The sequence below is a fragment of the Halomonas caseinilytica genome (assembly GCF_001662285.1).
Classification (GTDB): Bacteria; Pseudomonadota; Gammaproteobacteria; order Pseudomonadales; family Halomonadaceae; genus Halomonas; species Halomonas caseinilytica.
In genome coordinates, this window is sequence record NZ_BDEO01000006.1 from 226,641 (window position 1) to 280,056 (window position 53,416).

Sequence of the window (53,416 nt, forward strand, 5' to 3'; positions counted from 1 at the left end):
GAAGCCGGTGACCAGGATGCGCTGGGTCGTGCCCACCATGCGACGGCTGATCTGCATGGCCTGCTGGTTGATGCGCTCCTGCAGGATGGCCAGGCGCTGCTTCTTGACCTCTTCCGGCGTTTCGTCGGGCAAGGCGGCTGCCGGTGTGCCGGGGCGTGCCGAATAGACGAAGCTGAAGGAAACGTCGAAGCCGATGCGATGGATCAGGTCCATGGTCGATTCGAAGTCGGCCTCGGTCTCGCCGGGGAAGCCGATGATGAAGTCCGAGGAGAAGCTGATGTCCGGTCGCAGGGCGCGGATGCGCTCCAGCTTGTCGACGTATTCCTCGACGGTATGACCGCGCTTCATGGCGGCCAGGACGTTGTCGGAGCCGGCCTGCACCGGAAGGTGGAGATGGCTGACCAGTTCCGGAATCTCGCCGTAGGCCTCGATCAGGCTGTCGGAGAACTCCACTGGATGCGAGGTGGTGAAACGAATGCGGTCGATGCCCTCGACGGCCGCCACGCAGCTGATCAGCTCGGCCAGGTCGATCTCGTCGCCGAGCTGGTTCTCGCCGCGATAGGCATTGACGTTCTGGCCCAGCAGGTTGATCTCGCGAACGCCCTGGTCGGCCAGGTGAATCACCTCGTCCATCACCGCCTCGAACGGCCGCGACACTTCCTCGCCGCGCGTGTAGGGAACCACGCAGAAGGTGCAGTACTTGGAACAGCCTTCCATGACCGAGACGAAGGCGGTGGCGCCATCGGAGGTCGGCTTCGGCAAGTGATCGAACTTCTCGATCTCCGGGAAGGTGACATCGACGACCGAAATCTTGTCATCCTGTCGCGCGTCGAGCATGGACGGCACACGGTGCAGGGTCTGAGGGCCGAATACCAGGTCCACCTGGGGGGCGCGCTTGCGCAAGGCATCGCCTTCCTGGCTGGCCACGCACCCACCGACGCCGATCACCAGGTCCGGATTGGCGTCCTTGAGCTTCTTCCAGCGGCCAAGCTGGTGAAAGACCTTCTCCTGTGCCTTCTCTCGGATCGAGCAGGTGTTGAGCAGAATGACGTCGGCATCATGCTCGTCGTCGGTGAGCTCCAGCTGATGGGATTCGCCGAGCAGATCCGCCATGCGCGCGGAGTCATACTCGTTCATCTGGCAGCCGTGCGTCTTGATGAAGAGTTTCTTCGCCATAAGAATCTAGTCGTGGCGTCGAGGCCCGACGGGTTGCACCGGTGGATGAGCGTTTAGGGAAACGTTGCCTTGAATGTCCTGACGTGTGAACCGCGAGCTGGCACAGCATTCGAAAACTCGCCGAACCGAATGGCGTGTCTTTCTGCTCCGTGCGCCTGGCGTTTCACGACGCTTGCCGATTCATGCAGCGCTTCCTTGGCAAGAGGAGACGTGACGTCTTCCGATGAGGCCAGAATTATACGCGCGCACGACCTCGGGGGCCAGCGTCGTGCGCTGCCGGGCTTGCCAAGTCTATGGTACCTTTGGCGCCTGTATCGGCCCTGGCGGCGCGCACAGGTGGTCATGATGTGATCGATACCGCGACCATGCCGACAGCACGCCGCCTGGCCGGTGGTTTCCAGCGGTTTTCCCGGCACTTGTCCACAGCAACTGTGGATGATGTCGCAGGAGCATCGCACTCATCGCGGGTCGGGTCGGAAGGGAAACCGGCACCTGCCGCCATTGCCTTGAGACATCGCACACAGAGCCTTGGATACCCAGGATGACAGCATGACGATGCAACTAAGCAAGAAAGTGACACTGGGCGTGTTGCTCGGGGCCCTGACCCTGCCGGCTTTCGCTCAGCAGGATGATGAGGGGGGAGACGATGCTTCGCGCTGGGTCTCCGATGAACTGACGACCTACGTTCGCAGCGGACCTACCGATGGTTACCGCATCGTCGGTAGCCTGACAGCCGGTGAGCCGGTGGAAGTGCTCGATACCGAAGGTGAGTATACCGAGGTGCGCAGCGAGAGCGGCGATGAGGTCTGGTTGCCGAGCGACCAGTTGCAGGATACGCCGAGCGCGCGCGTCCAGTTGCCGGCGCTGGAGACCCGGGTCGAGGAGTTGAGTGCCGAGTTGTCCGGTATCAATGACACCTGGGAAGGGCGTATCAATGCGCTCAGCGAGACACTCGAGGTAAGAGAGCAGCGCATCGCCGAGCTGGAGGAGCGCAACCATGAGCTTGCCACCGAGGCCGAAGCGTCACGGAGCAGCGTTCGCGATCTGCGGGCCCGCCTGGAGACCCAGGAAGAGGATCTGCTGATGCGTTACTTCATGTATGGCGGGGGCGTGGCGGGTGCCGGCCTGCTGGTGGGGTTGATCGTTCCTCATCTGCCGCGCCGGCGTCGCAAGCGCGACCGCTGGTTCTGAGCAGAGGACGCAGCATGGACGAGGACTGGCGGCAACGTTGGCAAGAAGGGCGCATCGGCTTTCATCGGGAAGCGGTCCACCCCGCGCTCGAGCGCCACTGGCCCTGTCTCGGTGTCGGCGAAGGTACCAAGGTGCTGGTGCCCTTGTGCGGCAAGAGCCTGGACATGCGCTGGTTGGCCGCTCGTGGCCATCCGGTGCTGGGCATCGAACTGGCCGAGCCTGCCATCGAGCAGTTCATGGCCGAGGGCGAAGGAGAAGTGTCCCGCTATCATCAGTCGCGCTTCACCGTCAGCCGTCAGGGCAAGGTGGAGCTGTGGTGCGGGGATTTCTTCCACTTTCATGTCAACGAGGCGGCAGACCTCGGGGCCTTTTACGATCGGGCAGCGCTGATCGCCTTGCCCGAGGCCAAGCGTCAGCGTTATGCCTTTCATCTGGCGCAGTTGCTGCCACCCGGCGCTCGGGGATTGTTGGTCTCCCTGACTCGCGCGCCGGGGGATACGGGTGGGCCGCCCTTTGACGTGACGGCCGATGAAGTGATCGAGCGCTTCTCGCCCAACTTCGAGGTGACGCATCTGGAGGATGGTGAGCGACAGCCCGACAGCGGTTTCCAGGAGAGTGTCTGGCAGTTGGTCCGGCGTGGCCCGGGGCGTTCTTGAGAAGGCAAGAGCCGCGGGCCACGCCGTCCCTTCACGGTCGGTCCCTCTTCAACGTGCCAGGAACCGCCCCAGTTCGGGGTCCCTGAAGACGCGATTCAGCCCGTCCGAGAGCAGCTCGGCGACCATCTTGGTATTGTCCTTGAGATCCGGGCGCACGGCGTACCCCTGGGTGCGCCGTGAGGTATAGGTCCCGGTGTAGGTCGCGCCACCATTCTCTGCCTTGGCGACCAGCACGGACTCGAGACGGGCCTCATCGATCAGCGGTCGGCTTTGGCCGCGCCCGTACTCGAGACGCTGCAGGGTCAGCGTCAGGCGAGGACGTCCTTGAGCGGTTTGCGTGGTCGGCTCGAAGCCCATGTCGCGCAGGGCGCGTTCGGCCTCTGCCTGGAGCTTCGGCATCAAGGGCCCGGCCTCCACGGTGATCACCGAGGTCGACATGGCGTTGCCGCTGCGGGTACCGATCTGCGGCCCGTCTCGGCCGTCCACGACCGCCACGGTCACGGCCTGGCCCTGGCCGACGCTCGGGACTGCAACGGTACGTTCGGGCGTTGGTTGCAGGTACTGAGGCGCCGAGCAGCCGGTGAGCCAGACGACCGACAGCAACAAGGCGATGAGTCGCAGAAAGCATCGACGTTGCATGAGTTCTCTCCCTGACATGGCGATGAGGCATCGAGTATAGCCTTCTCGCCGAAACGCCTGCATGTTTCGTGAACGCCTGTTTCAGTCTGCCAGCAGTGCCGTGGTGTCGCGCGTCGTCGCCTTTTCCGGAAAACGGTGCCAGCGGCGAGGCAGGGCGAACAGTCGCATGCCGCGAGTGAGGGCGAGGCGCTCGAAATCGGCATGTCGTACGGTGGCAAGCCAGGGGCCGGGCAGCCAGTCGGCGGCCAGTTCCACGCGCACCTCCGCGCCAACCGGCGCGATGGCGGTCACGGTCACCGGCAGATGGGCCGACTCGCGAGGCGTCTTGTCCAGCGCTACCTCGTGAGGACGCAGCAGCAGTTCCTCGGCCCCATCGGGCAAGTCGACCTCGAGCCGGGCGTCACCGCAGGTGAGAACGCCATCGCGTACCTTGCCTTCGAGGTGGTTCACATCGCCCAGGAACTCGAACACGAAACGGTTGCTAGGGGCGCGATACAGCGCCTCCGGTGTGTCGATCTGTTCGATGCGGCCATCGCTCATCACCACCACGCGGTCGGAGAGTTCCAGCGCCTCTTCCTGATCATGGGTGACGAAGACGCTGGTGAAGTTCAGCTCATCGTGCAGGTGGCGCAGCCAACGACGCAGTTCCTGGCGGACCTTGGCATCCAGGGCGCCGAAGGGTTCGTCGAGCAGCAGGACATCGGGGCGCAGGGCCAGGGAGCGTGCCAGCGAGACCCGCTGCTGCTGGCCGCCGGACAGTTGCGCCGGATAACGCCCCGCCAGTTGCTCCAGCTGGACCATTTCCAGCAGGCGGTGCACTCGAGCGCGGATCTCGCCGCTGGATGGGCGCTGACGGCGCGGCATCACCGTCAGGCCGAAGGCCACGTTGTCGTAGACCGTCATGTGACGGAACAGCGCATAATGCTGGAAGACGAAGCCGATGCGTCGGTCGCGGACGTGCAGCCGGGTGACATCGCGCTCGCCGAACAGGATGCGACCCGCGGGTTCACGGTCGGGCGTCTCGAGCCCGGCGATGATGCGCAGCAGCGTGGTCTTGCCGGAACCGGAAGGACCGAGCAGCCCGATCAGCTCGCCCTGGTGAATGTCGAGATCCAGGGGCGCCAGGGCCTGGTGGCGACCCCCGCGGCCATAGTGCTTGGCGATGTTCTCGAGATGAATGCTCATGCGGAAGCCTCCCGGCGCGTGGCGCGCCACTCCAGACCGGCCTTGGCGGCCAGTGTGAACAGGGCGATGAGGGCCAGCAGGGCGGCGCTGGCGAAGGCGCCCACGGTGTTGTAGTCCTGATACAGCAGTTCGACGTGCAGTGGCAGGGTGTTGGTCTCGCCGCGGATCGCGCCGGATACCACGGAGACGGCGCCGAATTCACCGACGGCCCGGGCATTGGTCAGGATGACACCGTAGAGCAGTGCCCAGCGGATGTTCGGCAGGGTGACCCGGCGGAACAGCGTGAAGCCCGAGGCGCCCAGAGTGACCGCGGCTTCTTCCTCCCGCGAGCCTTGAGCCTGCATCAGCGGAATCAGCTCCCGCGCCACGAAGGGGCAGGTGACGAAGATGGTGACCATCAGGATGCCCGGCCAGGCAAACATCAACTGAATGTCATGGGTGTCCAGCCAGCCGCCGATCCAGCCATTGCGCCCATACAGCAGCAGATAGACCAGGCCGGCGACCACCGGCGAGATGGCGAAGGGAATGTCGATCAGCGTCTGCAGCAGTCGGCGTCCCGGAAAGCGAAAGCGCGTCACCAGCCAGGCCAGCATCACGCCGAACACCAGGTTCACCGGGATGGTCAGGAGGGTGATGAACAGCGTCAGACCGATGGCGGACAGCGTATAGGTATCGCTGACATTGCGCCAGAAGCCGCCGATACCCTCGGCGAAGGCCTGGGCGAAGATCGCCACCAGCGGCAGCAGCAGGAAGAGTGCGGCCAGTGCCACGGCGGCGCCGATGAGGAGGCGGCGCAGGGCGGGAGCGTCTCCGATTCGTTGCATCAGTTGCCTCCTCCGTGCAGGCGTCGGATGAAGCGGCCCTGCCACAGGTTGATGACCAGCAGCAGGATCAACGAGGTGGCGAGCACCACCGAGGCAATGGCCGAGGCGCCGACATAGTCGTATTCCTGCAGTTTGACGAAGATCATCAGCGAGGTGATTTCGGTCTCGTAGGGCATGTTGCCGGCGATGAAGATGACCGCGCCGAATTCACCGAGCGAGCGTACGAAAGCCAGGCCCGTGCCGGTGACCAGCGCCGGCCAGAGGTGAGGCAGGATCACGCGGCGAAAGGCCACGCCGTCACGGGCGCCCAGCGCCATGGCGGCTTCGTCGATTTCCCCCGGCAGATCCTCGAGAATCGGCTGCACGGTGCGTACCACGAAGGGAATGCTGGTGAAGGCCATGGCGAGCGCGATGCCCGCCCAGGTGTAGGCGACGTCGATGCCTAGCGGTGCCAGCGCCTTGCCCATCCAGCCGCTGCTGGAGTAGAGCGTGGCCAGGGTGATGCCGGCTACCGCCGTCGGCAGGGCGAAGGGAAGATCCATCAAGGCATCGAGCAGGCGCTTGCCCGGGAAGTCGTAGCGCACCAGGACCCAGGCCAGCAGCAGCCCGAAGATGGCATTGATCACCGCGGCGACCGCCGCGGCGCCGATGGTGGTCATATAGCTGGCCACCACGCGCCCTTCGCTGATGATCGCCCAGTATTCGCCCAGTGAAAGCCCCGCAAGCTGGCCGACCAGACCGGTGAGCGGCAGCAGCAGGACCAGCGAAACGAAGGTCAGGCTGATGCCCAGGGACAGGCCGAAGCCCGGCAGCACGCGCTGCCGGGCCCGGGGCAAGGGAAAGGCCGCAGCTGTCATGATGATGCCTCGTTCATGGCGTCACTCAGCGGCGTTGGAGCTGATCGAGGGTGCCGCCACTCTTGAAGTGGGTCTCCATGGCTTGGTCCCAGCCACCGAAGACATCCTGAACCTCGAGCAGCTCGGTCTCGGGGAATTGATCGGCAAACTCCTCGACCACGGTTTCGTCGTGCACGCGGTAGTTGAAGCCGGCCAGAATGCGCTGAGCCTCTTCGCTGTAGAGGTAATCCAGATACGCCTGGGCCAGCTCGGTGTTGCCGTTCTCCTCGGCATTCTCGCCGACCACGGCGACCGGGAACTCGGCCAGGATGCTGACCGGCGGCACGATGACCTCGTATTCATCGCTGCCGTATTCCTGACGAATATTGTTGACCTCGGATTCGAAGCTGATCAGCACATCGCCGATGCCACGCTCGATGAAGCTGGTGGTGGCACCGCGACCGCCGGTATCGAAGACCTTGACGTTGCCGAGGAAGGTGCGCATGAAGTCCTTGATCTTCTCCTCGTCGCCGTCAAAGGCGCGATCCGCGTAGCCCCAGGCCGCCAGGTAGGTGTAGCGGCCGTTGCCCGACGTCTTGGGGTTGGGGAAGACCAGTTCCACATCCTCGTCGGCCAGGTCGGCCCAGCTCTCGATGCCCAGGGGATTGCCCTTGCGCACCAGGAAGGCGGTGGTGGAGTAGTAGGGCGAGGCATTGTTGGGCAGTTGCTGCTGCCAGTCCTCGGCCACCAGGCCGGCGTCGGCGAGTACCTGAACATCGGTGACCTGGTTGTAGGTCACCACGTCGGCGCCGAGTCCTTGCAGGATGGCGCGGGCCTGGGCTGACGAGCCACCGTGAGACTGCTTGATGGTCAAGGTGTCGTCATGGTCCGCTTCCCAGTGTGCCTTGAAGGCCGGGTTGATCTCGGCGAACAGTTCCCGAGCGATGTCGTAGGAGGAGTTGAGCAGCTCCCGCTCAGCGGCCATGGCCGGCGTGGCGAGGCCGATGCCCAGGCCAGCAGCGACGATGGAGGCGGTGAAGGTGCGACGTACAAAGGGCAGCGGCGACATGACGACTCCTTGGATCCACGATGGATTTACTTAGACCGCTAAGGTAGTAATCGCCAAATGGAATTACAAGTGGTTTATCTATTCTTTTTTTGTCTATAACTATCGAAGAGGGGAACGTCGGCTGCAAAAGAGGGAAGAGGGAGGATGCCCCCGGATGAACCGGGGGCATGGGGCATCAAAGCCCGATGGCCGAGGAGGTCGAGCGGCGGGGGTCGGCGCCACCGAAGAAATGATCGTCCTCGATCACGATCGACTGGGCGGCCCCCATGGCGGCCTGCTGGCTGATGGTGTGTCCCTTGGCTTCGAGCAGCTCGAGGGTGTCCGGGCTGATGCCGGCCTCGATGCGGATCTCGTCGGGTAGCCACTGGTGATGGATGCGCGGGGCGCTGACCGCCGACTGGATGTTCATGTCGTGGTCAATGACATTCATCAACACCTGCAGCGTCGTGGTGATGATGCGCGAGCCGCCCGGACTGCCGGTGACCAGGAAGTTCTTGCCATCACGCTTGACGATGGTCGGCGTCATCGACGAGAGCATGCGCTTGCCGGGCTCGATCTTGTTGGCCTCACCACCGATCAGGCCATAGGCATTGGGCACGCCGGGCTTGGCGGAGAAGTCGTCCATCTCGTTGTTGAGCAGGAAGCCGGCGCCTTCCACGGCGATGCCCGAGCCGTAGCTGAAGTTGATGGTGTAGGTGTTGGAGACCGCCAGGCCATTGTCGTCGGCAATGGAGAAGTGGGTGGTCTCGTTGGACTCGTAGGGCAGAGGCTTGCCGGGCGCGATGTCGCTGCTCGGCGTGGCGTTGTCCATGTCGATCTGCTCGCGCAGTTCGTCGGCATAGGCCTTGGAGGTGATGCCGTCGAGCGGAACGTCGACGAAGTCGGTGTCGCCCAGGTATTCCGAGCGGTCGGCGTAGGCGCGTTTCATGGCTTCGGCCATCACGTGGATGGTATCGGCGGAATTGAAGCCCATCTCTGAGATCGGGTAGTCCTCGAGGATATTGAGCATCTGCACGATGTGCGCACCACCCGAGGAGGGCGGGCTCATGGCGTAGATGTCGTGGCCTCGATAGGTGCCGTGGCTGGGTTCGCGGATCTCCGGCTGGTAGCCGGCCAGATCCTCGAGGGTGATCAGGCCATCGTGGCGCTCCATTTCGGCGGCGATCAGCTCGGCGGTCTTGCCTTCGTAGAATTCGCGGGCGCCCTGTTCGGCGATGCGCTTGAGCGTCGCGGCCAGATCCGGCTGGCGGAAGGTGTCGCCGACCTCGTAGGCGCTGCCGTCCTCCTTGAAGAACATCTTGCGCGTCGAATCCCACTTTTCCAGGCGTTCGCGCGTGTCGTTGACACCGGCAACGAAGCGGGGCGGCACCTCGAAGCCCTCTTCGGCGAGCTGGATCGCCGGTGCCAGGGCGTCGGCCAGGCTCATGGTGCCGTACTTCTCGAGCGCCAGGGCCAGGCCGGCCACGGTGCCGGGCACCCCGGCGGCACGATGGGTGAAACGCGACCACTCCGAGACGGCATTGCCGTCCTCGTCTTGGAACATGGTCTCGGTGGCGGCGGCAGGCGCGGTCTCGCGATAGTCGATGGCGATGACTTCGTCGCTGTTCTCGTCGGAGATCAGCATGAAGCCGCCGCCGCCGATATTGCCGGAGCGAGGTTGGGTAACGGCCAGGGCGAAGCCGGCAGTGACCGCGGCATCCACGGCGTTGCCGCCGTCGGCCAGGACATCCCGGGCAACCTGCGAGGCCAGGAAGTGGCTGGTCGCCACCATGCCGTTGGCACCCTCTTCGGGGTGGAATCGCTCACCTTCGAGGATCGCCGGCTGCGCAAGGGCCAGGGGAGCGGTCAGCATGGAGCCGACCAGCAGGCCTGCGTTGAGCGGGGTGAGTAACCAGCGTGGGATCATGACGTCTCCTTGTCGCATTGTTATGCATGGCGGCCATTAACTATCGGTGGCGTGTGGCTATCCTGCAAGTCACGAGTTGTGCCGTTGATCCTGCTAGAATGGCTCGCCATCGTGACCACTCGATCTTTTGCCAGAGAATCTCATGACTGCAACGACGCCCGATTACCTGATCGCCCCCTCGATCCTTTCCGCCGACTTCGCCCGGCTTGGCGAAGAAGTCGACGATGTGCTCGCTTCGGGGGCGGATATCGTGCACTTCGACGTGATGGACAATCATTACGTGCCCAATCTGACCATCGGGCCGATGGTCTGCGAGGCGCTGCGGCGCCACGGCGTGACCGCGCCGATCGACGCGCATCTCATGGTCAAGCCGGTGGATCGCCTGATCGGCGATTTCATCGATGCCGGAGCCAGTTACGTCACTTTCCATCCGGAGGCCTCCGAGCATATCGATCGTTCGCTGCAGTTGATCCGTGACGGTGGCTGCAAGACCGGCCTGGTCTTCAATCCGGCCACGCCCCTGACGTTTCTGGACCATGTGATGGACAAGGTCGACATGATCCTGTTGATGAGCGTCAATCCCGGCTTCGGTGGCCAGTCGTTTCTACCCGGCACGCTCGACAAGCTGCGCGAGGCGCGTCGCCGTATCGATGCGTCGGGACGCGACATCCGCCTGGAGATCGATGGGGGGGTCAAGGTCGAGAACATCGCCGAGATCGCCCGGGCCGGTGCCGATACCTTCGTCGCCGGATCGGCGGTCTTCAAGGCGCGCAATCCTGATGATCCGCACCGCTACGATAGCGTGATCGAGCGGTTTCGCCGGGCGCTCGCCGAGGCCTGAGCATGGAGAAGGAAGCGGCGTGCCAGTGGCACCTCTATGTGATCGAGATGGCCAATGGTGCGCTCTATACCGGCATCACGACGGATGTCGAGAGGCGCCTGGCCGAGCACAGGGCGGGGCGTGGCGCCAAGGCATTGCGCGGTAAGGGGCCCTTGCAACTAGTATATCAGCAGGCTGTGGGGGATCGCGGCGAGGCGCTGCGGCTCGAAGCCGGCGTCAAGCGGTTGTCGGCACAGGGCAAGCGGCGCTGGATGGCAGAACGACGCGTGAAGGCCTGAGGGAAGCGTCGGCCGCAGGAACCATTCTTTCATTGAGGCAGAGGCAAAGGAGGCGATATGGACTTGGAGAAGGTAGTGGAGTTCCTGCAGGTGCAGGGAACGAGCTTCGTGATCAACCTGGTGGCGGCCATCGTGATCTTCGTGATCGGTCGCTGGATCGCCAAACTGTTGCATCGGTTGGTGATCAAGGCCATGAAGCGGGCCAAGACCGATCCTCTGATCATCACGTTCACGGGCAATATCCTGTATATATTGCTGATGTTTGCCGTGGTGCTGGCGGCGATCGGCCAGCTTGGCATTCAGACCACCTCGCTGATCGCGGTGATCGGTGCTGCCGGCCTGGCGGTGGGGTTGGCGTTGCAGGGCTCGTTGGCGAACTTCGCTGCCGGGGTCATGGTGGTCCTGTTCCGGCCCTATCGCGTGGGGGACTACATCGAAGGGGGTGGCGTTTCCGGCACGGTCGAGGAAGTGCAGATCTTCAATACCGAGCTCAGCACGCCTGACAATCGTCGGGTGATCGTGCCCAACGGCCAGATGCTGTCGGATGCCATCACCAACTACTCGACGCACCCCACGCGGCGCGTGGATCTGGTCGTCGGGGTCGGCTATGGCGACGACATCGACACCGTGCGCCGTGTGCTCGAGGGCGTGGTGGCCGACGATTCACGGGTCCTGGAGGACCCGGCACCAAATATCCGCATCGGCTCGCTGGGCGATTCCAGCGTCAACTGGATCGTGCGTCCCTGGGTCAAGGCCGTCGACTACTGGGATGTCTACTGGGAGATGACCGAGGAGATCAAGCGCCGCTTCGATCGCGAAGGCATCAACATTCCCTTTCCCCAGCGCGACGTGCATGTCTATCACCATGGAGAGGAGAAGGGCGGTGCCGATGTGAGCGGCTGACAGCTCCGGACCCTGCATGACGAGGGCCGTCGGGTTACCCCCGGCGGCCCTCGTTGCGTGATGTGGGGCATGAGCCCGGGTATCACGACTCAGTGAAGCTTCATGCGCGGCTTCAGGAAGCGGTTGAGGCCATCCACCACGACCATCAGGCCGGTCTTCAGGGTGCCGTGTATGGCGCGCTGGTGCATGCGATACAGCGAGGCATAGAAGAACTTCGCCAGGTGGCCTTCGATGAACAGGCTGCGTGCCGAGGCGCCACGCATCAGACTGCCGACGGCATCGAAGTGGGCCAGCGAGATCAGCGAGCCCCGGTCACGGAACACGAAGGGCTTGAGTGGCTTGCCGTCGAGTCGAGCGCGCAGGTTCTTGTAGAGCAGACTGGCCTGCTGATGGGCGGCCTGGGCGCGCGGAGGCACCTGTGAGCCGTCGTCCTGGGGGCAGCTGGCGCAATCGCCGAAGGCGAAGATGTGCGGGTCGTCGATGCTCTGCAGTGTCGGCTCGACCTTGATGCGATGGTTGCGCTCGGTGGTGAGGCCGAGTTCGGAGAGAAAGGCGGGCGCCTTGATGCCGGCGGCCCATACGCTCAAGTCCGTCTCGATGCGCTGGTCGTCGGCGGTGATGATGGCCGAGGGCTCGACGCGGGTAACGCGGGTCGACACATGGACCCGAACCCCCAGGCGCTCGAGTTCGGTGTGCACCGCCTGGCTGATGCGGTCGGGCAGTGCGGGCAGGATACCCGGCGCGGCCTCGATCAGATGGACTTCGAGGTGCTCGCTCTCCAGCGGGGTGAAGCCATAGCTGTGGAGCATCTGGGAGGCGTCGTAGAGTTCGGCGGCAAGCTCCACGCCGGTGGCGCCGGCACCGACGATGCCGACGACCATGCGGGTCTGGGTGTCCTGCTGCGGGGCGTTGTAGCGCAAGAAGACGTTGAGCATGTCCTTGCGGAAGGCTTCGGCCTGGTGCGGGCTGTCGAGGAAGTGACAGTGCTCGCCGACGCCTGGCGTGCCGAAGTCGTTGCTGACACTGCCCACCGACATGACCAGCTCATCGTAGGACAGCGTGCGCGATGGCAGTACCTCCAGGCCGTCATCATCGAGGATCGGTGCCAGGGTGAGGGTGCGCGCTTCACGGTCCAGCCCCTCTAGGGTGCCGCGCTGAAAGCGGTAGCCATTGGCGCGGGCATGGCCCTGATAGGATATCTCGTCCAATCCCGAGTCCAGCACGCCGGTGGCCACTTCATGCAGCAGGGGCTTCCAGATGTGCGTGGCATTGCGGTCCACCAGCACGATCTCGGCCCGGCCGCGACGTCCTAGACGCCGTCCCAGGCGGGTCACCAGCTCCAGACCGCCGGCACCACCGCCGACGACGACGATTCTTGGTATGCTCATCTCGATAAGCTCCTGAGAAGATGGGAGTACCAGCATAAGCGCCTGAGCGGGTCCTGCCCATGCCCCGTTAGGGATATGAACGCGTCAAAGGAGACACTGTTATGCATTCGCTGCTCGATGGCATTCGCCTGGTAGCCTTCGACCTCGATGGTACTCTGGTGGATTCCGTGCCCGACCTGGCGGCGGCGGTGGATGCAGCCCTGTGCGACCTGGGCATGCCTGCACGGGGCGAATCTCGAGTCCGGGACTGGGTCGGCAATGGCTCGATGGTGCTGATCGAGCGTGCCTTGCGCGATGCCCTGGGAAGGGATGCCGATCCCGAGCGTTGCCGGCAGGCCCATGAGCGCTTCCTGGTGCACTACGCACAGCGACCCTGCAACGCCACCCGGCTTTATCCCGGCGTGCGCGAGGCGCTGGAGACATTGCGTGGGGCGGGCATGATCCTGGTACTGGTGACCAACAAGCCCGAGGCCTTCATTGCGCCGATTCTCGAGCACTTCGAACTGGCCGGGCATTTTTCCCTCTGCCTGGGCGGCAACAGCCTGGTGCGACGCAAGCCCGATCCCTTGCCGTTGACCCATGCCGCCGAGCATTTCTCGATATCGCCAGCGAATTGCCTGATGGTCGGCGATTCACGGCACGATATGGCGGCAGGCCGCGCGGCGGGCTTTCGTACCCTGGCGGTGCCTTATGGTTACAATCATGGTGAGCCGGTGGCCGCCAGCGGCCCGGATGGCGTGGTTGAATCGCTTCGGGAACTCGTCTAGGGTGATCTTGGCCCGGCCTGACGCCGTCGGGCCGCCCATGACGATTCATTATGATGCCCGGGAATCTTCGCATTACCCGCCTGTATGGACGCTCGCATGACGCTGGATGCCTTTGCCTGCCGTAATCTTGCCGAACCTTTCGAGTCCCGCGCCTTGAAGGCAGGCTGGCGATGGTGACGCTCGCCTACTGAGACAGCCATGCTGTCTCTCGATTCGTCACGTTTTCTCCACCGCGAGTCCTTCACCACCGCGAGGCACAGGGCAGATGATGACCCCCGAACGTTTCCAGGAACTGGCCGACGCCGGCTATAACCGCATTCCCGTCACCCGCGAGGTCCTGGCCGATCTCGATACACCGCTCTCCACCTATCTCAAGCTCGCCGATGCGCCCTGGACCTTCCTGCTGGAATCCGTCCAGGGCGGAGAGAAGTGGGGACGTTACTCGATCATCGGTCTTCCGTGTCGCGAGCGTATCGAGGTGCGCGGCTTTCGTGTCGAGCACATCGTCGATGGCCAGGGGAGCGGTGCCGTTGAGGTCGAGGACCCGCTGGCCTGGATCGAGGACTTCCAGGCACGCTTCAAGGTGCCGCGGCTGGACGATACGCCGCGCTTCGACGGCGGCCTGGTGGGGTATTTCGGCTACGACACCATTCGTTACATCGAGCCACGGCTGCGTGGCGTGGAGAAGCCCGACCCGCTCGGCGTGCCGGATATCCTGCTGATGGTCTGCGACGACCTGGTGGTCTTCGATAACCTCGCCGGCCGCCTGACGCTCTGGACCCATGCCGATCCAGGCGAGCCGCAGGCGCATGCTCGAGCGCTCGAACGGCTCCAGGCGCTGGAGGAGAAGCTGCGTGGCGTGGTGCTGGAGGGACGCAGTCCGGGAAGCGGTCGTCATGACGTCTCGGAGGATGACTTCCACGCCAGCTTCAGCGAGGCGGGCTACAAGGCGGCGGTGGAGCGCATCAAGGAATACGTGAAGGCCGGCGATGTGATGCAGTGTGTGCCATCTCAACGGATGTCCATTCCCTATCAGGCGCCGCCACTGGATCTCTATCGTGCCCTGCGCAGCCTCAATCCATCGCCTTACATGTTCTTCCTCAACCTCGACGATCATCATGTGGTCGGGTCGTCGCCGGAGATCCTGACGCGACTCGAGGAAGGCGAGGTCACGGTACGGCCCATCGCCGGGACCCGGCCGCGTGGCGCCACCGAGGAGCAGGATCGGGCCTTGGAAGCCGACCTGCTCGATGATCCCAAGGAGATCGCCGAACACGTCATGCTGATCGATCTTGGTCGCAACGACGTGGGACGCATCAGCGAACCGGGGTCGGTGACGGTCACCGACAACATGGCCGTCGAGCGCTATTCGCATGTCATGCACATCGTCTCCCAGGTCACCGGCCGTCTCCGGCCGGACATGACGGCCATGGACGTCCTGCGGGCCACCTTCCCGGCGGGAACCCTGTCCGGGGCCTCCAAGGTGCGTGCCATGGAAATCATCGACGAGCTGGAGCCGGTCAAGCGCGGTATCTATTCCGGTGCGGTGGGGTATCTCTCCTGGCATGGCAACATGGATACCGCCATCGCCATTCGCACCGCCGTGATCAAGGACGGTGAACTGCACGTCCAGGCGGGTGGCGGCATCGTCGCCGACTCCGATCCCGATGATGAGTGGCAGGAAACCATCAACAAGCGCCGTGCATTGTTCCGCGCCGTGGCCATGGCCGAGCGCGGCCTGGACAATCTCTCGTGAACGCCCGGCCACGCGTCTTGACAGGGTCGGTCGCGCCGCACACTATAGCGAGCATGATGATTTCCACGACGACCTCCGCAAAGCAGTGGCGCCTCTACGATTGAAGGGGCGGCTTTCGCGTGTCTGACGTGTCCGAACAACAATGCCGCCCGCGAGGCGGCATTTTTGTATCCGTCGGCTCGCGGTAGAGATGATTCGGGCATTGTGGGTAGGAAAGCGAGCAAGAATCCAGTGATCGAGCCGGTTGGCTCATGAGAATCAGGAGCTTATGCCCGACATGATCGTGATGATCGATAACTACCACGCAAGTGTATGGTCCTATACTTGAATAAATATCCAGTATGCAAAGCCCCGCTATATGCGGGGTTTTCTGTATAGTGGTGTACCTGGTTCCATGCGAATTGCTGACCGACCTGGGTAACAACCTGGGTAACGGCTAGCATGAAGGCAAAAGCAGGGAGGCGTTACCCAGGTGGCCATCTCAGATACCAAGGCACGCAAGGCCCAGCCAGGCGAGAAGCCGTACCGAGTACCCGACTCCGAGGGGCTCTATCTCGACGTACGCCCCAGCGGAAAGAAGTTCTGGCGAGTTCGATATTTCATCCACGGCAAGGAGCGGATCTTCACAGTGGGGCAGTATCCGGTCGTGAGGCTGGCGCAGGCCCGGGAAGAGCGCGACTGGGTGAAGGTCACGGCTGCTCGAGGCGTCGATCCAGTGGAGGCCTACAAAGCCCAGCAGGCTGCCGAGCGCTCAGCAGCGGAGGACAGCTTCGCGACCATCGCCATGGAATGGTATTCCCGCCAGGAGGCGCATTGGACGGAGTACTATGCGAGCCAGGTAAAGAAGGGGCTCGAGCGAGAAATGATCCCAGCCTTCGGGCACAAGCACATCAGCCAGGTCACCGCGGCGGATGTCTTGAAGGTGATGCGTGCCGCCGAGGAGCGAGGTGCCCCGACAGTGGCCAACCTGGTCCGCCAGTGGTGTGGTGCGATTTACCAATACGCCGCCAGCACATTACGCGCGGAGCATGACCCATCCGCACCGTTGCGCCGGGCGGTGTCTAAGCCCCCGGTTCGCCATGCCCGAGCTCTGACGCCTGAGCAGTTGCGGGAGCTGGTGGTGAGCATCCCCGAGAAAGGCGGGTACCGTCTGACTCAGATCGCCATGGAGGTGCTGATGCGCACCATGCTGCGGACAGGGGAGATGCGCCAAGGTCGATGGGAGGAGATCCACTGGATGCGAGCTGAGTGGCATATTCCAGCGGACAAGATGAAGCGCCGTCGACCTCACGTCGTGCCGCTGCCTCAGCAAGTCGTAGTGCTCCTCCAGGAGCTTCATGAATATACCGGTAATGGTGAGATGATGTTCCCGGGGCTGCGAGATCCTCGCCAGCCTATGGCCAAAACAACGATCAACGGCCGGCTGAGGCATATGGGATGGGCGGGCCTATTCACCGGCCATGGTTTCCGCGCCACGGCCTCTACGTTGCTCAATCAGCATGGCTGGCGCGGTGATGTCATCGAGCGTCAACTGGCGCACACCCCCGGGGACAAGGTGCGCGCCTCGTATAACCATGCCGACTATCTCGATGAGCGACGGAAGATGCTCCAGTGGTGGAGTGACTACATTGATGCCCTCACACTGAAGCGAGATGCACCTCCTGTGCCTGACCGAATGTCTGGGTGATCCATTCATCAACCTCTTCCTCGAGCCACCTGACGCCGCCGGTGGGCATCTTCCTGCCGGCGGGGAATCGCCCCTCTCGGATGAGTTTGTAGACCTTGCTCTCGCTATAGCCTACCCGCTCGGCCACGTCCTTCATTGCCAGTAGTTTCGCCATCTCAGTCTCCTGTATGTCTCCGTCCGCCGTGGCCACGCCACCCGGACTCTCGCCATTCCTGCTCGCGCTGCACCCAATCCTCGGGTGCATCGCGCTTTGCTTTGATGATCTCCTGCACCTCGGGTATGGCGATCAGCTCGCGTAGCCGGCCGAGTTCCTGGTGCTGGCGCTGGATCACGCCGATGGCCACCTCGGCCAGCTCCCACTGAGTGGTCGGCGTCTCGCCGTCTTTCCGTACTTTCCCCAGCCCGTAGCAGCCGCCACAGGGCTGGCGCTTGTTGCCCTTGATACTGTCCCGCCCGGTACCCAGGCACACCGTGCAATCGTCGGCGGCGATCGGTCGCCAGTGCTGACGCCAGTCGTCCAGCGTGGTGGCACTCGTCACGTCCTTGTCGAGGTCGCGGTAGGCCACCAACTTCTGTCCTTCCAGGGCACCGCCTCCGTCGAACTGATTGAACTCGGCATACCGGCCACCGTGCTGGCGGTGGGTGTGCGTGGTTCTGGTCATGACGCCTCTCTTGCTTGAAGGGTCACTGGTTGATCCACCCGGTTCACCTGGGCGATGGCGGTCATTGGCAACGGGCTGACGCTATTGCCGCACATGCGGGTCTGAGAAGTGAGCGTGAACTTCCGACCGTCGTGGCCTCGATCGATGATGTAGCTGTCGGGGAATCCCTGGGCACGGTAGAGCTCGCGCGGTTTGAGCATGCGCAGGGCAATGTCGACGATCACGTAGGGCGTGCCTTGGATCGTCACCGTCACCAGGGCCAGGCGGTCCTTTGCAGTGATCGTGGTCATCGGGTCGCGAAGATCCGCCCACTGGCCGCCGGTGCTGTGGTAGCGCATCAGGAAAGCGGCGACGCGCAGGGCGCCGGTTTCCTGGTCGGGCGTGAGTGATGACGCGAGGTTCGCCGTGACCAGCTGCTGCTGGGTACCGCGCCCTGTGATGGTGGAGAGCGGCTCGCGGGCGTCGCGGCCGGCGCCATCGTAGAAGCCGCCGTTCATCTGGGCCATGAATGCCGTGACTAGAGCATGTTTGCCGCCGCCGGCGACCACCGTGCCGAGAGGCTGGCGGATGTCCAGTGCGCGGGGCGACTGACCTGGTCGCTCGCCGTAGCCGGTTTGCACCAGGGTGGCACTGGCCAGGGCGAAAGATCCTCCCTTGGGCCAGGCGGTGACAGTGCGCAGCGGCTCGTCGATCGGGTGGACGGCTTCGCTCCCGCCACCGTAGTTGGCGATGGGCACGATGAACGGGTCACCTCTGTCGAGCACGAATTTCTGGATGCCCTTGGCGATGCGCTTGAGGGTGTTGTCCGCCAGAGGCCGGGGACGGTCGAAGATGCTGCGCGAGGGGATCGACCAGTCGATGCACTCGGCGGCTGCCCTCCAACGTTTCTGGCCCCGCTTCGGGTGCTTGTGATGGGTAGGCTCGGGCCAGACGATCGGGTGGCCGTCACAGCGGGCGATCAAGAACAGCCGTTCGCGGGTAGTGGGCGCGCCATAGTCGCAGGCACGCAGGGTGCGCCACTGTACGGCATAGCCGAGGCGGCGTAGGCCGTCGACGAAATGGCGCCAGTTGTGACCGCGTCGGCGGCGATCCGGTATCAGGAACTGCTGCTCGAGCGGCACGCGCTCGCCCTGGGCGGCGACGCTACCGTCGATCTTCACAACGCGCCCCGTCTTCTTGCAGCGCTTGGCGACCAGTGGTGACCACTGGAGGATCTGCTCGACGTTTTCCAGGGTGATGACTCGGGGTCGAACCTTACCGGCCCATTTGTGCACGACCCATGAGAGCGAGCGGATCGCTTGTTTGCGGGGTTGCCCGCCGCTTGCCTGGGTGAAGTGGGTGCAATCCGGGCTGGCGTGGAAGTGGCCGACCGGCCGCCCTCGGCAGGCGGCTACCGGGTCGACCTCATAGACGTCTGACAGGTAGTGCTCGGCGCCCGGGTGGTTAGCTTGGTGCATGCTGATCGCGTCGGCGTCGTGGTTGATGGCAACGTGCACCGGGCGATCGAGGCCCATCTCCAGGCCGGTCGAGGCACCGCCGCCGCCGGCGAACAGATCGACGTTGATCTCTCCCTCGAAATCCAAGGCGAACTGGGTGCGCCAGGCAAGTTCTGCAGAAGGATTGGTAGTCACGCAGCAGCCCTCCCTGATTGCTGGCGCAGGCCCCGGGCGAACTCGCCGAGGCGGTGGGTGGACAGTATGCCGACACGCGAGCGCAGGAAGATGCGTCGTGCTGCTGCCCGCTCGGCATCAATGTCGATGGGTGTGCCTTTGGGGGCGATCAGCGTCATGGAACGCACGCCCAGGGACTCATAGCGGTGCCAGATGACATGGGCGGCCACGCCGGTCTGGCGAGCCAGGTCATAGACGGTGATCATTTTCCCGGTGCGCGGGTCGAGGATCGGGTCGGCGGTCATGACGGCACCTCCGAATCGACGCGCTGGAACTCGACGACCCATACCCATGGGTTGGTGTCCCATGATTCAGGGCCATTGATGCGATTCCACAACGCCCGAAAGCGGTCACGATCGGTGTGCTGGTCGTCGACATTGGGGAAGCTGACGACGCCGGCGCCCTCGGCCTGTGCGTCAACCTCGGTGATGTCCTGCAGGCGCTCGACGCGCACGGCGGTGACCTCGAGGCGCAGGCGGCAGGCCCAGCGAGGCATGTGGATGGAGGGTTTCCAAGGGCGGCCGTAGCTGCCTGGCACTGTCTTCTCACCAGGATGATCTGCCCGGTATGCGACTTCGCCCGGCAGGTTATCTACGCGCCGGCTGCGAAACGCCTCCCGCACCCACAGCTGGTCGCCGGGCTGGCCGTAGGGGCAGCGCAGCCTATGGAATGGAAACGTGGTGACATACTGCTGCTTCACCGCATCCGACTTTGCGCGCTGCTCGAACTCCCCCTCGCCAACATGAACGATGGACGCCACCGCCGGGTGTACGCTCTTATCGCCCATGTGTGAGTAGAGGCCATGCGGATCTTTCACCACCCTGCGCGTCTGCGTCTTCCGGCCGTCGAGGATGGCGCGGACCATCTCGTCGTTGAACAGGATCGGGCGCTCTTTCATGACGGCACCTCCTGCAGCACTTTCCGAGAGCCGCGGTTGTCCATTGAGGAGACGACGTCTGCGCGCTCCAGCGCCTCAATGAGCCGAGCCGCACGGTTGTAGCCAAGCTTGAATTGCCGCTGGACAGCCGAAACCGCCGCCGTACCGCTCTCGATCACGAAGCCCCTGACCTCGGGCATGAGCGGGTCTTCTACCTCAATGTCCACCAACTCTGAGGGCGCGTTGTGAGCAGCGTCGGCTTGCTGTGCTTCCCCTCCTAGCCACTCGATCAGGCGGTCGATGCTGGCGCCCAGGGCTTGAGCCATGAGCAGGAAGTCGGTCTCGAGGCGCACCAGCGGGTCGCCTTCGTCGTCGGCCTGGCTGGCTTCGTCGATCACGGCGTCGTCGAAGCGGATCGACTTGATGGCCAGGTCGTCGTGGAGCACGAACGTCATGCGGCCCTCGACGCCCAGGGCCAGCTTGCTTGCCTGGCGTCCGCCCTCAAGGAGTTGCTGCACTTCGTCGTTGTCGAGGTCGACCTGGCGGCCACGGAACACTCCGTCATCGCCCTTGGCCTTGAGCTCGACCATGTCACCCATTACCAGGTCGGCGGGGCGAGTGCCTGTATCACCGAGCCATGTGGTCATCGCCCGCATCGGCAGTTCCTGCGTTGCCAACGGCGTGACCTTGAGGCTGCCCAGTGTCTCGCGCAGCAGGTCGAGGGCCTCCTCGGCTCGCTTGCGGCTGCTGGTGTTGATGCCAATGAGCTGGCGCTGAGTGTCCCACCACAGGTCGATGCGCTGGGTGCGGACGAAGGCCCGGGGCAGCAGTTCCTCGTAGACCTGCTCCTTGAGGGTGAGCTTTTCCTGCCGGCGCAGCTTGCGGCCTTCGGTTGCCTCGAGCGCTTCGACACGCTCCTCGACTTCTTCGCGCACCACACCGGCGGGCAGCGGGCGTTCCTGGCGCACAGCAGTCAGCAGCCGATGGCCCTGTAGTTCGTGGCACAGCACTTCGCTGCCGCGACCAGCAGGCGCGGTCCATCCAATGCGCCGGGCCTCACTTCCTCCGAGGGGGCGGTAGGCCTGAGCGGTCAGCAACCCCTCGAGGTAGGCGTCGTCCAACCCGGGCGCGTCGTGCAGACGGTAGAGGTGAAGGTTCTTGAACCACATATCAGGAGACCTCCAGATCGCGCTCGGTGATGACGTACTCGCGGGCGTCTTCGACGATGAAGAAGTCGATCGTGGTGTGCAGATCAGCCCAAGCATTCATCAGGATCTGCAGCTGCTCGCGGGCTTCTGGGGTGGGATCAGGAAAATCTTCGGCGAACTCTCCGCCTTCATCACATGCACGCTCACCCATCTCCTCGATGACGCTGTCGGCGTCCGCGAAATGCGAGGGCGCGAACCTTGTTTTGGTGCCTGTGTAGACCGTGCTTCCTGGCTCGACCGCGTGACACTCGATCAACTCCTGGAACGAATCGTGGCTGTACATCACGCCGTCGCGAGACCATGCCTCCTCCAAGGGCCTGCTAGGCGGCACACTCTTGGCAGCAGCTCGGTCGAGGCGCTCGATCTCGGCGAGGATCAGTGCGGCCGCTTTGATGAGGTTCCGGCGAGCAATAGTGGGCTTCCACCAGGACGCATCCCATGGCCAAGGGCTGGGCACAGTGTCCTGGGCTTTGCCTCTGCCCATCAGGCAGGTGTGTAGCGCGTAGCATCCTGCAGCCGCAGCCAGTTCACCCTGGTGATGGCTGTCATCGTGCTCATGGCTCCAGCCTTCCTGGTTTACCTGTCGATGGCGCTCGGCCAGGACCTCGGCGATAGCTGTATTCATGGAAGCCCCCTGCTGCTGGTAGTTGAAAAAGGCCCTCCCGTGAGAGGGCAACTCGTTCGACCGGCTCTCGCCGGATGTGATGCCGAGGCATCGGGGAGCGACCGGGCCTTCTGCTTGGCGGAGCGTTTACCCGCCATCTGGCCGTCGCACATGACGGCACCCAGCCGCTCTCCGATGTCCCGCAGTTCCTGGAAAAAGCCCGGCCCGGAGGCCGGGAGTACGCAGGGAACTGAAGGGTTTGCTGGCGCCCGGACGGTGTGTCGGCCGCCCGTCACCAGCTGCCGGCGTTTTGCTCGCGACCCGCCTGGCACATGGACCAGCTGACACCGGCGGACGAGGCCCTGATGTGGCCAGGGCGACCGAGAGTGTTCGGTTTCAGTAGCTGGCGAGCTGGCGCTGGTCTTCGCCCTGGGCGGATATGCCCGGGCACTGCTCGTCGGCGATGCCGCGATGGTCGGGCTGCCCGGCGCGGCGATTCAGCGGCACTCCCTGGGCGACCTCAGTCCGCCATAGCGCCACGTCCTCGCAGTACTGCCGGTGCATCTCGGCGGCGACCTCGCGGTCGGTCTGCTGGACGTTCGCCAGAACCAGCAGGCCGGCGCAGGCCAGGGGCAGGGCGCCGAAGCTCATCACGAGACGTTTCAGGTCGGTGAGGTTGCTCATGCCAGCACGCTCCCCAGGTCGCGACGTGCGGACCGATAGGTGGATGCGATCTGCTGGCGCGTGCGTACCGGCTGCCGGGTGCGCATGGCATGGCCGTGCAGGTCGGCGAGCATCAGCGCCAGCGCGAGCGGGGCGATCCAGCCTTTGCGTATTGCCAGTGCAACCAGGTGCGGTGTGTTCTTTGCGCCGGCACGCTGGCAAGCCAGCTTTACCTGTGTTCGCACTGTCAGGACTGATCGACAGAGGCTGATGGCTATCTCTTCGGCGGTCATGCCATCAGCCAGACGGCTCACTATCTCAGCTTGTCGTTTGGTCAGGTCCATGTGTTTATCGCCTTGATAATCAGGTTATGGCCTGATGTTAGGAGCGCGAATCTAAAATATCAAGGGATAAACTGATGAATGGTAGGTTGTGGAGAGAAGATCAGGTTTATGATCTTGATTTTACGGCGGGATTTTCTTCAACTTTTTTACGAGCACGCAGCAGGTCAAACGCCTTGCATAGGTTCACGAGGGATTCTCGCGAGCGCTCCTGCGTGTCTCGATCATTGTTCTTGGTGATAGGAGTGGCGCCAGACCGTTCCTCCATGGATTACCCCCGCGTTCATGTAATGCTGTTTATATATACAGTAACCGAAGAATTCAGATACAGCTACCTCGATGTGCTAGGCATAAAAAAGCCCGCAAATATGCGGGCTTGCATGCAATGGGCGGGGCTAGTCAGTTGGCGGGGCTTCCTCACGTATAGCTAGGGCGTATCGGAATAGAATGCCGTAGGCTTCATCCTCACCTTTGCCCTGCATGACAAGTTCATGGGCTTTCTCCATAACAGCGCTGAACTGCTCGACACTCCCCTCAGGCAGGGCTGCTTTGGTAACCGTGCTGGTCAGCTCTCCGGCCAGCCTCAGCGCTTCATCGGTTGCAAGGCCAGCTTGTGTAGGCGCGTCCTCTCCGGCCAGCTCGGCGGCAGAAACGCCATATTTGGATGCTAGCCGTATAAGGATCTTGTCGCTCGGTGCCGTTTTCAGGCTTTTCCAGTCGGACACAGACTGGGCTTTAACGCCTGCGTCGTCGGCAATCAGTACGCCCAGCCCTCGCTCCTGATGGTGGTCATGGTAGTCCATCGCCGCCTTGGATATGGCGGCCCACATCCTGCGCTTCTCTTCATCCGTGGGTTTGCGGCGGGGCATCGGGTATCTCGCGATTATCAACTAATAGCTTGATTGTAGGCACCTCACATCCATTCTCAATACCGAAAATCAGGTATTGTCTTGCCAATATCAGGCCAATGCGGCTAGCATAATCAGGAGTAGACCTGATATTAAGGCTGGCCATGACGACTCAACCCACATCTCTCAAAGACGTCATCAACGATTGTGGTGGCGCTCCTGCCGTAGCGAAGCGGCTGAATCGGAGCAACCAGTACGTCCACGAGTGGCTGCAGAGAGGTCATCTGCCGCTGTCTGAACTGACCGGGCGGACACGCTACAGCGAGACCCTCGCCTCCATGCAGCGCGAGGGGAAGCTGTCTGCGGCTGAAATCCGCCGCATTGGGTTGCGGCTCTAGGCCAGCGGGCGAGGGGACGCCATGACGATGACAACGACACCGATCGGTCGCGACCGCGACCACCTGATCGACAAGACGAACCGCCTGCAGCGCGAGCGTGCCGAACTGGCCCTGACCGGCCCGACGCTGGCGCGCCTCCGCTGCGACCTGCGGTACCACCAAGCGATGACTGACCTGCTGGCGCTGACCGATCCCTGGGATGACGACGCCCGGGTGATCGTCAACGGCCGCCGGCTGATGCACCAGTTCTTTGCCGATCACTACCAGCACGAGCTCGAGCAGATCGAGGGGGCAGCGTGATGAATACCACAAGACCGATTAAGACAGAGGATCGCCGGACTGCTTTGGAGGCAGTGGGTCGAGCGGCAGTTGCTGGTGCGCAAAAAGGGGGGGGTGATGCTACGGAACAGGCCTGTCAGGTAGCCAGGGCGATGTTGGTCGGCGCTGCAATCTTAGATGGTCGAGAAGCGCCGATCGTTCTTGTTGGCGCAGGAATGAGCCTACCTGACCAAGCCAATGACCTCGAGGAGCTGGCGGCCTGGTGCCGCCAGCAGCAAGCCGATATTGATCGGCTTATGTCGGGAGATCGCTCGTCCGAAGGTAGATCAGGTCGCGGGCTTGAGGGAGGAAGCAGGGAATGAACGGTTTCCGAGACATTGATGCCCGCTATCTCGACCTAAAGGCGCGCCAACTGGCGCTGAAAGCCGAGATGGCGCGCCAATCAGGTGACCCGGTCAGAGCCGATCTTCTGGAGGCAAGGTCCAGCCTTCTCGCTCTTCAAGCAGGGCAAAGCGCAGTTCGTCCTCGCTCAGGGCAAGCACGGTCGCAGGAGTCCAGTGATGCTTCTGCATGAGGTAGTAGCGCAGCGCATGAATGCCGTGGAGGTCATCGGATTGGTACCCCTCGCGCTCGGCGACGTGATCGCCAAACCTAGCCAGCAGCCATTTTTGCTGTGCTTCGGTCTGGAAGATTTTCTGGTCGAGCTCACGGCGCTGGCGCTGATGGTTATCAGTTTCGGCCATGTCGGTGTTCCTTCTGGTTGCGTGAGAACTTCCAGTGTATCGGTCGCCGGCATGGCCCTCTACAACGCCGGGGGTGTGGCATGAGCGATATTACCGCCGCCATGCTCCCGGCCCTCCTGGGCCGCCCTGTGGCCTACCAGCCGGTGTTCACCCAACTCCCGGGTGTCTCGGTGCAGGGCGCCATTTTCCTGAGTCAGGCGCTGTTCCTTGGCAACACGCCAACGGCCAGGGAGCGTAATGGATGGTTCTGGAAAGAGCAGCAGGGCGCCCACGATAGCTGGGAAGCCGAGACTGGGATGAGTGCCAAGCAGCAGCAGACGGCACGGCGTCAGTTGGTGGCCATCGGTGTCCTCGAGGAGGTCCGGAAGGGGGTGCCGGCCAAGACGTGGTACCGGGTGAACTGTGACCGTCTGGCCGAGCAGTTGGCCGAGGCACTGAGCGATGACGCGCCTCAAGAACAGGCCGCGAGGCCCGCCACTGGCCAGAATCTCCCATCGGGAGAATCTGAAAACTCCCAAACGGAGAATCAAGAATCTCCCAACGGGAGTGCACAGAATCCCCCAAACGGAGATTCCTTACAGAGACTACAACAGAGAATTCCCCCTACCCCTCTGTCGGGCGCGAGCGATGCTGGAGCCGACCCGCTGGGGCAGGCAGCGAACCTGGACGACAACGGCCAGCCGCTGGACCGCACTCCCGAGCCTCGACAGCAACCGATGACCTACGACTGGCAGCCCAATGCCGATCAACTGGCTGCCGCTTGTATGCGTCGCCGCCTGCCGACCGGCACCTGGCCGGATGCCGACACCCTGGCGGACTTCACCGACCACTTCGCCCAGAAACCCAACGAGCGGCGCACCGCCCAGGGCTGGCATGAGCGCTTGGCCAAGTGGCTGGCCGAAGACCGCCGCCGCCAGTACGCCACCTCCCAGGCCACAACCGGAGGACCTGACCATGCACAACGCCCAGCAGCTCACCGAAGCGACGATCGCCGGTCTGAACGCGAGGCGGTCCGGGAACAGCTCGCCAACCCGGGAGACACCAGCTGGGCAGACGGCTGGTGGCCAGAAGACGACACCGCCGAGGGAGCAGACGCTGGCGCTGGTCAACCAGGTATTCACCCGGCTGGAAGCGATTTTCCCGAGGACCTGGGCGAGTGCGTTCCCGAGTGCGGACATGCTGAATCTGGCTCGACGGGAGCTGGCGCAGGAACTGACCCGCTGGTCGGCGCTGCCGACACGGCAGGTGGTCGAGCGGGCGATGAGCGAACTGAAGCGAGCGGGGAGTACCTGGCCGCCGACGATCCCGGTGCTGGTCTCGATGCTGGCGCCGACCCCGGAGGACTTCGGTATGCCAGCGACTGGTGAGGCCTGGCGCGAAGCGCTGGCCCACGCCCATGAGCCTCGCCGGCACCGGTGGAGCCATGAGGCTGTAAGGCTGGCCGGCAATGCCGTCGGCTGGTGGGACCTGACGCACACCACGGCGCAGAGCCAGTGGCCACGCCTCGAAAAGCGCTTCGCCCGCGAGTACCAGGCCCTGGTCAATCGGGTGATGGCCGGCGAGGACCTGACGCCGCGCCACCTGCTCGAGCACGACGGCCACCGCTCACAAGCCGAGCTCGCCGAGCGGGCCGGGCAGGAACGTGCCGACCGGCTGGTGGATGACGCCGGCCTGCCGCATCGAATGAACGCCGACCAGGGACTGCGCTCCCTGCGGGCCGCACTGGGGAGGGGATGAGCATGGCGCTGAAGAATGTGATCAGCATCAGTGGCGGCAAAGATTCGACGGCGATGCTCCTGCTGGCGCTTGAGAGGGATGCGCCCGAGATGGTGGTCGTGTTCGCTGATACCGGTCATGAGCATCCGGAGACGTATCGCTATATCGACTACCTCGAGCGGGCTACTGGTGTCGCGATCCGGCGAGTGATGCCGGACTTCTCTCGAGATTTTGAGCGCAAGAGGAGCTACATCGCTGAGCACTGGCCGGAGGACATCCGGCAGCGAGCTATTGAGGCGCTAGTTCCCACCGGAATTCCGTTCCTGGACCTCGCCATGTTGAAAGGCCGGTTTCCGAGCACGAAGGCCAAGTTCTGCACCGAGCACCTCAAGGTGCTGCCCATCCAGCAGCAGGTGGATATGCCGTTATTGGCTGCTGGGCATGATGTCGTGAGCTGGCAGGGGGTTCGTCGTGATGAATCGCCAGCCCGGTCACGACTGGGTGAATGGGAAGAGCTTGATCTGGGTGTGATGGCCTATCGACCGATCCTCGATTGGGACGTTGAGCGAGTTTTTGCCATGCACCGAAAGCACGGCATTGAACCCAACCCCCTCTATAGCCAGGGCATGAGCCGCGTTGGCTGTATGCCGTGCATCCACGCCCGCAAGCAAGAACTTCGTGAGATTGCGAGCCGATTTCCCGAGGAGATTGAGCGCGTAGCCGAATGGGAGCGCATTGTCAGCCGGGCGGCGAAGCGTGGCGTTGCCACATTCTGGGCTGCTCGAGGGGAGGCGGATGTCTCGTTGATGCGCCATGGCATTCACTCGGCTGTCGAGTGGTCGCGCACAACTCGAGGAGGAAGACAGTTCGATCTGATTGCTGCGACGAGTGATGGCAATACCGAGTGCTCGTCCGTCTACGGCCTTTGCGAGTAAGGGAGGGGATAACCATGGGAGCCATGATGCAGCCCACCGGTCGGGAGGTATCCCGCGAGGGCTATGACGACGTCCGCCGGTCGGGTCGACAGGCCCGCCAGCGCCAGCAGGTTCTCGATGCCATCCGACAGGGTGGTCCCTGCACTCGGCAGCGCCTTTCGGAGCTTACCGGGCTGGCGCTGTCCTCGATCTGCGGTCGCTGCCGCGAACTGCTGGACGCCGGCCAGCTGACCGTGATCGGCACTGCCGGCAAACCGGCCCGCCAGATCCTGGCATACGTGCCCGAGGCCAACGACGCGCCTCGGGGTGACCTACTCGACGACTGCACGGAGGTGGCCCAGTGAAACCCATCGACATCGAACACCAAGTGCTGCTGGCGCTGCGCTCAACGTCAGGGCAGGCCATCCACGCCATCCGGCGCCGGATCACCACCGCCCAGGGCGAGGGCCCGGGCTGGCGGCAGGTGGCCAACACGGTGAACCGTCTCGAGCGCCGGGGCTGGGTGCTGATCGTCGCCGAGCAGGAGATCAACGAGGTATGGCATCCCGCCTATGGGCTGACCGATGCCGGACGCGAGCAGGCCGACCGGGTGCATGCCCAGCGGATCAATGCCAGTGCTGCTGGCGCCAGCAAAGAACAGGACAAGGAGGTGGCAAGTGAGTGACATCGACAAGCATCAAAAGAAGGTCCTGCTGGCGCTGGTCCAGGAGCACCGAGAGAGCCGGAAGCCGGTACGCGCGCTGATCATCAAGGCGGCGATGAACGCCCGTGACAAGGTGAAGCGCGAACAGATCGATCTGGCCCTGGAGTATCTGTATCAACACGAGCTGATCAGCAAGCACGGCCACGATGGCTGGGCGCCGACCGGCAAGGGAATGAAGGTCGCGGCGGGGAGCCTGGAAGGCCCGGTGGCAGCCCCTGCCCGCAAGACCGGCAGCGCGCCGAAACACGAGCCGGAGCCGGCCCCGGCAGTCAAGGTGTTAACAAAGAGCAAGCCCAAGGCATCACGCCCTGTGACCGTCGTCCTCGCCGAGTGCATCAAGCGGTTGAGCGACATGGTGGCGGACTATCGGATCACCGGGATGGGCGAGTTCACCGATCTGGCCATCCTCCTGAGGCCTGCCGGGTTCGAAACCGAGAAATTGGGTGGACTCTCCAGCGCGGACATGTTCTTCGCGGTGATTGATGCCATCCGTCAGCTGCCGAACAACGCAAGCCGTAAAGGCGCCCTCGGCATCATTGATGACGACCTCATGGCCTGCGAGGAGAGGTTGGGCGAGTTCTATGAGGCCTCCCGTCGGATAGTGGCCGGCGAGCGGACCTCCATGGAAGTTGGGCCGGTCGTGATAGAGGCGGGGGATATGCAAGGCCTGATCCCTGAGCCGACGAGCGATAGCGAGCCAGAATCGCCCGAGGAGGTAAATCAGCCTACTCCTAAGGAGGTACTCCGCCACACGGTGGGCAGCGAGCCAGAGGTCGTGGAGATCGGGAAAGCGACCGAGGAGCCGACAGGCCGCAAGGATGACGGTGGCGAGCTCCGCATGGACCTGCTGTTCACCGACATGCCGAATGCCTTGGCCGAGGTCGTCGAGGTTCTCACCCTGGATGCCGTCCAGCACGCGCCGGGAGATTGGCAGCACGCCCCCGATCCTGCACGCCGGTACCAAGCGGAAAGCCTTCGGCATGAGCTGGCGCTGGCGCGTGGGGAGGACCTCGATGCCGAGACACGTCGACACCACCTGGCGCATTCCATTTGCAGTCAGCTGTACCGCCTCGAGCTGGCGCTCAGGGCGTCCGGGGAGGGCCAGGAAGCGGAGGTGTCGGCATGAACATCTTTTTGCGTATTCATGACCGCCTGACGGGCGTGCTGGGGCGGGACTGCGAAGGGAAGGCGGTGAGGAAAGGTGATCTCGTGGAGCCTGCGCCGCATGTTCCGAGGAAGCTAATTGGCCCCGCTGCCAGGTGCCAGATGACAGCCGTCCGATGCCCCAATAAAGCGGACATCGATACGTGTGGCGAATCAGTCGCCCTGATTTGCATCAACCCTGACGGCGTTGACGTCTGGGTTAAGGAGTGGGGAGCCATCCGCAAAGTCCCTAAGAGCGAGCAGGATGCCCGCTGGGAGAACGTCGAGCGTATTACGGGATGGAAGCCCCGCACCGCCGAGCAGCCGAGCGAGGAGGTGGCATGAAACGCACGCCGCTCGAAAGAAAGTCACCGCTCCGCGCCAATGCACCGATGAACCGCAAGCGGGAGAAGCGACAGCCCGCTTTAACAGGCAATCGCCGAGTTAAAAAATCGGGCGCGAAATCTCAACAGCGCTTCCGCAGCGAGCGGTATCTGCGGTTTGTCCGGTCGCTGCCTTGCTGCTGCTGTGGAGGCCCTGCGGATTCGGCCCACCACGTCATTGGTATCTGGCAACTGGGAGGCATGGCCCTGAAAGCACCTGACAGCTTCGCCATGCCGGTCTGCGACGGGCCAGGGAGTTGCCATGAAGCCATCCATGCGCACCCCGAGGCATTGGCTCACCAGCCCCGCTGGCTGCGCCACACGATAGCGCTGGGCATGCAGGAATTCGACGGCGAGATCCGCGAGGCGCTGGTCGAGGCGTTGGCGTTCATCAACAAGCAGGAGGCGGCATGAGCTTGATCGCTTGGATCGCCTGGGGATTGGCAGGTCTCGTCATCCTGGCCGTCTTTGTCCTGGGCAACGTCTGGCTGGTGATGGGTGACATGGACGCCCGGGGAGACGTTCACGATGACGACTGATCGCCGGAGCCTCGCCCAACAGGCCGGCATGCTCTGCAACCTGCCGGCCTTCGGTCTCTACCTCGATGCGCGGGCACGTCGGGACAAGGGGATGACGCGCGAGCAGCTACCCGACGGTACCCACAACGCCGAGGACGCAGCCGACGCCGTGCGCCGGGCATGTGGCGTGGAGAGCCGGGTGGACCTGGATCGAAACGAGCAAGCGGCGGCGATGTACAAGCGGATCGTCGCCGACTTTGGACGCTGGAAGCGGAGATCGGAATCATGAGTGAAGTGACGTCGCAACCAAGAGGAGAGGGCAAGGGGCTTCTCTTTGCGCTGTCCTTGATCGTGCCGCTGTGGGCCTACCCGCTTACCGGTGGAGCCGGGAACCTGGCTGCCTTCCTAGCATGGGGCGCGGGCTTAGCGTGGTTGCTGCTGACGATGATCGCGTTGGTGGGCGTAACGCACATGAAATCACCGTCACGAAAGCCCCCGGCTGCATTCCAGTGGGTTCTTCGCTGGAGTTGGTACGCCGGGATCGCATGGGTGGTATATCACGGGGCCTTCGCACTAGCCGCGCTTCACACTGCGGTTGCCATCTTCCTCTGGATACTCGCCAAGGCACAAAAGGCGGTTCGTGAGGCTGAGGAATGAGCTGGCGCAACTACGGGAAGACGCCGGGCCGCCGCAAGCCCAAGGCCGATGGTAAGCCGCGCCGGAAACCGGTGGATTGGGAAGGCCAGGAGCAGGCCATCCTGATCCGCTGGCTGTATGGCGAAATGATGCGCGGCACGCCGGTAGGCGACCTCTATGCGGCGACCTATCACGTCCCCAATGGTGGCTACCGACTGGGCAAGGAAGCCGGGCGCATGAAGGCCCAGGGCGTGAAAGCCGGGGTGAGTGACTTGCCGGTGATGGAGGCACGCGGGGGATGGTTTGGGCTCTACCTGGAATTCAAGGCAACGCCGCCACGGGATGCCGATCTGGCGCCGAGTCAACGTGAGTGGCTGGAAGAGGCGGAGGGGAGGGGGTATTGCGCGGCGCTGGCGCTTGGCCTCGAGGAAGCCAAGGCCGTCTTGAGGGAGTACGCCAGTTGGGTGAAGACGGCGCACCACCAGGGGAAACGGCTGGCGCTGACGAATGGCACGGAATGGAGAAGGGGGCACGGCGATGGGAATGGCAGCAACGGCAATACAGGGGAGTGACGTGGACTATCAGCGGATCGGTATCTGGACACTGCGGGAGCTGGCGCGGCAGTCGCACGAGGATCATGACCCGGATGCGGCGCGGGTTTTCGTGAGCCGGATTCTCGACATTGAGGTCGAGCGCCGGACGGTACACGACCATCACAACCAGGGCTGGCACAGCCACAGCCCTTGTGCCCCTGGGCTGGCGCCCGGCGGTACCGCGATTGCCCGTGAGCCGTTGGCGGCCCTGTACGACCGAGGCATCTACACGCATGAACAGCATGAGGCCGCGCGCCGCTGGATAGAATCGGCAGGCATCAAACCGCGCCAGCTTCTCGCGGCGCTGATTCAGGCGGCCAAGTTGCATCCCCGAGCGGTGAGCAACACGCCCTGGACCAAGAGCTATGACCATATCGCCGAACACATCGACTGGTACGCCAAGGCATTGGGGTTCGTGGCGGTACCGGGCACGCAGAGCCGGACGGTCGTGCGTGAGGTCCATCGCCAGCATCGCAACAGGCTGCACGTTTGGCCGATGCCGGCCGATCGGGTCGATGCTGAGCTGGCGCGTGTGGAGGCAGCAGGGCAGCCGCGAAAGGTCGAGGAGCAGCAAGAGGAGAGGGTGCCGGTATTCAAGGATGGCAATGCTCTGAAGAGTACAGCCCGCCGGGGACGGGCCGAGTTGATGCTCCTGGCTAGCATTTGAATCCACATCTTGTATGAACGACACGACTGATCTACTATATGTGTAGCTTGGCGATCAGTACGCGCCAGGCGCCAGACATCACAAACGCCCTGCCGATCCGGTGGGGCGTTTTGCGTTCTGAACGCCCGACCATTCGCGGCCTGCCGGATTACCTCGGCGGGCCGCTTGCGTTTGCGAGCATCGCGGCGGCTGATGTCTGGAGCGAACCATAGCCGCCGGAGTGATTGATCGACTGACTGAGAGGTGTTTATGGCAACTGTGCGACAGCCCATCACCAATGTGCTGGTGATCAACAAGAACACTGGTGCGGAATATGCCAAGGCATGCTTGGAGGTATGCCGCCGTAAGGATGGAGCGGTTGAGCTGCTGGTGGCGGAAGCCGTGGTCGAACCTGTTCAGCATCCCAGCGAAGTTTTGCTGATAAGTGACCGCGGGACCTGCTGGCATCGCTTCCATACTGGCGAATGATCATCTTCTCGCCGGGATGTCCCGGTGAGACTTCAGTTTCAAGCGGGCGGGACAGACGGTTAAGTCGCCGGGCTCATAACCCGGAGATACCTGGTTCGACTCCAGGGCTCGCTACCAGTCAAAGCCATTCCCCGGGTGCTCGTCCCCTCGCGCCCATGCCTTGAGGGAGTGGCTTCTTATCGCCGAGGTGCCTATGCAGTGGCTCGATCACGTTGCCGCCATTCCGCATGGCGCCATCCGTCTCGCGTGGGCGGCACATGTCGACGATGCGTTCGCTGAGCGTGTCATCGAGATGTGCGAGGACTTCGGGTGGTCGATGGATCAAGCGGGCCATGTGATGGCCTGTATTGCATTCGAGAGTGGGCGCACGTTCAGCCCTGAGATCCAAAATGCCGCCGGATCTGGCGCGACCGGGCTGATCCAGTTCATGCCAGCCACCGCTCGAGGTCTGGGCACGACCACCGACGAACTGGCCGGCATGACACCGACCCGCCAGCTCGATTACGTGCAGGACTACTTCCAGCCTTACCACCGGCGCATCCGCACCCTGCCTGACATGTACATGGCCATCCTGCTGCCGAAGTACGTCGGCGAGCCGGGAGGCAGCGTGCTGTTCTCCGGCGGTATCGCCTATCGGCAGAACGCCGGCCTGGACGCGAACAGCGACGGCAAGATCACCAAGGACGAGGCGAGCGCCAAGGTCCAGAACATGCTGGTCGAAGGCCAGCGCCCAGCAAACTCTCGGCTTATAGCGCCGTAAACGCAGGCCGCCCAAGAGGTGCGCCATATGACGAAACGCAAACCTGAGAGCCGCTCCATGCCCGGACGAGACCCGCAAAACTGGCAGTGGCTGCTCGACTATTTCCCGCATCTCGGGATGGCAGTCATGACATTCGCCGTCGCGCTCGCGCGTGGAGTGCATGAGGGCAGCCCGATGAAGAAAGCCCTGCTCGGCGCGGTGGTCTGCACCCTGCTGGCCATTGCGCTGTATCCCGTATTCCTGTGGCTCGCCGAGTCACGGGCGTGGCCACAAGAGGTGGCGATTGCCCCCTGCGTGTTCCTCGGCTTTCTGGGCACGGAGTGGATCCGCAACAAGGCGGACGACCTCTATGACGTCCTGATCGGCCGCCGGCGGAAGTGAGGTTACTGATGGACTGGTCCGATGTCGCAGAAACCGTGGGCAAGATCGCGCCAGCTGCTGGCGGGGCTCTATACGGTCCACTTGGCGCTGCTGTTGGTGGTGTCATCGCTGACAAGCTGGGTGTGGAGCAGTCACCGCAAGCGGTCAGCCAGGCGATCAATGCAGACCCCGAGGCGGCGGTAAAGCTGCGGGAGATCGAGGCCACCGCGCAAGCCACTCAAGCACAGGAGCGCACCAAGCGTCTTCAGTCGGTCAACGAGACCATGCGCGCTGAGCTGGATGCCAAAAGCCCACTCAAGAGTGCATGGCGTGGCGTCACCGGCTGGACGTTCGCTCTCTCCTGCGCCGGCATAATGAGCTCAATCGTGTGGGCCATGTTCCAGCCCGGAGCAAATACTGCCGAGCTACTGAGCAACGCTCTGGTCATGTTCGGGATCATGGCTGCGGTGCTGGGTATCGACATCCAGCGGGCTGGCCGTGAGCGCCTGGCGAGCATGGGTCAGCAGTCCATCAGCTTCATGGATGCCGTGAAGACGCGCGTGGCTGGCAAGTGACGCATCGGTGAGCGCCCCATTCTGCCCACGCAGTCTCAACACAGCCCTGAGCGGGGCGCTCAACCCATGCGAGCGCGAGGCCAGCCGCCGCGAGGCCGCTGGCGCGGGTCCTTCCAGCCGATTTCAGCCTGTCCACGGGGGACCGCAGCCGCGGAATTCGACAAATTTTCGGCGCAATAGGGCCTCCACCACCAGCGTGCTCTAACCCGCATGGTTGTGGGATTTCGAGGTGGTGACGGTGGTGAAACAAGGACTGACTGGATGTGGCACAGATCAATCGCCTGGAAGAGGCCTACAACTGGAATATCAGCAGGCTGGCCGATGCGTTTGGTCTGGATCGCGGCACCGTGCGCCGCCGGCTGAAGGAAGGCGGCGTCGTACCGGCAGGCACGCGTAACGGCGTCAACGTCTATGCCCTGAAGGATGCTGGCCCCGCGCTGTTCGGTGACACGATGTCGGCCGGCGGAGTCGGGCCGGATGAGATGCTGCCCTCCGACCGCAAGGCCTGGTACCAGTCTGAAAACGAGCGCATCAAGCTGGAGAAGGATCTCCGCTTGCTGGTGCCGGTCGAGGAAGCGCACCGCGAGATGAGCCTACTGGCCAAGGCAGTGGCCAGCGGCCTGGACAGCCTGGCCGACATGCTCGAGCGCGATGCCGGGCTGCCGCCTGAGGCCATCGAGTTGGTCGAGCAGACGACCGACGCACTCCGCGAGCAGATGTACCAGGCGATCATCGTCGACGACGAGGATGAGGAGGCGAGCAGTGGGTAATACCGCCAGTGCCGCCGCGATTCGTCGAGACGTTGCCGAGTTGATTCGACCGCCGCGCCGCATTCGGGCCAGCCAGGCCGCCGGCGAGGTCATGAAGGTGGTTGGAGGTGACGGCACAGTCCGAGACTGGAATGCCGATGCCACGCCCTACATGGTCGAGCCCCTCGATTGCATGGGGAGCCGACGCTATGACGCGGTGATCTTCGTCGGCCCGGCGCGCACGGGCAAGACCAATGCGCTGGTCGATGGTTATGTGGCCTACAAGATCGACTGCGACCCTGGCGACGGGTTGATCATCCAGATCAGTGAGGACAAGGCTCGCGAGTTCAGCAAGAAGCGCATCGACCGCATGCTGCAGCACTCGCCGCGTCTGATTCCTCGGCTGAGTCCGCGTGGCCACGACAACAACGTCCATGACAAGACATTCCGAGCCGGCAACTACCTGGGTATCAAGTGGCCGTCTAAGAACGTCATGGCCAGCTCGGACTATCAGTTCGTGCTGATTACCGACTTCGACCGCCTGGATGATGACGTCGACGGCGAGGGCGATCCCTTCACCCTGGCCAGCAAGCGGACCCAGACATTCGGCTCCACTGGCATGACGCTGGCCGAGAGCTCGCCGGGGCGTGAGATCACCGACCCGGACTGGCAGCAACCGGCGGATGCGCCGCACATGGCGCCGCCGACGACGGGCATCCTCGATCTGTTCAACCAGGGCGACCGTCGCCGCTGGTACTGGCAATGCCCCGAACGGGCGTGCCGACGCTGGTTCCAGCCGATCAGGGACCACTTTCAACTGAGCAGTCGCCGGGTGTGTTGCCCGCATTGCGGTACCGAGGTCGACCCGAAGGCCAAGCGCGGCCTGAACCTCAACGGGCGCTGGGTACCGGAAGGCTGCGAACTGACCCTCGAGGGCGAGCTGATCGGCACGCCCCGGCAGACCCGCATCGCCTCTTTCTGGATGGAGGGCCCGGCAGCGGCCTTTCAGAGCTGGGTCAGCCTGGCCGAGAAGTTGGAGCGTGCCGAGGAAACCTTCGAGCAGACCGGCAGCCAGGAGACGCTCAAGACCGTCATCAACACCGACTGGGGGCGTCCCTACCAGCATCGCCGCGGCGATGTGCAGCGTTCCAGCGCCCGGCTGATGGATCGGGCCGAGCAGGTCGAGCGCCGCACCGTGCCGCACGGTGTGCGTTTCCTGACGGCCGGCGTCGATGTCCAGGGCGGCAAGAACCGGCGCTTCGTCGTGCAGGTGCATGGCTGGGGGCCCAACCGAGAAACCTGGGTCGTCGATCGCTTCAACATCAAGGAAGACCGAGGACCGGACAACGATCAACCGCCTCGGCAGATCAACCCGGCCACTCAGCCAGAGGACTGGGACCTGCTGACGCGGGACGTCCTTCAGCGCTCCTATCGGCTAGGCGATGGTTCTGGCCGCCGCATGCCGATTGCCTGCGTGGCGGTCGACACCGGGGGCGAGGGCGACGGCGAGGAGTCGGTGACCTCCCAGGCCTATGAGTGGTTCCGGCGGTTGCGCAAGGATGGGCTGCAGAGCCGGGCGTATCTGGTGAAGGGCGGCAGTGGCAAGACCGACAGCCGGGTTCGACGCACCTGGCCCGACAACACCGGCCGCAAGACACGACGCAGCAAGGCGCGCGGGGATGTGCCGCTGTACATCCTGGGCACGGATCTGCTCAAGGACGTCATCGCCGGGATGATGGATCGCGATCATCCCGGGGCGGGCTACATGCACCTGCCGTCCTGGCTGGGTCGCTGGTGGTACGACGAGCTGACCTATGAGGTCCGCGACCCGGCCACCGGCAAATGGAGCAAGCCGGGCAAGCGGCCCAATGAGGCATTCGACCTGTGCGTCTACAACCTGGCGCTGTTCATCCTGCTCAAGGGCGAGGTGATCGACTGGAGTGCGCCCCCGATCTGGGCCAACGACTGGGATACCAATGCGTTGATCTTCGATCCCAATGAGTCCGAGCAGGATCGTGCTGCCCCCAAATGGAAAGAGTCACCTGCACCGTCGAAGCGACGGCGCCGGGTCGCTAAACCCCGGATATAGGAGTTTGCCCGATGGCCTACACCGAAGACGATCTCGCCGAGGTGCGCCGGGGCATCCTGGACCTTGCCACTGGCAAGCGGGTGGCGCGGATCACCTACAACGGCCGCACCGTCGAGTACTCGGGGAGTGGCGATCTGGACAAGCTGCGTGAGGTGGAACGGCAGATTATTGCCTACCTCGCCACGAACAAGCGCCGTACCCGCACCCGATCCGTTCGAACCAGCAAGGGCCTGTGATGACCGCCATGACCAAGAAACCGCGCCTCCGGATGACGATGCGCGGCGGACAGCTCGTGCTGACACGCGCCCAGGCACCTTACGAGGGAGCGTCGACGGGCCGACGTATGGCGGGAAAGGGCAACGCAGCCACCGGCCCCAATGGGCCGATCTCGCGGTCGCTGCCGACGCTGTGGGCGCGCAGCCATAACGCGATCCGCAACAACGCCTATGCCCAGAGCGCCAAGGAGAAGTATGTCTCCAACCTCGTCGGCACCGGGATTCGCCCGCAATGGAACGAGCCCGAGATTCAAGCGCTCTGGGATCGCTGGGCCAGTGAATGTGATGCTGATGGCGTCGACAACTTCTATGGCCTGCAGGCGCTAGCGGCCGGTTCCCAATTCGAGGCCGGTGAAGCACTGGCCCGCATCCGGTATCGCCGCCCGAGTGATGGCCTCTCGGTACCGATGCAGCTGCAGCTGATCGAAGCCGAGCATTTGGATCCGGGCTATTCCAGTGCCTTCGGGGATCGCCTGATCAAGATTGGCATCGAGTTCGATGCCATCGGCCGACGTCGGGCCTTTCATCTCTGGCGGTTCCATCCGCACGAGCAACTGACCTCCAGGCTCAATGAGCGGGTGCCGGTACCGGCCGACAACGTCGTGCACATGTTCAGGCGCACACGGCCGGGGCAACTGCGGGGCGTGCCGGAGCTGACCTCCGTACTGGTGCGCCTCTACGAGATCGACGAGATGCAGGACGCCACGCTGGCTCGGCAGAAGCTGGCTCAGCTGTTCGGCGCCTTCGTGAAGCGCAAGACCGGCCATGATCCCGAGGACGACGGCCCGCCCTTCGGCAACATGGTCAGTATGCCGGGTGAAGTGGAACCGCTCGAGGAGTTCACGCCGGGGGGCATCCACTACCTCGAGGATGACGAGGAGGTCTCGTTTTCCAACCCGCCGGACATCGGCGGCAACTACACCGAGTGGCTGCGCTCCGAGCTGCTGGCCGTGGCGGCTGGGGCCGGGATCACCTACGAGCAGCTGACCGGCGATCTCAAGGGCGTGAACTACTCCAGCATCCGCGCCGGTGTCATCGAGTTCCGCCGCCGCGTCGAGGCGCTGCAGGGCGTGCTGCTGGTCCATCAATGGTGCCGGCGCATTGCCGCCAAGTGGCTCGACGTTGCCGTGACCTCCGGTGCACTGCGACTCCCCGACTACTGGGCCAACCGGTCCCGCTACCTGGCCATCGATTGGATTGCGCCGAAGTGGGCCTGGGTGGATCCGCTCAAGGAAGTCTCGGCCGACCTGTTGGAGGTGCGGGCCGGTTTCAAACCGCGCAGCGAGGCCGCCGGCGAGCGGGGCTGGGCGCTCGATCAACTCGACGCCGAAATCGCCAAGGGCAACCAGAGTGCCGACACCAATGGCCTGGTGTTCGACTCCGACCCGCGCCGCGTCAACAAGAGTGGCGCGCTCCACCAGGCGCTGCAGGCCCTGGCCGACACCGAAGAAGAGGACTAAACCCATGCCTTGGTTTTCCATTCAGGCGCGGGACGACAACCCGCGTCACGCTCATGTCGTGATCGACAAGCCCATCGGCTCGGATTGGGCGCCCGACTGGATCAACGACTTCCTGGGATTGCAGCCGGCCCGCGAGTTCATTGCCGCTGTCGATGAACTCGGCGAGCTCGACGAGATCACCGTCGAGATCAATAGCCCCGGTGGTGACGTTGCCAGCGGTGTGCGCATTTACCACTACCTGCGTGGGCACTCGGCCAAGGTGAACACCCGGGTGACCGGCATGGCCGCCAGCATCGCCACGGTGATCATGATGGCCGGTGACACCCGGTCCATGGCCATTGGCAGCAACATGATGACGCACCGGGCCAGCGCCCTGATCTGTGGCGCCTTCAATGTGGCCGATATGGAAGAGATCGCGCGGAACCTGAAGAAGGTCGATGCCTCGCTGGTCGAGATCTATACCGCCACCACAGGCAAGAGCGCCGATGAAATCAATGCGCTGCTGGACCAGGGCGACACCTACCTCGATGCCGAAGAGGCAATGGAGTGGGGCTTCGCCACCGACGCCGATGAGTCGCTCCGCGCCGTGGCCAGTGCCGACATCCAGCCCTTCATGAAGCAGCTCGAGCAGCAGGGCGAGATCGCCAAGCTGAAAGCCCAGCTCAAGGGGCAGGGTGATAACGCCACCATGACCGCCGCCGATGCGCTGGCGCTGGCCTTCGACCTCACCCCCGAGCAGGCCGAGGCCCAGGCTGCCGATCTGGGTGACCGGATCATCGCCCTACGCCAGGCGCAGCCTGGTGCGGTAGAGAGTTTCGAGATTACGGCGGAATCCCTGCAGAACACCCATCCCGACGTGGTGGCGGCCATCAAGGCTGCCGCTTTGGCAGAGGCGGGCCCTGCTCCGAATGCTGACGAGGTCATCGCCGCCGAGCGCACGCGCGTTACGGCCATCGTCAAAGCCTGCCAGACCACCGGCCAGACGCAGCTGCTCGACAAGCTGATCGACAACGGCATGCCGGAGGATCAGGCCAGCGATTACATCTATGACGTCGCCGCGGCCAGTGGCAATCGCCACGCCATCCACAACAGTCATTCGCCCGAAGGCGGGCACCGAGCCGGCATCGATTACCAGAAGATCTATGACCGGCAGAACCGCAAGACCCAGGCCTGATCGGGCCTCGGCATCCTGACCCCAGCCATCGAGGAGACTGAATCATGGCAACCACCAATTTCACCGAGCCCCGTCATACCGGGGAGCATGTGGTATCCGAGGCCAACGGAGCCCGCTCGCGTGAGCAGGGCACCTTGGCGGCCGGCAATCTGCCTGCCGGCGCCGTGCTGGCGCTGGACGCCAATGGCGATTATGTCCAGTTGGCCCCTGCTGCGACTGACGGCACCGAGGTCGCCAAGGCGGTGCTGTACGCCGCCGTGGATGCCAGCGACTCGCCTCAGCCGTGTGTGGTCCACGTGCGGGCCTGCGAGATCGAGCAGGCGGCGCTGACCTTCCCGGACGGCATTACCCAGGCTCAGACCGATACGGCCGTCAACGACCTGATCGGCCGCGGCATCATCCTGCGCTGACGGCAGCGCGACTCCGACAGCCCATCGCGGGCGACTGATCATTCATGAAAGAGGAAGGAGCCAACCATGGGCATCTTCGATTCGGACATCTTTTCGCTGTCGTCCCTGACCGCGGCGATCAACGAGGTCCAATACGTGCCGAGCCAGATCGGCCAGGCCGGCCTGTTCGAGGCCGAAGGTATCTCTACCACTAGCCTAGTCATCGAGAAGGACGGCGACACCTTGGGCCTGGTTGAGAACAAGCCGCGCGGTGCGCCCGGTACAGTGGTCGGTGCCGACAAGCGTACTGGCGTGAGCTTCCATACTGCTCATCTGCCGACCACAGCCACTATCAATGCCGATGAAGTTCAGAACGTTCGCGCCTTTGGTAGCGAAGACCAAGAGCAAGCGGTGCAGACCGTGGTCAACCGTCGTCTGGCTAAGATGGCCCGCCGTATCGACATGACCCACGAGCACCACAAGCTGGGCGCGATCATGGGCAAGGTGCTGGACTCCGACGGTAGCACGGTCATCTACGACCTGTTCCAGACGTTTGGCATGACTCAACAGACTGTTGAGATGGCCCTCGACACCGCCAGCACCGACGTCAAGGGGAAGTCCCTCGACATCCACGAGAAGGTGGAAAATGCGCTTGGCGGGTTGTCCTACACCGGTATCACCGTGCGCTGCGGCAAGTCGTTCTGGCGTAAGTTGATCAGCCACAAGGCGGTGAAGGAGGCTTACGAGCGTTACCAAGCGGGCGCCCAGCTTCGTGAGGATCCTCGTGACGGTTTCATGTTCGGCGGCATTTTCTGGGAGCGCTATCGCGGTGGCGGTCCGATCAAGATCGCCGACACCGAAGCCTACGCATCGCCTGAGGGCGTGATGGACCTGTTCATCTCTCGCTTCGCCCCCGGTGATTACATGGACACCGTCAACACCCTGGGCCTGCCGTTCTACGCCAGCTCCGAACCGCTGGACCACAACAAAGGGGTCAGCCTTGAGGCGCAGTCCAACCCGGCGCACCTCTGCACACGGCCGAAGGTCAACATCAAACTCTACGAGAACACTGCCCCGTAAGGGGTGGTAAATCTCCATGAGCTTTCAGGACCACCTCGACCGCCTCGATGAGGCGGTCATGACCCATCTGTCCGACGGCACGTGTGACTACCAGGGATCGGCATCCAGTGCCACCGGCATCCCGTACATGCTCGATCATGACTTCGAGGTCGATGACGAGAACCAGGTGCCCATGCACGTCACCACCGTGAGTGTGCAGGTGTCGGATGTGGCCACCAGCCGACAGGGTGACCAGATCGTCACGCCATCGCGCACCTGGGATGTCCAGCAGATCCTCGAGGACGACGGCCATATGCGTCGCCTCTGGGTGTCCTGACGGAGAAGCCCCATGTTCGACGTTCGTTTCGACATTCGCGACCTGGAGAAGCTGCGGAAGCGCTTTGACCCGCGAGACGTGGAAAAGGCGCTGCAGCGTGCGGTGGATGCCACCAGTCGGAAGGCGGCGACCCACATCTCGCGGGACATTCGCGGCACCTACACGCTCAAAGCACGGGACATCAAGAAGCGCTTGAAGATCGAGCGCGTGCGCCGCGATGCCACCCGGGCGCTGCTCTACACCGGGCGCCGCTTGCCGCTCGAGCAGTTCTCGCCGAAGCGCAAGTGGGTGTCGGTATCGCCGCGCCGCAAGGTGCGGTCGGGGCCGCGCAAGGGCAAGCTGGCGCGACGGCAGGGCGTCACGGTGCGCGTCCGCAAGGACAAGGGGCGGCAGCTGGTACCGGGCGGGTGGTACGCCAAGGATCGCATCCTTCGGCGTGCCGACCAGGACGACAACGCCAGTCAGCCGCGCATGCAGTTCGGTCCCTCGGTACCGGGCATGGTGGCCTATCCCGAGACCATCGAAGGCGCGCAGGACCTGGTGAGGCGCGATCTCCCGCAGGAGTTCAGCGACCGCCTCGAGCACATCCTCAGTGAAAAGGCAGGGCAGGTATGACGGACCCCGACATCATCGACGCCATGATCCAACAGGTGCGCGACCAGTGCCCTGGGCTGGCCATCGTCGACGAGGCGTGGTTCGCCGCGCCGATCGACAATTTCGATGACCAAACGCCAGCCGCACTGATCTATCTAGCGGAGGACAGCGCCTCTGGTGACATGGAGACCATCCGACCAACGCAGCGCATCACTCTCAGTTATGGCATCTGGCTGGTGTGCAAGCGCCCCGACTTTCGCCCGCAGCGGCATGCCATCCGCCAGGCGTTGTTCGGCCATGTATTCACCGAGCGGCATGATGCCACGGCCTATCGTGGTGGCCAGACAACCGACATCCGCGGCGAGCTGATCTGGTGGCGCGAGTTCTGGAACGTCGACACCTGGCTGCGCGGTACCCAGTAAGAGGAACCACCCCATGAATACCCAGAACGGCGGACGCTACGTGGTCCGCGATGGCGAGCCTGTGCGTGTCGAATACACCGAGGACGCCCTACCAACAAGCGCGCAACTGACGCCGGACGACGCTGTCGAGCAGGAGGCGCCGGCGGAGCCGAGCGACGAGCAAGAGGAGGTCGACGATGCTGACGCGTAAACAGATGGTCCTGGTGAAGGTGGAGTCGACCTACGGCCAGGATTCCACCCCCGATGGTTCTGATCGCATCTACGTCGCCGAGATGGAGGTGACACCTTATGAGGGGGATCGTCAGGCGCTCAACCGGTTGCGCGAGCAACTGGGCGCTCAGCCCGAGCGAAATGTTGCACCTTATGTGACGGCCAATATCACGGTGGGCCTGGCGGGCAGCGGTACCGTTGGCACCCCGCCGGCCTTTGATGCGCTGCTGCGAGCATGTGGGATGTCGGTTACCGAGTCGACGAGTGACGTTCTCTATCAACCGGTACAGGGCCAGTGGGAGAGCTGCACGATTTACTATCGCCAGGATGGCCAAGTACAGAAAATCACCGGTGCGATGGGCACGCCCGATTTCGACGTGACGTCCGGTCAGGACCCGACCATCCAGTTCCAGATGACGGGGCTCTACAACAAACCGGAGGTCTCCTCTCCAGTGACGATCTCCGAGCTGACCCAGGCCGACGAAATCCCGGTCAATGCTGAAAACACGTCGATCCAGGTGCATGGCCACGCGGCGTGTACGGAGTCTCTGTCGCTCTCGCTGGGTAATACCGTCAACCACCGCAACCTGATCAACTGCGAGAAGGTGCGGATCACGGATCGCGAATCGACGGGCTCACTCAATATCGAGGCACCGGCCATTACGACGAAGGACTACTTCACTGCTGTTGAGAGTCATAGCGGCCACACCACCGGCCCAGTGACGCTTACACATGGGAAGACACCCGGCAATATCGTCGAGCTCGCTGGGACCGCTGTTCAATTGAGCAACATCACCTACCAGGACAGTGACGGCGTGGTGCACTACCAATTGGATACACGCTGGCTGCCGGGTGCTGGTGGTGCCCCCGAACTCACTCTCAAGTTCACATAAGGAGCGAATCGATGCCCTACGTAGTCAAGGAAGTGCCGGACATCTGGGTAGATGTCGAGATTCACACACCGGGCATGGACGAACCTGAATCCCTGCACGCGCGGTGGCGACTGTACCCGTACCCCGAGGCTCGTGCCCGCGTGGAGGCCATCCAGGCCGGCGAGATTGAGGATGAACAGCTGGTCGAAGAAGACCTTCTCGAGCTTTCCGGCGCATTGACGGCGGACGGCAAACCACTGCCACATTGCCAGGAACTGGTGGATGACGTGATGCACAAGACCTACGCACGCCGTGCTCTCATCCTCAGCTGGTACCGTGCGCAGGAGGGAAGGGCAGCCGCCGCAGAAAAAAACTGATCGAGGCCGGCCGGCATTGGGCCGCTGCCGGTCGGCCTTCCCAGATCGTAGAGGACGCTGAGGCATGGGGGCTGGAAGTCGATGACAACATGCGCCGGTCGCAATATTGCGAAGTGTGGCGAGAGCACCAGGTGGCGTATGATGTTTTCCTGGCCTGCTCGCGGCAATGGCGCATCGTGGCCGGCCTTGCCGGCACATTTCACCAAGGCATAGATGCCACGGCCCTGCACTCGACCATGCAGATGATGGGGGTACAAGACATGCGTACCACCCTGCTGCAGGTCCAGTGTATCGAGACGGGAGCAAAGGAGAAGCTGAATTCGTGAAGCGCCGTGCGGCTCCGTATAGCTTGCGATACGCTATGGGTGCAATCCGCCCGGTAGAGGCGGCTATATCATAAGGGGATCTGAATGAAAAACGTCGCTTTTGTCGCCGTGCTGTTACTGACGGGCTTGCTGTCGGGCTGTGCGGCGAATCGTATCGATTATAATCAGGCTTCCATGAATCTGGCCCTGGGGATGAGCAAACAGCAGGTGCAGTCTGTGCTGGGTGATCCGCGGCGGACAGATGTCAACGCATCTCGTGAGCGCTGGATCTACTGGAACCCCGTGATGGTAGGCTTTACCCCAGTCGACAATGAATCATTGGCTCAAGATCGGCTGGTGGTGACATTCGAAGATGGCGAGGTTGCCCGGTGGGGCAAGCAGACACTTGCTGACGATATGCTTGAAGCTAGCCAGAAGATGATGGGTGAAACTTACAATGCTCGCCCTAACGACTCTGGTGGAAATCCTTGATATATAGCGGTCGTACGAAAAATTCGTCGTTTATTTGGGCAGACAACCGGAAAGGCACCGCATGAAGGGCTTCATTATCCTGGTAGCTTCCATTGCAGTAGCAGCAATCTTTGCATCGCAGTTTCTCGAGTCACCGCAAGAACGCGAATGTGGCAGCCGGGATGCAGCTTATGCAGCTATCAAGGAGTCTATAGAAGGCAGGTTGAAAGCACCATCTACGGCGGACTGGCCGAGCAGGAATGATAGCAAAGTTCTGGTGGCTAAGTCTGACTCGGGAGAGTGCTCCTATGAGGCATGGGGATATGTGGATGCCGAGAATGGTTTTGGAGCTATGATCCGTAGCGAGTACTACGCAGAGATCTGGTATTCCAAGGACGACATGCGCTGGATAACTACCAGGATAGACATGTAATCGCCACTACATAATACCGTCACCGCGCGGAACTCTCATTTTCAGGCTCGCTTCGGCGGGCTTTTTTTGTGCCCGAATATAGGTAAGCCATGGCCAAGAACTTCAGGACCGGGCTGATTATCACCGGGGATTCCAAGGGTGGTGTCAGGGCTGTGCGGGCGACGTCGTCTGAGTTGCGTCGGCTGAACCAGGATTTCGAGACAGGGTCCAAGCGCGCCCGTACGTACGGCAACGAGACTCGAGAAACGGCTCGTGAGCTGGAATTCCTAAAACAGAATGCGCTTGGTATTGGCGCCGCCCTGGCCGGCGCATTCGCCGCCAACAACCTGGCCCAGCAAGCGGCAATGGTGCGCGATACGGATGCGTTGGCGCAATCTCTGCAGGTCAGCACCCGGACGCTCCAGCAGTGGCAGTTCGCAGGCAAGCAAGTAGGTCTCGAAGCCGACAAGGTCGGGGACATCTTCAAGGATGTCAGCGACAAGGTGGGGGATTTCGCTGCCACCGGTGGCGGCGAGGCCGCCGATCTGTTCGAGAATCTCAATCTCAACATTCGCGAGCTGCAATCACTGAGCCCGGACCAGCAGATCCTCCGCATTGCCGAGGCTATCAATCAGGTCGAGGATCCCAGCCAGCGTGCGTTCTACTTTGAAAGCCTCGCTGACGAGATGGTGCGCCTGCAGCCCTTGCTGGCCAACGGTGCTCAGGGGCTTCGCGAAGCGGCGGACATGGCTGATGCCCTGGGCGTGGCCATGGATGACATTGAAGTTCGGCGCGCTGTTGAAGCCGCCGAGGCCATGGATCAACTGCAGGGCGTTGCCCAAGGCCTGTCGAATACATTAATTGCTGATCTTGGCCCAGGGCTGGCGAGCAATGTGCGTAGCCTGACAGAGTTCATTGATCAGGTGGGTGGGGCTGACGAAGTGCTCGAGAGCATCGGTCAGACCGTCACGACGCTGGGTAGCGTTTATCTCGCTGTGCGCCTGCGGGATCCTCTCTCCAAGATTGGCCCGTTGGGGCTTGCAGCTGGCCGCAATATTGCGACAGGTTTTGCGATGGCCGTCGGGGCAAGCGGTCGTCTCAATCAGGCACTGGTGATCACCCAAGGCCGCATTGCTGCCACAGCAGCAGCGGGGCGTGCGCTGCGAGCGAGCCTGGCACTCATTGGCGGACCAGCTGGTGCAGCCTTGCTGGCGGCTGGCGCGCTATATACCTATCGCGATGAATTAGGCCTGACTCAAGACAAGATCGGGTTGACCGAAGAACAGTTGGCAAGTTTTCGAGATGAGCTTGCTGATATGTCCCAGGACGATCTTGGCCAATCCCTAACCTCCCTAAATGCTGAACTGGATCAAGCCACACTAAAGGCAGCTCGTGCTCGGGAAGAGCTGGCGTCGCTCCGCTCTGAAAGTTCCGGATCTGGCTTCTTGGGGTTCGAAGGTGGAGAGGTTGGCGAGAGAATTCGAGGCATTCGTGCTGTCGCGGACGCTGAAGCGGACATCGCCAAGATAGAACAAAAACGTGACGCTGCGCTGGCCGAGCGCGGCAGCCGGATTTACAAGCCACTGACCGGCTGGTTGTTCGAGACCAAGAGGGCAACTGACAGCAATACTGAGTCGATCACTCGGCAGTCCCAGGCTGCCAAAGAAGCCGCCCGCCGGGCCCAGCAATTCACCAGTTCGCTAGCTTCGCTCGAGGATCGCCTGTTTCCAGTTGAGGCTGCCCAGCGCAGTTTCCGTGAGGAACAGATCCTACTGCAGACAGCCTTGCTCAAGGGTGAGATGAGCATGGCGCGCTATCTGGAGGCGTGGAAGCGACTGCAGGAATCAATGCGCAGTGACCAGTCGCCTTCTGATGCCTATGGCCAAGGGGCTGGCGTGCCGGGCGGTATTCAGGGTGGCTTTGGCGGACAGATCGGCCAGGGGGGAATGGGTGGGCAGGGAACGCAAGATGGCTCTGCCTGGGATCGCTGGCTCAAGAGTGCCGAGACAGCGTTCACGGATTTCGACGCCATGGCAGCGAACACTGCCGAGTCGTTCCAAAGAGGGTTTGGCAGCGCCTTCGAGTCGATGATCTTCGACAGTCAGAACTTTGGCGATGCGATGCACAATCTGTTCGATGGTATCGCGCGCACACTCGTACGTTCCCTGGGCGAGATGGCAGCGCAATGGTTGGCCTACCAGGCCATTCAGATGGCGACACAATCCATGGCAGATTCAGCACAAACCGAAGCTGTGGGGAAAGCGACGGCGACTGGCTCCTCTATCGCATCGGCCTATGCCCCCGCCGCGGCCATGGCGTCCCTTGCCTCGTTCGGCAGCAACGCCGCTCCCGCTTCAGCCGCCATCATTGGCACTACCGCCCTGGCGCAGGGGATGTCATTTGTTGGGCAGGGTCACGACGGTATCGACAGCGTTCCCAACTCGGGGACATGGAATGTTGAGAAAGGCGAGCGCATTACTGGGGCTGCACTCAACCAGGACCTGACGCGCTTTCTTGATCGAGAAAACCGGGCGGCTGCCGCCGCCCAGGGGCGCGGGCGGAATGCTCAACCCTATGGTGGTGACGTCGAGTTCCATATCCACAATAACGGCCAGCCTGTCCAGGTAGAGAGCACACGTGAACGCCAAGAGGGAGATAAGCGAATCATCGACGTCGTGGTCTCCAACGTTATCGGTGGCGGTGACATCCCGAAAGCGATGGAAACTCGCTACCCCCTCAAGAGCCAAGGGTGGAAATAATGGCGGTCCCATATCCCAGCGATGAACTGCCACCGCCGAGCCTGGACGGCTACCAGCTGAACCCCGGCCAGACCTTCGAGCGTTCGGATCTGGCCAGTGGCCGCGCGATTCAGCGCGAGGGATTCGGCAGCGTGCCGACCAGGGCGCCGGTGCAGTGGATGTTGAATCAGGCGGAGCTGATGCGGTTCGAAGGCTGGTTCTTCCATGAGATCCGTAAGGGCGTGTCCTGGTTCGAAGGGCCAATGAAGACCGGTATCGGTATCCGCGATTACAAGCTTCGCTTCAGGAGTATGTACCAGGTGGTCCCATCGGGGCCGTATTACTGGATTGTCTCGGCGGAGCTCGAGATCCGTGAACACCCCGTCATCGAACGCGACTGGATCCTCTACGCCCCCGCGTACGTGCGTTGGGCATCGATCTTCGATGTCGCCATGAACCGGGAATGGCCGCCTGATCAGTAACCGCCCCGACACCCGAGAGACCACAGCCGCCCACGAGGCGGCTTTTTTGTGCCCGGATGCAGGACAACGAGATGACCCAACATCGCTTCAACACCGGCAATCCCCTTGAGTCGCCTGATCCACGCGATTTGATGGACAACGCCCATAACTACGATCGGGCGATCAACGACCTGGACAACGAGACCTGGACAGATCGACTGGGTCGGACACGGAAGACCTACAGTGCGGTCGAGAAAGAGGTCGAGGGGCTCCTGGTGGCCGGCGGCAAGATCTTCCCGGATGAGCCAACTGGCCGCGCTGCCGTGGAGGACGGGCAGTATTTCTTTGCCGAGAGTGTCGACCCCGACATCTCCCGGGTGCTCTGGCAGCGCATCGATGCCAACTCCTCACGCCGGGTCGCAGAGGATCCCGATGTCGAGATGGTCCGCGCCATCGCAGAGTCGTTCGATGTCGGGGATTCGCCGGAGGCACATACCTATTTCACGGACCTGGTCGGGCAGATTGTCGCCACCCTGTTTGCCGACGGGAAGTTGACGTCGCACGGCTATGAGCTCGGGACCTCGCTGGTGAACGGCCTGAGGCTCTTCGATACGAACGGGTTCTTCCCTGTCGATATAGGGCTGTCGGGGGCGAGTCTCTACGGCGTCGATATTGAGGCGACGCCGAATGATGATACGGCCCTGGTCGACAAGTACGGTTTCCTGCTGGCGGGCGTGTACGGCGGTGAGACCGTTCAGGGGCCTGCTGTCGGGCATGGGGTTGCGAGAAAGAAGACGCCCGCCCTCGAGGCGGCTATCCGCACGGCCATTCAGCACATCATCCTCTATGGCCAGTCCCTGTCGATCGGCAGCAACGGTGAGCCGCCGATCAGCACGTCGCAGCCCTACCAGAACGTGATGCTGTCCAGTGGTGTGCGTATCGGCCAGTACGGCAACGGCTACAACGCCTCGTCGCTCGCGCCCCTGATCGAGCAGCTCAACGATACCCGCTTCGGTGAAACGCCCGCTTCCGGCGCGGCCAACGGCATTACGCGCCGCGGCCTGGAGAACGGCGGACTCGAAGAGCAGTACAAGTTTTTGGTGACCTCCAGTGGCCGGGGCGGGCGCCGTGTCGACGAACTGGTACCTGGGCAGCCGAACGGCGACTGGGAGTTGACGGTGCGCGCCATCCAGGACGCCAAGGCGCTGTGCGATGCCCAGGGCATCAGCTATAGCGTCCCCTGCATGCTCTGGCTCCAGGGCAACGCCAACGTCTGGCATCAGGCCGAGGACAGCCTGCCCGAGGATTACATCGAGCGCTGGTTGGGGCAGATGTGGACGCCGATGAAAGACGAGATCTACCGGATCACGGGGCAGAGCAACATCCCCTACATGTTCACCTACCAGGCGGCCCTCAATCCGGAGAACACCGACGTTCCCTACATTGGCCCGCAGACGGCCCAGTGGCGGGCGTCGATGACGTATGACGACGTGGTGATGTTCGCTCCCTCGTATTTCTTCCCGCGCAATCCTGACGATGTCCATGCCTCCAACGAGGGCTACTGGCTCATCGGCGAGTACGCCGCCCGGGCCATGTACCAGACGCTCTATCAACGCAAAAAGTTTCGCCCGCTGGAGCCGGTATCCGTGGTGTGGGGCACGAGCTCCATCGTCCTGAAATTCCATGTCCCCATGGGGACTGTCGCGATCGACGACGCGCTGTTTCCGACGCTGCCCAACGCCGGCTTCGAGATTCGCGAGTCGTACCGTTCCACCAACCTGGTGACCGGCGCCATTACCGGTGCCGCAGTGACGGGCGATGACGAGGTCACCCTGACGCTCGACACCAACGTGACGATTCCGGATACGGCCGTTCTCCAGTACCCCCAGGGCAATGTCCGGGACACCGCTGGCCTGTGGGACAAGGCCACGTCCCCGCTGGGCAACGAGTTCGCCTTGCACAACGCGCTCGTCACTTTCCACTACTCACGCAAATTCGGATTCTGAGGACCTCGACCATGGGCATGATCCTCCGCGCCAACATCGACGCTTCGAACTACGCCAAGAAGGCGGCCAGCAACGTATCGAATGGGCTGAAGCTGATGGGCTTCTTCGATACCTCGATCGATAAAGCCACCCGCGATTTCTCCACCCAGTCCGATGCCAATCTGTCCGAGTCCGGGGATGTCACAGTGGCCAACGATCGTTGCGGTCTCCACGTCTATGACGGCTACCTGCAGACCGACGTGGCCGCCCCGGACAACCTGACCTTGTTCATGGTGATGCGTTTCCCCAACGCCGGGGCGACCACCACGTCCCCCTCGCAACGGGGTGCGCTGTTCTCCAACTGGGAGGGCACCTCGGCGAGCGAGGGTGGCATGCATTTCGGCTATCAACTCAACGACACCATCAACGTAGGGATTGTTCTCGACGGCAACATGCTCAGCATTTTCGGCAATTTCGCCGACCACACACTGTGGCGCCTGGTCGTGGTCACCTATGACAACACGAGCAAGACGCTCCGCCTGCGCTCGCCCACCGACGGTCTCGACGTGAACAACACCGGGACTGGTGAGCCCACAGACAGCGGCAAGCCATTTCGCATCGGCTCCCACTACGCCGGCATTTCGCAAGAAGGGCCCAGCGAGGTATCCCAGTTGCGATTCTACGACCGGGTGCTCACCGAGGACGAGATCACCGAGGTCATCGGTGAGATGCGCCGGTACGAATCCGTGCATAACAACCGCACGGTGTAAGCCATGGAAGACCTGCTCGAAACCGTCTATGCCTCAGCGCTGGAGGGGCATGCCCGCCTCCAGACGTTGGAGATCATCTCGCCCTCGCAGACCAAGCGGATCTGCAGTGGCTACGATGATGTGGTGCTGGGGCTCGAGACCGGCGAGACCGTCGGGTTCCTGGCGTCCGGCATGCAGGTGGCGCTGCCCGATCTCAACGAGAGCGGCCAGCAGCTCCTGACATTTGCCGTCGAGAACCTGACCGGCGAGGTGCAGCAGGGAGTCGATACCGCCTTGGCGGATGGGGTACCGGTCGATGTCATCTACCGCGAGTATCTATCCTCCGACCTCACGGCGCCGGCCAAGCCACCAAACCGGTTCGTGCTCTATGACGCGGATTTCAAGGACGGCCGTGCCGAGCTGACTGCCAGTTTCTTCGACATCATCGCCACCGCGTATCCCCGCGAGCGTTACACCGTCTCGCGTTTCCCGGCCATGAAACACATCGGGTGAGCCATGCATCCTCTGCAACGCTACATGCAGACCCGCTACGAGTATGGCGGGCGAGGCCCCGATGCGTATGACTGCTACGGCCTGGTCCGCGCGGTACGCGCCGAGATCTTCGGCCTGCCGTGGATGCCGCATTACCGATTTGCCGGTGACGACGACAAGCGGGCGATGACCATCGCTGCCCGCCACGCCAATCGCCACCTTACCCCCGGACCACCGGAGCCGGGTGCCATCGCCGAATGCTGGCGCGGTGAGCTCTGCACCCATGTTGCTGTTGTCGTCGAGCTCGACGGTCGGCTGGCCGTGCTCGAGACCGACAAGGGCTCCGGCCCGCGTTGGGATTACCTCGAGGATTTCGAGGCCTGTCACCTCCGCGTGATCTACTACCACTGATGGACCTGATATGGCACTGATTCGCCTCTACCCGTCGGCGCTCCCCGGGGCGCCGATCCGTGAGCAGCAGGTCACGGGAATGACGCTGGACGCCTGGCTGCGCGAGTGCTCGCAGAGCTATCGGCGTTACGACGCCGATCATCATCCCCTGATCGCCGCCGTCAACGACCGGCTGGTGCCGCCGGCACAATGGGGCGAGGTCTGGCTGGGCGCGGATACCACCGTCGAGTTGCGGCCTCAGGCGGCAGGCGGTTCGGCGACCCTGATCGCCGCCGTGGTGGCCGCAGTCGTGTCCGCCGCGGCGGCATTGATGCTCACCCCGTCACTGCCGAGCCAACGCAATAGCTCGACGAAGGGAAGCAAGTTGCTCGAGGTATCCGCCGAGGGCAACCAGGTACGGCTGGGGGATCTGATCCCCGACATCGCCGGCCGGGTCAAAGCCAACCCGGACTACATCGCCGCGACCCGGCGGTATTTCATCGAGCCCAAGAAACAGGCCCTGGACATGCTGTTGTGCGTGGGACTGGGCGAGT

At 63.0% G+C, this 53,416-nt stretch carries 68 protein-coding genes, 1 tRNA gene and 2 pseudogenes (2 of these 71 only partly in view); 51 read left to right on the plus strand and 20 right to left on the minus strand.

Going from position 1 to position 53,416, the window contains the following annotated elements; genetic code table 11:
- Positions 1–1,176, minus strand: partial view of a tRNA (N6-isopentenyl adenosine(37)-C2)-methylthiotransferase MiaB gene (gene miaB / locus HSDC_RS07300; protein ID WP_064699279.1) — the 5' portion only. The gene continues 168 nt to the left of window position 1, outside the view; 1,176 of the gene's 1,344 nt are visible here — the first part of the coding sequence; the start codon lies at positions 1,174–1,176; its stop codon lies off the left edge, out of view.
- 549 nt (positions 1,177–1,725) lie between these two features.
- Here miaB and HSDC_RS07305 point away from each other — a divergent pair.
- Positions 1,726–2,367, plus strand: coding sequence for a TIGR04211 family SH3 domain-containing protein (locus tag HSDC_RS07305; protein WP_137055222.1), 642 nt, complete (start codon positions 1,726–1,728; stop codon positions 2,365–2,367).
- A 14-nt stretch (positions 2,368–2,381) separates the two neighbouring features.
- On the plus strand, positions 2,382–3,023 hold the full coding sequence (locus HSDC_RS07310; RefSeq protein ID WP_064699280.1) for a thiopurine S-methyltransferase: 642 nt from the start codon (positions 2,382–2,384) through the stop codon (positions 3,021–3,023).
- A 48-nt stretch (positions 3,024–3,071) separates the two neighbouring features.
- Here HSDC_RS07310 and HSDC_RS07315 read toward each other — a convergent pair whose 3' ends face one another.
- The 6 genes from HSDC_RS07315 to ggt form a co-directional block, all read right to left on the minus strand.
- Positions 3,072–3,662: a YajG family lipoprotein gene (locus HSDC_RS07315; protein WP_064699281.1), complete on the minus strand. Its 591-nt coding sequence runs from the start codon at positions 3,660–3,662 to the stop codon at positions 3,072–3,074.
- An 81-nt stretch (positions 3,663–3,743) separates the two neighbouring features.
- The gene (locus HSDC_RS07320; RefSeq protein ID WP_064699282.1) at positions 3,744–4,847 is read right to left on the minus strand and encodes a sulfate/molybdate ABC transporter ATP-binding protein; all 1,104 of its coding nucleotides are present in this window, start codon (positions 4,845–4,847) and stop codon (positions 3,744–3,746) included.
- On the minus strand, positions 4,844–5,671 hold the full coding sequence (gene cysW / locus HSDC_RS07325; RefSeq protein WP_064699283.1) for a sulfate ABC transporter permease subunit CysW: 828 nt from the start codon (positions 5,669–5,671) through the stop codon (positions 4,844–4,846). The genes HSDC_RS07320 and cysW overlap by 4 nt, the downstream gene beginning before the upstream one ends.
- Positions 5,671–6,528, minus strand: coding sequence for a sulfate ABC transporter permease subunit CysT (cysT, locus tag HSDC_RS07330; protein WP_064699284.1), 858 nt, complete (start codon positions 6,526–6,528; stop codon positions 5,671–5,673). The genes cysW and cysT overlap by 1 nt, the downstream gene beginning before the upstream one ends.
- 25 nt (positions 6,529–6,553) lie before the next feature.
- Positions 6,554–7,576 (minus strand): thiosulfate ABC transporter substrate-binding protein CysP, encoded by a 1,023-nt coding sequence (gene cysP / locus HSDC_RS07335; protein WP_064699285.1) that lies wholly within the window; start codon positions 7,574–7,576, stop codon positions 6,554–6,556.
- Positions 7,577–7,751: 175 nt separating this feature from the next.
- A complete protein-coding gene (gene ggt, locus HSDC_RS07340) occupies positions 7,752–9,482 on the minus strand; it encodes a gamma-glutamyltransferase (RefSeq protein WP_064699286.1) in 1,731 nt (576 codons plus the stop codon).
- 142 nt (positions 9,483–9,624) lie between these two features.
- Here ggt and rpe point away from each other — a divergent pair, with 142 nt between their 5' ends.
- From rpe to HSDC_RS07355, 3 genes are read left to right on the plus strand one after another with little or no spacing between them, the layout of a single operon-like run.
- Entirely contained in the window at positions 9,625–10,323 is a 699-nt protein-coding gene (gene rpe / locus HSDC_RS07345; protein ID WP_064699287.1) for a ribulose-phosphate 3-epimerase, read from the plus strand.
- Positions 10,324–10,325: 2 nt separating this feature from the next.
- Complete coding sequence (locus HSDC_RS07350) at positions 10,326–10,601, plus strand: GIY-YIG nuclease family protein (RefSeq protein WP_064699288.1); 276 nt, start codon at positions 10,326–10,328, stop codon at positions 10,599–10,601.
- A 57-nt stretch (positions 10,602–10,658) separates the two neighbouring features.
- Entirely contained in the window at positions 10,659–11,504 is an 846-nt protein-coding gene (locus tag HSDC_RS07355) for a mechanosensitive ion channel family protein (protein WP_082919976.1), read from the plus strand.
- Positions 11,505–11,593: 89 nt separating this feature from the next.
- Here the strand turns inward: HSDC_RS07355 and HSDC_RS07360 are convergent, their stop codons facing one another.
- Positions 11,594–12,892, minus strand: a complete 1,299-nt coding sequence (locus HSDC_RS07360; RefSeq protein ID WP_064699289.1) for an NAD(P)/FAD-dependent oxidoreductase — start codon at positions 12,890–12,892, stop codon at positions 11,594–11,596.
- Between the two features lie 101 nt (positions 12,893–12,993).
- On the opposite strand from HSDC_RS07360, the gene HSDC_RS07365 reads away from it, so the two are divergent.
- The 3 genes from HSDC_RS07365 to HSDC_RS07375 all read left to right on the plus strand — a co-directional run bounded on the left by HSDC_RS07365 (position 12,994) and on the right by HSDC_RS07375 (position 17,102).
- Complete coding sequence (locus tag HSDC_RS07365) at positions 12,994–13,659, plus strand: phosphoglycolate phosphatase (RefSeq protein WP_064699290.1); 666 nt, start codon at positions 12,994–12,996, stop codon at positions 13,657–13,659.
- Between the two features lie 268 nt (positions 13,660–13,927).
- On the plus strand, positions 13,928–15,415 hold the full coding sequence (trpE, locus tag HSDC_RS07370) for an anthranilate synthase component I (protein ID WP_064699366.1): 1,488 nt from the start codon (positions 13,928–13,930) through the stop codon (positions 15,413–15,415).
- A gap of 472 nt (positions 15,416–15,887) precedes the next feature.
- On the plus strand, positions 15,888–17,102 hold the full coding sequence (locus tag HSDC_RS07375) for a tyrosine-type recombinase/integrase (RefSeq protein ID WP_064699291.1): 1,215 nt from the start codon (positions 15,888–15,890) through the stop codon (positions 17,100–17,102).
- On the opposite strand, the gene HSDC_RS07380 is transcribed toward HSDC_RS07375, so the two are convergent.
- From HSDC_RS07380 to HSDC_RS07425, 11 genes and pseudogenes are all read right to left on the minus strand, one after another.
- A complete protein-coding gene (locus HSDC_RS07380; protein ID WP_064699292.1) occupies positions 17,053–17,256 on the minus strand; it encodes a helix-turn-helix transcriptional regulator in 204 nt (67 codons plus the stop codon). The genes HSDC_RS07375 and HSDC_RS07380 overlap by 50 nt on opposite strands.
- Before the next feature lies 1 nt (position 17,257).
- A complete protein-coding gene (locus HSDC_RS07385; RefSeq protein WP_064699293.1) occupies positions 17,258–17,764 on the minus strand; it encodes a hypothetical protein in 507 nt (168 codons plus the stop codon).
- Positions 17,761–19,395 carry a DNA cytosine methyltransferase gene (locus HSDC_RS07390; RefSeq protein WP_064699294.1) on the minus strand — a complete coding sequence of 545 codons (1,635 nt, stop codon included), beginning with the start codon at positions 19,393–19,395 and terminating at the stop codon, positions 17,761–17,763. Before HSDC_RS07390 ends, HSDC_RS07385 begins: the two co-directional genes overlap by 4 nt.
- Positions 19,392–19,679 carry a hypothetical protein gene (locus HSDC_RS07395; protein WP_064699295.1) on the minus strand — a complete coding sequence of 96 codons (288 nt, stop codon included), beginning with the start codon at positions 19,677–19,679 and terminating at the stop codon, positions 19,392–19,394. The genes HSDC_RS07390 and HSDC_RS07395 overlap by 4 nt, the downstream gene beginning before the upstream one ends.
- Entirely contained in the window at positions 19,676–20,332 is a 657-nt protein-coding gene (locus tag HSDC_RS07400; protein ID WP_064699296.1) for an ASCH domain-containing protein, read from the minus strand. Before HSDC_RS07400 ends, HSDC_RS07395 begins: the two co-directional genes overlap by 4 nt.
- On the minus strand, positions 20,329–20,511 hold the full coding sequence (locus HSDC_RS16965) for a DNA translocase FtsK (protein WP_244534454.1): 183 nt from the start codon (positions 20,509–20,511) through the stop codon (positions 20,329–20,331). The genes HSDC_RS07400 and HSDC_RS16965 overlap by 4 nt, the downstream gene beginning before the upstream one ends.
- 48 nt (positions 20,512–20,559) lie before the next feature.
- Positions 20,560–21,480: pseudogene (locus HSDC_RS07405) on the minus strand (recombination-associated protein RdgC); the annotation flags it as partial.
- A gap of 1 nt (position 21,481) precedes the next feature.
- The gene (locus HSDC_RS07410; protein ID WP_137055224.1) at positions 21,482–22,144 is read right to left on the minus strand and encodes a hypothetical protein; all 663 of its coding nucleotides are present in this window, start codon (positions 22,142–22,144) and stop codon (positions 21,482–21,484) included.
- Between the two features lie 375 nt (positions 22,145–22,519).
- Entirely contained in the window at positions 22,520–22,807 is a 288-nt protein-coding gene (locus HSDC_RS07415) for a hypothetical protein (RefSeq protein ID WP_064699298.1), read from the minus strand.
- Positions 22,804–23,130: a response regulator transcription factor gene (locus tag HSDC_RS07420; RefSeq protein WP_064699299.1), complete on the minus strand. Its 327-nt coding sequence runs from the start codon at positions 23,128–23,130 to the stop codon at positions 22,804–22,806. Before HSDC_RS07420 ends, HSDC_RS07415 begins: the two co-directional genes overlap by 4 nt.
- Positions 23,131–23,522: 392 nt before the next feature.
- Complete coding sequence (locus HSDC_RS07425) at positions 23,523–23,996, minus strand: helix-turn-helix domain-containing protein (RefSeq protein ID WP_064699300.1); 474 nt, start codon at positions 23,994–23,996, stop codon at positions 23,523–23,525.
- Between the two features lie 143 nt (positions 23,997–24,139).
- On the opposite strand from HSDC_RS07425, the gene HSDC_RS16900 reads away from it, so the two are divergent.
- Both HSDC_RS16900 and HSDC_RS07435 read left to right on the plus strand, forming a co-directional pair.
- Complete coding sequence (locus tag HSDC_RS16900) at positions 24,140–24,373, plus strand: hypothetical protein (RefSeq protein WP_064699301.1); 234 nt, start codon at positions 24,140–24,142, stop codon at positions 24,371–24,373.
- A 21-nt stretch (positions 24,374–24,394) separates the two neighbouring features.
- Entirely contained in the window at positions 24,395–24,673 is a 279-nt protein-coding gene (locus HSDC_RS07435; RefSeq protein ID WP_064699302.1) for a hypothetical protein, read from the plus strand.
- A 434-nt stretch (positions 24,674–25,107) separates the two neighbouring features.
- On the opposite strand, the gene HSDC_RS07440 is transcribed toward HSDC_RS07435, so the two are convergent.
- Positions 25,108–25,395, minus strand: a complete 288-nt coding sequence (locus tag HSDC_RS07440; RefSeq protein WP_064699303.1) for a hypothetical protein — start codon at positions 25,393–25,395, stop codon at positions 25,108–25,110.
- Positions 25,396–26,111: 716 nt separating this feature from the next.
- Between HSDC_RS07440 and HSDC_RS17020 the strand changes: the two are divergent.
- The 41 genes and pseudogenes from HSDC_RS17020 to HSDC_RS07640 form a co-directional block, all read left to right on the plus strand.
- Positions 26,112–26,309 (plus strand): annotated as a pseudogene (locus HSDC_RS17020) (DnaT-like ssDNA-binding domain-containing protein); the annotation flags it as partial.
- A gap of 40 nt (positions 26,310–26,349) precedes the next feature.
- The gene (locus HSDC_RS16830) at positions 26,350–27,132 is read left to right on the plus strand and encodes a replication protein P (RefSeq protein ID WP_170862772.1); all 783 of its coding nucleotides are present in this window, start codon (positions 26,350–26,352) and stop codon (positions 27,130–27,132) included.
- 2 nt (positions 27,133–27,134) lie between these two features.
- Positions 27,135–28,046, plus strand: a complete 912-nt coding sequence (locus tag HSDC_RS07460; RefSeq protein WP_064699307.1) for a phosphoadenosine phosphosulfate reductase family protein — start codon at positions 27,135–27,137, stop codon at positions 28,044–28,046.
- 14 nt (positions 28,047–28,060) lie between these two features.
- A complete protein-coding gene (locus HSDC_RS07465; RefSeq protein ID WP_064699308.1) occupies positions 28,061–28,390 on the plus strand; it encodes a hypothetical protein in 330 nt (109 codons plus the stop codon).
- Positions 28,387–28,710, plus strand: coding sequence for a hypothetical protein (locus tag HSDC_RS07470; RefSeq protein WP_064699309.1), 324 nt, complete (start codon positions 28,387–28,389; stop codon positions 28,708–28,710). The genes HSDC_RS07465 and HSDC_RS07470 overlap by 4 nt, the downstream gene beginning before the upstream one ends.
- Positions 28,703–29,875: a dATP/dGTP diphosphohydrolase domain-containing protein gene (locus tag HSDC_RS07475; RefSeq protein ID WP_064699310.1), complete on the plus strand. Its 1,173-nt coding sequence runs from the start codon at positions 28,703–28,705 to the stop codon at positions 29,873–29,875. Before HSDC_RS07470 ends, HSDC_RS07475 begins: the two co-directional genes overlap by 8 nt.
- Positions 29,872–30,237 carry a hypothetical protein gene (locus HSDC_RS07480; RefSeq protein WP_064699311.1) on the plus strand — a complete coding sequence of 122 codons (366 nt, stop codon included), beginning with the start codon at positions 29,872–29,874 and terminating at the stop codon, positions 30,235–30,237. The genes HSDC_RS07475 and HSDC_RS07480 overlap by 4 nt, the downstream gene beginning before the upstream one ends.
- Entirely contained in the window at positions 30,234–30,689 is a 456-nt protein-coding gene (locus tag HSDC_RS16430; RefSeq protein ID WP_073292125.1) for a DUF968 domain-containing protein, read from the plus strand. Before HSDC_RS07480 ends, HSDC_RS16430 begins: the two co-directional genes overlap by 4 nt.
- Positions 30,686–30,814 carry a hypothetical protein gene (locus tag HSDC_RS17025; protein WP_280168494.1) on the plus strand — a complete coding sequence of 43 codons (129 nt, stop codon included), beginning with the start codon at positions 30,686–30,688 and terminating at the stop codon, positions 30,812–30,814. The genes HSDC_RS16430 and HSDC_RS17025 overlap by 4 nt, the downstream gene beginning before the upstream one ends.
- Positions 30,804–31,082 (plus strand): hypothetical protein, encoded by a 279-nt coding sequence (locus HSDC_RS07490; protein ID WP_064699313.1) that lies wholly within the window; start codon positions 30,804–30,806, stop codon positions 31,080–31,082. Before HSDC_RS17025 ends, HSDC_RS07490 begins: the two co-directional genes overlap by 11 nt.
- A complete protein-coding gene (locus tag HSDC_RS07495) occupies positions 31,079–31,450 on the plus strand; it encodes a hypothetical protein (protein ID WP_064699314.1) in 372 nt (123 codons plus the stop codon). Before HSDC_RS07490 ends, HSDC_RS07495 begins: the two co-directional genes overlap by 4 nt.
- Positions 31,447–32,001, plus strand: coding sequence for a VRR-NUC domain-containing protein (locus HSDC_RS07500; RefSeq protein WP_082919979.1), 555 nt, complete (start codon positions 31,447–31,449; stop codon positions 31,999–32,001). Before HSDC_RS07495 ends, HSDC_RS07500 begins: the two co-directional genes overlap by 4 nt.
- Position 32,002: 1 nt before the next feature.
- Positions 32,003–32,689, plus strand: a complete 687-nt coding sequence (locus tag HSDC_RS07505; protein WP_064699315.1) for a hypothetical protein — start codon at positions 32,003–32,005, stop codon at positions 32,687–32,689.
- A 249-nt stretch (positions 32,690–32,938) separates the two neighbouring features.
- On the plus strand, positions 32,939–33,157 hold the full coding sequence (locus HSDC_RS07510) for a hypothetical protein (RefSeq protein WP_064699316.1): 219 nt from the start codon (positions 32,939–32,941) through the stop codon (positions 33,155–33,157).
- A gap of 41 nt (positions 33,158–33,198) precedes the next feature.
- Positions 33,199–33,274, plus strand: a tRNA-Met gene (locus HSDC_RS07515).
- A gap of 76 nt (positions 33,275–33,350) precedes the next feature.
- A complete protein-coding gene (locus HSDC_RS07520) occupies positions 33,351–33,917 on the plus strand; it encodes a transglycosylase SLT domain-containing protein (RefSeq protein ID WP_064699317.1) in 567 nt (188 codons plus the stop codon).
- Positions 33,918–33,944: 27 nt separating this feature from the next.
- Positions 33,945–34,298, plus strand: coding sequence for a phage holin family protein (locus HSDC_RS07525; protein ID WP_082919980.1), 354 nt, complete (start codon positions 33,945–33,947; stop codon positions 34,296–34,298).
- Between the two features lie 8 nt (positions 34,299–34,306).
- Positions 34,307–34,852 (plus strand): 3TM-type holin, encoded by a 546-nt coding sequence (locus HSDC_RS07530; protein WP_064699318.1) that lies wholly within the window; start codon positions 34,307–34,309, stop codon positions 34,850–34,852.
- A 263-nt stretch (positions 34,853–35,115) separates the two neighbouring features.
- On the plus strand, positions 35,116–35,622 hold the full coding sequence (locus tag HSDC_RS07535; RefSeq protein ID WP_064699319.1) for a DUF1441 family protein: 507 nt from the start codon (positions 35,116–35,118) through the stop codon (positions 35,620–35,622).
- On the plus strand, positions 35,615–37,690 hold the full coding sequence (locus tag HSDC_RS07540) for a phage terminase large subunit family protein (RefSeq protein ID WP_064699320.1): 2,076 nt from the start codon (positions 35,615–35,617) through the stop codon (positions 37,688–37,690). Before HSDC_RS07535 ends, HSDC_RS07540 begins: the two co-directional genes overlap by 8 nt.
- Before the next feature lie 11 nt (positions 37,691–37,701).
- Positions 37,702–37,926 (plus strand): gpW family head-tail joining protein, encoded by a 225-nt coding sequence (gpW, locus tag HSDC_RS07545; protein WP_064699321.1) that lies wholly within the window; start codon positions 37,702–37,704, stop codon positions 37,924–37,926.
- Entirely contained in the window at positions 37,926–39,425 is a 1,500-nt protein-coding gene (locus tag HSDC_RS07550) for a phage portal protein (RefSeq protein ID WP_082919981.1), read from the plus strand. Before gpW ends, HSDC_RS07550 begins: the two co-directional genes overlap by 1 nt.
- A 4-nt stretch (positions 39,426–39,429) precedes the next feature.
- Positions 39,430–40,599 carry a head maturation protease, ClpP-related gene (locus HSDC_RS07555; RefSeq protein ID WP_064699322.1) on the plus strand — a complete coding sequence of 390 codons (1,170 nt, stop codon included), beginning with the start codon at positions 39,430–39,432 and terminating at the stop codon, positions 40,597–40,599.
- Positions 40,600–40,643: 44 nt separating this feature from the next.
- Positions 40,644–41,009: a head decoration protein gene (locus HSDC_RS07560; RefSeq protein ID WP_064699323.1), complete on the plus strand. Its 366-nt coding sequence runs from the start codon at positions 40,644–40,646 to the stop codon at positions 41,007–41,009.
- Positions 41,010–41,075: 66 nt separating this feature from the next.
- On the plus strand, positions 41,076–42,068 hold the full coding sequence (locus tag HSDC_RS07565; protein WP_064699324.1) for a major capsid protein: 993 nt from the start codon (positions 41,076–41,078) through the stop codon (positions 42,066–42,068).
- A gap of 16 nt (positions 42,069–42,084) precedes the next feature.
- Complete coding sequence (locus tag HSDC_RS07570) at positions 42,085–42,384, plus strand: head-tail joining protein (RefSeq protein ID WP_064699325.1); 300 nt, start codon at positions 42,085–42,087, stop codon at positions 42,382–42,384.
- 12 nt (positions 42,385–42,396) lie between these two features.
- Positions 42,397–42,999, plus strand: a complete 603-nt coding sequence (locus tag HSDC_RS07575) for a hypothetical protein (protein ID WP_064699326.1) — start codon at positions 42,397–42,399, stop codon at positions 42,997–42,999.
- Positions 42,996–43,400, plus strand: coding sequence for a phage tail terminator protein (locus tag HSDC_RS07580; protein WP_064699327.1), 405 nt, complete (start codon positions 42,996–42,998; stop codon positions 43,398–43,400). Before HSDC_RS07575 ends, HSDC_RS07580 begins: the two co-directional genes overlap by 4 nt.
- Positions 43,401–43,413: 13 nt before the next feature.
- Entirely contained in the window at positions 43,414–43,590 is a 177-nt protein-coding gene (locus tag HSDC_RS16835; protein WP_170862773.1) for a hypothetical protein, read from the plus strand.
- Positions 43,577–44,503: a phage tail tube protein gene (locus tag HSDC_RS07585; protein WP_064699328.1), complete on the plus strand. Its 927-nt coding sequence runs from the start codon at positions 43,577–43,579 to the stop codon at positions 44,501–44,503. Before HSDC_RS16835 ends, HSDC_RS07585 begins: the two co-directional genes overlap by 14 nt.
- Positions 44,504–44,514: 11 nt before the next feature.
- Entirely contained in the window at positions 44,515–44,859 is a 345-nt protein-coding gene (locus tag HSDC_RS07590; protein WP_064699329.1) for a hypothetical protein, read from the plus strand.
- A gap of 89 nt (positions 44,860–44,948) precedes the next feature.
- Positions 44,949–45,185 (plus strand): DUF1799 domain-containing protein, encoded by a 237-nt coding sequence (locus HSDC_RS07595; protein ID WP_064699330.1) that lies wholly within the window; start codon positions 44,949–44,951, stop codon positions 45,183–45,185.
- A gap of 84 nt (positions 45,186–45,269) precedes the next feature.
- Positions 45,270–45,656, plus strand: a complete 387-nt coding sequence (gene bamE, locus HSDC_RS07600) for an outer membrane protein assembly factor BamE domain-containing protein (protein WP_064699331.1) — start codon at positions 45,270–45,272, stop codon at positions 45,654–45,656.
- 61 nt (positions 45,657–45,717) lie between these two features.
- Positions 45,718–46,068: a hypothetical protein gene (locus HSDC_RS07605; RefSeq protein ID WP_064699332.1), complete on the plus strand. Its 351-nt coding sequence runs from the start codon at positions 45,718–45,720 to the stop codon at positions 46,066–46,068.
- A gap of 89 nt (positions 46,069–46,157) precedes the next feature.
- Positions 46,158–48,806 carry a hypothetical protein gene (locus HSDC_RS07610; RefSeq protein WP_064699333.1) on the plus strand — a complete coding sequence of 883 codons (2,649 nt, stop codon included), beginning with the start codon at positions 46,158–46,160 and terminating at the stop codon, positions 48,804–48,806.
- Positions 48,806–49,267: a hypothetical protein gene (locus tag HSDC_RS07615; protein ID WP_064699334.1), complete on the plus strand. Its 462-nt coding sequence runs from the start codon at positions 48,806–48,808 to the stop codon at positions 49,265–49,267. Before HSDC_RS07610 ends, HSDC_RS07615 begins: the two co-directional genes overlap by 1 nt.
- Before the next feature lie 71 nt (positions 49,268–49,338).
- Positions 49,339–51,252: a hypothetical protein gene (locus HSDC_RS07620; protein WP_137055230.1), complete on the plus strand. Its 1,914-nt coding sequence runs from the start codon at positions 49,339–49,341 to the stop codon at positions 51,250–51,252.
- 11 nt (positions 51,253–51,263) lie between these two features.
- Positions 51,264–52,001: a LamG-like jellyroll fold domain-containing protein gene (locus tag HSDC_RS07625; RefSeq protein ID WP_064699336.1), complete on the plus strand. Its 738-nt coding sequence runs from the start codon at positions 51,264–51,266 to the stop codon at positions 51,999–52,001.
- A gap of 3 nt (positions 52,002–52,004) precedes the next feature.
- Positions 52,005–52,493, plus strand: coding sequence for a DUF1833 family protein (locus HSDC_RS07630; protein ID WP_064699337.1), 489 nt, complete (start codon positions 52,005–52,007; stop codon positions 52,491–52,493).
- Between the two features lie 3 nt (positions 52,494–52,496).
- Positions 52,497–52,883 carry a hypothetical protein gene (locus HSDC_RS07635; RefSeq protein WP_064699338.1) on the plus strand — a complete coding sequence of 129 codons (387 nt, stop codon included), beginning with the start codon at positions 52,497–52,499 and terminating at the stop codon, positions 52,881–52,883.
- Positions 52,884–52,893: 10 nt separating this feature from the next.
- Positions 52,894–53,416, plus strand: the 5' portion of a protein-coding gene (locus HSDC_RS07640) for a host specificity factor TipJ family phage tail protein (RefSeq protein WP_064699339.1). It continues 2,168 nt past the right edge of the window; 523 of the gene's 2,691 nt are visible here — the first part of the coding sequence; it begins with the start codon at positions 52,894–52,896; its stop codon lies off the right edge, out of view.

Bases quoted from the DNA above. Each gene is read 5' to 3' on its own strand.
- HSDC_RS07520 (WP_064699317.1), top strand. From the start codon at position 33,351: ATGCAGTGGCTCGATCACGTTGCCGCCATTCCGCATGGCGCCATCCGT.
- HSDC_RS07620 (WP_137055230.1), top strand. From the start codon at position 49,339: ATGACCCAACATCGCTTCAACACCGGCAATCCCCTTGAGTCGCCTGAT.
- HSDC_RS07525 (WP_082919980.1), top strand. From the start codon at position 33,945: ATGACGAAACGCAAACCTGAGAGCCGCTCCATGCCCGGACGAGACCCG.
- HSDC_RS07350 (WP_064699288.1), top strand. From the start codon at position 10,326: ATGGAGAAGGAAGCGGCGTGCCAGTGGCACCTCTATGTGATCGAGATG.
- HSDC_RS07555 (WP_064699322.1), top strand. From the start codon at position 39,430: ATGCCTTGGTTTTCCATTCAGGCGCGGGACGACAACCCGCGTCACGCT.
- HSDC_RS07495 (WP_064699314.1), top strand. From the start codon at position 31,079: ATGAGTGAAGTGACGTCGCAACCAAGAGGAGAGGGCAAGGGGCTTCTC.
- HSDC_RS07610 (WP_064699333.1), top strand. From the start codon at position 46,158: ATGGCCAAGAACTTCAGGACCGGGCTGATTATCACCGGGGATTCCAAG.
- cysT (WP_064699284.1), bottom strand. From the start codon at position 6,528: ATGACAGCTGCGGCCTTTCCCTTGCCCCGGGCCCGGCAGCGCGTGCTG.
- rpe (WP_064699287.1), top strand. From the start codon at position 9,625: ATGACTGCAACGACGCCCGATTACCTGATCGCCCCCTCGATCCTTTCC.
- HSDC_RS07625 (WP_064699336.1), top strand. From the start codon at position 51,264: ATGGGCATGATCCTCCGCGCCAACATCGACGCTTCGAACTACGCCAAG.
- HSDC_RS07615 (WP_064699334.1), top strand. From the start codon at position 48,806: ATGGCGGTCCCATATCCCAGCGATGAACTGCCACCGCCGAGCCTGGAC.
- HSDC_RS07630 (WP_064699337.1), top strand. From the start codon at position 52,005: ATGGAAGACCTGCTCGAAACCGTCTATGCCTCAGCGCTGGAGGGGCAT.
- gpW (WP_064699321.1), top strand. From the start codon at position 37,702: ATGGCCTACACCGAAGACGATCTCGCCGAGGTGCGCCGGGGCATCCTG.
- HSDC_RS07355 (WP_082919976.1), top strand. From the start codon at position 10,659: ATGGACTTGGAGAAGGTAGTGGAGTTCCTGCAGGTGCAGGGAACGAGC.
- HSDC_RS07410 (WP_137055224.1), bottom strand. From the start codon at position 22,144: ATGAATACAGCTATCGCCGAGGTCCTGGCCGAGCGCCATCGACAGGTA.
- bamE (WP_064699331.1), top strand. From the start codon at position 45,270: ATGAAAAACGTCGCTTTTGTCGCCGTGCTGTTACTGACGGGCTTGCTG.
- HSDC_RS07570 (WP_064699325.1), top strand. From the start codon at position 42,085: ATGAGCTTTCAGGACCACCTCGACCGCCTCGATGAGGCGGTCATGACC.
- HSDC_RS07605 (WP_064699332.1), top strand. From the start codon at position 45,718: ATGAAGGGCTTCATTATCCTGGTAGCTTCCATTGCAGTAGCAGCAATC.
- HSDC_RS16430 (WP_073292125.1), top strand. From the start codon at position 30,234: ATGAAACGCACGCCGCTCGAAAGAAAGTCACCGCTCCGCGCCAATGCA.
- cysP (WP_064699285.1), bottom strand. From the start codon at position 7,576: ATGTCGCCGCTGCCCTTTGTACGTCGCACCTTCACCGCCTCCATCGTC.
- cysW (WP_064699283.1), bottom strand. From the start codon at position 5,671: ATGCAACGAATCGGAGACGCTCCCGCCCTGCGCCGCCTCCTCATCGGC.
- HSDC_RS16835 (WP_170862773.1), top strand. From the start codon at position 43,414: ATGAATACCCAGAACGGCGGACGCTACGTGGTCCGCGATGGCGAGCCT.
- HSDC_RS07310 (WP_064699280.1), top strand. From the start codon at position 2,382: ATGGACGAGGACTGGCGGCAACGTTGGCAAGAAGGGCGCATCGGCTTT.
- HSDC_RS07365 (WP_064699290.1), top strand. From the start codon at position 12,994: ATGCATTCGCTGCTCGATGGCATTCGCCTGGTAGCCTTCGACCTCGAT.
- HSDC_RS07435 (WP_064699302.1), top strand. From the start codon at position 24,395: ATGACGATGACAACGACACCGATCGGTCGCGACCGCGACCACCTGATC.
- HSDC_RS07595 (WP_064699330.1), top strand. From the start codon at position 44,949: ATGCGCCGGTCGCAATATTGCGAAGTGTGGCGAGAGCACCAGGTGGCG.
- HSDC_RS07460 (WP_064699307.1), top strand. From the start codon at position 27,135: ATGGCGCTGAAGAATGTGATCAGCATCAGTGGCGGCAAAGATTCGACG.
- HSDC_RS07580 (WP_064699327.1), top strand. From the start codon at position 42,996: ATGACGGACCCCGACATCATCGACGCCATGATCCAACAGGTGCGCGAC.
- HSDC_RS07480 (WP_064699311.1), top strand. From the start codon at position 29,872: ATGAACATCTTTTTGCGTATTCATGACCGCCTGACGGGCGTGCTGGGG.
- HSDC_RS07425 (WP_064699300.1), bottom strand. From the start codon at position 23,996: ATGCCCCGCCGCAAACCCACGGATGAAGAGAAGCGCAGGATGTGGGCC.
- HSDC_RS07395 (WP_064699295.1), bottom strand. From the start codon at position 19,679: ATGACCGCCGACCCGATCCTCGACCCGCGCACCGGGAAAATGATCACC.
- HSDC_RS07305 (WP_137055222.1), top strand. From the start codon at position 1,726: ATGACGATGCAACTAAGCAAGAAAGTGACACTGGGCGTGTTGCTCGGG.
- HSDC_RS07440 (WP_064699303.1), bottom strand. From the start codon at position 25,395: ATGGCCGAAACTGATAACCATCAGCGCCAGCGCCGTGAGCTCGACCAG.
- HSDC_RS07315 (WP_064699281.1), bottom strand. From the start codon at position 3,662: ATGCAACGTCGATGCTTTCTGCGACTCATCGCCTTGTTGCTGTCGGTC.
- HSDC_RS17025 (WP_280168494.1), top strand. From the start codon at position 30,686: ATGAGCTTGATCGCTTGGATCGCCTGGGGATTGGCAGGTCTCGTCATC.
- HSDC_RS07360 (WP_064699289.1), bottom strand. From the start codon at position 12,892: ATGAGCATACCAAGAATCGTCGTCGTCGGCGGTGGTGCCGGCGGTCTG.
- HSDC_RS07385 (WP_064699293.1), bottom strand. From the start codon at position 17,764: ATGACCAGAACCACGCACACCCACCGCCAGCACGGTGGCCGGTATGCC.
- HSDC_RS07635 (WP_064699338.1), top strand. From the start codon at position 52,497: ATGCATCCTCTGCAACGCTACATGCAGACCCGCTACGAGTATGGCGGG.
- HSDC_RS07530 (WP_064699318.1), top strand. From the start codon at position 34,307: ATGGACTGGTCCGATGTCGCAGAAACCGTGGGCAAGATCGCGCCAGCT.
- trpE (WP_064699366.1), top strand. From the start codon at position 13,928: ATGACCCCCGAACGTTTCCAGGAACTGGCCGACGCCGGCTATAACCGC.
- HSDC_RS16900 (WP_064699301.1), top strand. From the start codon at position 24,140: ATGACGACTCAACCCACATCTCTCAAAGACGTCATCAACGATTGTGGT.
- HSDC_RS07575 (WP_064699326.1), top strand. From the start codon at position 42,397: ATGTTCGACGTTCGTTTCGACATTCGCGACCTGGAGAAGCTGCGGAAG.
- HSDC_RS07420 (WP_064699299.1), bottom strand. From the start codon at position 23,130: ATGGACCTGACCAAACGACAAGCTGAGATAGTGAGCCGTCTGGCTGAT.
- HSDC_RS07415 (WP_064699298.1), bottom strand. From the start codon at position 22,807: ATGAGCAACCTCACCGACCTGAAACGTCTCGTGATGAGCTTCGGCGCC.
- HSDC_RS07490 (WP_064699313.1), top strand. From the start codon at position 30,804: ATGACGACTGATCGCCGGAGCCTCGCCCAACAGGCCGGCATGCTCTGC.
- HSDC_RS07510 (WP_064699316.1), top strand. From the start codon at position 32,939: ATGGCAACTGTGCGACAGCCCATCACCAATGTGCTGGTGATCAACAAG.
- HSDC_RS07560 (WP_064699323.1), top strand. From the start codon at position 40,644: ATGGCAACCACCAATTTCACCGAGCCCCGTCATACCGGGGAGCATGTG.
- HSDC_RS07380 (WP_064699292.1), bottom strand. From the start codon at position 17,256: ATGGCGAAACTACTGGCAATGAAGGACGTGGCCGAGCGGGTAGGCTAT.
- HSDC_RS07500 (WP_082919979.1), top strand. From the start codon at position 31,447: ATGAGCTGGCGCAACTACGGGAAGACGCCGGGCCGCCGCAAGCCCAAG.
- HSDC_RS07320 (WP_064699282.1), bottom strand. From the start codon at position 4,847: ATGAGCATTCATCTCGAGAACATCGCCAAGCACTATGGCCGCGGGGGT.
- HSDC_RS07550 (WP_082919981.1), top strand. From the start codon at position 37,926: ATGACCGCCATGACCAAGAAACCGCGCCTCCGGATGACGATGCGCGGC.
- HSDC_RS07565 (WP_064699324.1), top strand. From the start codon at position 41,076: ATGGGCATCTTCGATTCGGACATCTTTTCGCTGTCGTCCCTGACCGCG.
- HSDC_RS07465 (WP_064699308.1), top strand. From the start codon at position 28,061: ATGGGAGCCATGATGCAGCCCACCGGTCGGGAGGTATCCCGCGAGGGC.
- HSDC_RS07590 (WP_064699329.1), top strand. From the start codon at position 44,515: ATGCCCTACGTAGTCAAGGAAGTGCCGGACATCTGGGTAGATGTCGAG.
- HSDC_RS07585 (WP_064699328.1), top strand. From the start codon at position 43,577: ATGCTGACGCGTAAACAGATGGTCCTGGTGAAGGTGGAGTCGACCTAC.
- HSDC_RS16965 (WP_244534454.1), bottom strand. From the start codon at position 20,511: ATGCCCGAGGTCAGGGGCTTCGTGATCGAGAGCGGTACGGCGGCGGTT.
- HSDC_RS07400 (WP_064699296.1), bottom strand. From the start codon at position 20,332: ATGAAAGAGCGCCCGATCCTGTTCAACGACGAGATGGTCCGCGCCATC.
- ggt (WP_064699286.1), bottom strand. From the start codon at position 9,482: ATGATCCCACGCTGGTTACTCACCCCGCTCAACGCAGGCCTGCTGGTC.
- HSDC_RS16830 (WP_170862772.1), top strand. From the start codon at position 26,350: ATGCACAACGCCCAGCAGCTCACCGAAGCGACGATCGCCGGTCTGAAC.